74 protein-coding genes and 1 tRNA gene (1 of these 75 only partly in view) are annotated in these 55,167 nt (G+C 41.9%); 22 read left to right on the forward strand and 53 right to left on the reverse strand.

What is annotated here, in order from left to right; genetic code table 11:
- The coding region (locus NI469_RS00005) for a transposase (RefSeq protein ID WP_253174254.1) at positions 1-158 on the forward strand (158 nt) is incomplete at its 5' end.
- A gap of 232 nt (positions 159-390) precedes the next feature.
- Here NI469_RS00005 and NI469_RS00010 read toward each other — a convergent pair.
- The 4 genes from NI469_RS00010 to NI469_RS00025 form a co-directional block, all read right to left on the reverse strand.
- Entirely contained in the window at positions 391-3,030 is a 2,640-nt protein-coding gene (locus NI469_RS00010) for a bifunctional aconitate hydratase 2/2-methylisocitrate dehydratase (protein ID WP_005252103.1), read from the reverse strand.
- A gap of 297 nt (positions 3,031-3,327) precedes the next feature.
- Positions 3,328-3,597 carry a hypothetical protein gene (locus NI469_RS00015; RefSeq protein WP_004645372.1) on the reverse strand — a complete coding sequence of 90 codons (270 nt, stop codon included), beginning with the start codon at positions 3,595-3,597 and terminating at the stop codon, positions 3,328-3,330.
- 209 nt (positions 3,598-3,806) lie between these two features.
- Positions 3,807-4,166 carry a hypothetical protein gene (locus tag NI469_RS00020; protein WP_004645374.1) on the reverse strand — a complete coding sequence of 120 codons (360 nt, stop codon included), beginning with the start codon at positions 4,164-4,166 and terminating at the stop codon, positions 3,807-3,809.
- Positions 4,167-4,278: 112 nt separating this feature from the next.
- Entirely contained in the window at positions 4,279-4,713 is a 435-nt protein-coding gene (locus NI469_RS00025; protein WP_005106641.1) for an I78 family peptidase inhibitor, read from the reverse strand.
- Between the two features lie 350 nt (positions 4,714-5,063).
- Here NI469_RS00025 and xseA point away from each other — a divergent pair, with 350 nt between their 5' ends.
- Positions 5,064-6,335 (forward strand): exodeoxyribonuclease VII large subunit, encoded by a 1,272-nt coding sequence (gene xseA / locus NI469_RS00030; RefSeq protein ID WP_253174155.1) that lies wholly within the window; start codon positions 5,064-5,066, stop codon positions 6,333-6,335.
- Entirely contained in the window at positions 6,325-6,519 is a 195-nt protein-coding gene (gene xseB / locus NI469_RS00035) for an exodeoxyribonuclease VII small subunit (RefSeq protein WP_005103445.1), read from the forward strand. Before xseA ends, xseB begins: the two co-directional genes overlap by 11 nt.
- Positions 6,520-6,747: 228 nt before the next feature.
- Here the strand turns inward: xseB and NI469_RS00040 are convergent, their stop codons facing one another.
- The 5 genes from NI469_RS00040 to NI469_RS00060 all read right to left on the reverse strand — a co-directional run bounded on the left by NI469_RS00040 (position 6,748) and on the right by NI469_RS00060 (position 9,106).
- The gene (locus NI469_RS00040; RefSeq protein WP_005103446.1) at positions 6,748-6,948 is read right to left on the reverse strand and encodes a hypothetical protein; all 201 of its coding nucleotides are present in this window, start codon (positions 6,946-6,948) and stop codon (positions 6,748-6,750) included.
- Between the two features lie 631 nt (positions 6,949-7,579).
- Positions 7,580-7,867, reverse strand: coding sequence for a hypothetical protein (locus tag NI469_RS00045; protein ID WP_004278754.1), 288 nt, complete (start codon positions 7,865-7,867; stop codon positions 7,580-7,582).
- Between the two features lie 159 nt (positions 7,868-8,026).
- The gene (locus NI469_RS00050) at positions 8,027-8,167 is read right to left on the reverse strand and encodes a hypothetical protein (protein WP_004645377.1); all 141 of its coding nucleotides are present in this window, start codon (positions 8,165-8,167) and stop codon (positions 8,027-8,029) included.
- A 157-nt stretch (positions 8,168-8,324) separates the two neighbouring features.
- Positions 8,325-8,594: a hypothetical protein gene (locus NI469_RS00055; RefSeq protein WP_005263238.1), complete on the reverse strand. Its 270-nt coding sequence runs from the start codon at positions 8,592-8,594 to the stop codon at positions 8,325-8,327.
- Between the two features lie 308 nt (positions 8,595-8,902).
- The gene (locus NI469_RS00060; protein ID WP_253174156.1) at positions 8,903-9,106 is read right to left on the reverse strand and encodes a hypothetical protein; all 204 of its coding nucleotides are present in this window, start codon (positions 9,104-9,106) and stop codon (positions 8,903-8,905) included.
- A 558-nt stretch (positions 9,107-9,664) separates the two neighbouring features.
- On the opposite strand from NI469_RS00060, the gene NI469_RS00065 reads away from it, so the two are divergent.
- The 3 genes from NI469_RS00065 to NI469_RS00075 all read left to right on the forward strand — a co-directional run bounded on the left by NI469_RS00065 (position 9,665) and on the right by NI469_RS00075 (position 12,095).
- Positions 9,665-9,997, forward strand: a complete 333-nt coding sequence (locus tag NI469_RS00065; RefSeq protein WP_253174157.1) for a hypothetical protein — start codon at positions 9,665-9,667, stop codon at positions 9,995-9,997.
- Between the two features lie 248 nt (positions 9,998-10,245).
- The gene (locus tag NI469_RS00070; protein WP_044112759.1) at positions 10,246-10,803 is read left to right on the forward strand and encodes a LexA family protein; all 558 of its coding nucleotides are present in this window, start codon (positions 10,246-10,248) and stop codon (positions 10,801-10,803) included.
- Positions 10,800-12,095 carry a Y-family DNA polymerase gene (locus NI469_RS00075; protein ID WP_253174158.1) on the forward strand — a complete coding sequence of 432 codons (1,296 nt, stop codon included), beginning with the start codon at positions 10,800-10,802 and terminating at the stop codon, positions 12,093-12,095. Before NI469_RS00070 ends, NI469_RS00075 begins: the two co-directional genes overlap by 4 nt.
- Positions 12,096-12,319: 224 nt before the next feature.
- Here the strand turns inward: NI469_RS00075 and NI469_RS00085 are convergent, their stop codons facing one another.
- From NI469_RS00085 to NI469_RS00295, 43 genes are all read right to left on the reverse strand, one after another.
- A complete protein-coding gene (locus NI469_RS00085) occupies positions 12,320-12,694 on the reverse strand; it encodes a hypothetical protein (protein ID WP_253174255.1) in 375 nt (124 codons plus the stop codon).
- Entirely contained in the window at positions 12,691-13,275 is a 585-nt protein-coding gene (locus NI469_RS00090) for an N-acetylmuramidase family protein (protein WP_253174160.1), read from the reverse strand. The genes NI469_RS00085 and NI469_RS00090 overlap by 4 nt, the downstream gene beginning before the upstream one ends.
- Positions 13,268-13,558: a hypothetical protein gene (locus NI469_RS00095; protein WP_253174161.1), complete on the reverse strand. Its 291-nt coding sequence runs from the start codon at positions 13,556-13,558 to the stop codon at positions 13,268-13,270. Before NI469_RS00095 ends, NI469_RS00090 begins: the two co-directional genes overlap by 8 nt.
- The gene (locus NI469_RS00100) at positions 13,539-13,865 is read right to left on the reverse strand and encodes a hypothetical protein (RefSeq protein WP_253174162.1); all 327 of its coding nucleotides are present in this window, start codon (positions 13,863-13,865) and stop codon (positions 13,539-13,541) included. The genes NI469_RS00095 and NI469_RS00100 overlap by 20 nt, the downstream gene beginning before the upstream one ends.
- An 80-nt stretch (positions 13,866-13,945) precedes the next feature.
- Complete coding sequence (locus tag NI469_RS00105; RefSeq protein WP_253174163.1) at positions 13,946-14,179, reverse strand: hypothetical protein; 234 nt, start codon at positions 14,177-14,179, stop codon at positions 13,946-13,948.
- Complete coding sequence (locus NI469_RS00110) at positions 14,172-16,154, reverse strand: hypothetical protein (protein ID WP_253174164.1); 1,983 nt, start codon at positions 16,152-16,154, stop codon at positions 14,172-14,174. The genes NI469_RS00105 and NI469_RS00110 overlap by 8 nt, the downstream gene beginning before the upstream one ends.
- Positions 16,155-16,168: 14 nt before the next feature.
- Positions 16,169-16,570, reverse strand: a complete 402-nt coding sequence (locus tag NI469_RS00115) for a hypothetical protein (RefSeq protein ID WP_253174165.1) — start codon at positions 16,568-16,570, stop codon at positions 16,169-16,171.
- Positions 16,567-16,857 (reverse strand): carboxypeptidase regulatory-like domain-containing protein, encoded by a 291-nt coding sequence (locus NI469_RS00120; RefSeq protein ID WP_253174166.1) that lies wholly within the window; start codon positions 16,855-16,857, stop codon positions 16,567-16,569. Before NI469_RS00120 ends, NI469_RS00115 begins: the two co-directional genes overlap by 4 nt.
- Positions 16,854-18,143, reverse strand: a complete 1,290-nt coding sequence (locus tag NI469_RS00125) for a hypothetical protein (RefSeq protein WP_338149846.1) — start codon at positions 18,141-18,143, stop codon at positions 16,854-16,856. Before NI469_RS00125 ends, NI469_RS00120 begins: the two co-directional genes overlap by 4 nt.
- Before the next feature lie 39 nt (positions 18,144-18,182).
- The gene (locus NI469_RS00130; protein ID WP_253174167.1) at positions 18,183-19,805 is read right to left on the reverse strand and encodes a hypothetical protein; all 1,623 of its coding nucleotides are present in this window, start codon (positions 19,803-19,805) and stop codon (positions 18,183-18,185) included.
- Complete coding sequence (locus NI469_RS00135) at positions 19,805-21,781, reverse strand: hypothetical protein (protein WP_253174168.1); 1,977 nt, start codon at positions 21,779-21,781, stop codon at positions 19,805-19,807. Before NI469_RS00135 ends, NI469_RS00130 begins: the two co-directional genes overlap by 1 nt.
- Positions 21,771-22,190 carry a hypothetical protein gene (locus NI469_RS00140; protein WP_253174169.1) on the reverse strand — a complete coding sequence of 140 codons (420 nt, stop codon included), beginning with the start codon at positions 22,188-22,190 and terminating at the stop codon, positions 21,771-21,773. Before NI469_RS00140 ends, NI469_RS00135 begins: the two co-directional genes overlap by 11 nt.
- Complete coding sequence (locus NI469_RS00145; RefSeq protein WP_253174170.1) at positions 22,187-25,762, reverse strand: tape measure protein; 3,576 nt, start codon at positions 25,760-25,762, stop codon at positions 22,187-22,189. Before NI469_RS00145 ends, NI469_RS00140 begins: the two co-directional genes overlap by 4 nt.
- 103 nt (positions 25,763-25,865) lie before the next feature.
- Entirely contained in the window at positions 25,866-26,246 is a 381-nt protein-coding gene (locus NI469_RS00150) for a hypothetical protein (protein WP_225215731.1), read from the reverse strand.
- Positions 26,247-26,299: 53 nt separating this feature from the next.
- Positions 26,300-26,860, reverse strand: coding sequence for a hypothetical protein (locus tag NI469_RS00155; protein WP_253174171.1), 561 nt, complete (start codon positions 26,858-26,860; stop codon positions 26,300-26,302).
- Positions 26,861-27,162: 302 nt separating this feature from the next.
- Positions 27,163-27,687, reverse strand: a complete 525-nt coding sequence (locus tag NI469_RS00160; RefSeq protein WP_253174172.1) for an antA/AntB antirepressor family protein — start codon at positions 27,685-27,687, stop codon at positions 27,163-27,165.
- Positions 27,688-27,957: 270 nt separating this feature from the next.
- Positions 27,958-28,719: a phage tail tube protein gene (locus NI469_RS00165; RefSeq protein WP_253174173.1), complete on the reverse strand. Its 762-nt coding sequence runs from the start codon at positions 28,717-28,719 to the stop codon at positions 27,958-27,960.
- Entirely contained in the window at positions 28,719-28,892 is a 174-nt protein-coding gene (locus NI469_RS00170; protein ID WP_253174174.1) for a hypothetical protein, read from the reverse strand. The genes NI469_RS00165 and NI469_RS00170 overlap by 1 nt, the downstream gene beginning before the upstream one ends.
- A 9-nt stretch (positions 28,893-28,901) precedes the next feature.
- Positions 28,902-29,321, reverse strand: a complete 420-nt coding sequence (locus NI469_RS00175) for a phage tail terminator protein (RefSeq protein ID WP_253174175.1) — start codon at positions 29,319-29,321, stop codon at positions 28,902-28,904.
- The gene (locus NI469_RS00180; protein WP_253174176.1) at positions 29,299-29,793 is read right to left on the reverse strand and encodes a phage virion morphogenesis protein; all 495 of its coding nucleotides are present in this window, start codon (positions 29,791-29,793) and stop codon (positions 29,299-29,301) included. The genes NI469_RS00175 and NI469_RS00180 overlap by 23 nt, the downstream gene beginning before the upstream one ends.
- 7 nt (positions 29,794-29,800) lie before the next feature.
- Complete coding sequence (locus NI469_RS00185) at positions 29,801-30,241, reverse strand: gp436 family protein (RefSeq protein WP_253174177.1); 441 nt, start codon at positions 30,239-30,241, stop codon at positions 29,801-29,803.
- Positions 30,242-30,248: 7 nt separating this feature from the next.
- Positions 30,249-30,608 (reverse strand): hypothetical protein, encoded by a 360-nt coding sequence (locus NI469_RS00190; protein ID WP_253174178.1) that lies wholly within the window; start codon positions 30,606-30,608, stop codon positions 30,249-30,251.
- 10 nt (positions 30,609-30,618) lie between these two features.
- A complete protein-coding gene (locus NI469_RS00195) occupies positions 30,619-31,698 on the reverse strand; it encodes a major capsid protein (RefSeq protein ID WP_253174179.1) in 1,080 nt (359 codons plus the stop codon).
- A gap of 6 nt (positions 31,699-31,704) precedes the next feature.
- Positions 31,705-32,079 (reverse strand): hypothetical protein, encoded by a 375-nt coding sequence (locus tag NI469_RS00200; protein ID WP_253174180.1) that lies wholly within the window; start codon positions 32,077-32,079, stop codon positions 31,705-31,707.
- A 3-nt stretch (positions 32,080-32,082) separates the two neighbouring features.
- On the reverse strand, positions 32,083-33,048 hold the full coding sequence (locus NI469_RS00205) for a hypothetical protein (RefSeq protein WP_253174181.1): 966 nt from the start codon (positions 33,046-33,048) through the stop codon (positions 32,083-32,085).
- A gap of 53 nt (positions 33,049-33,101) precedes the next feature.
- Positions 33,102-34,307, reverse strand: a complete 1,206-nt coding sequence (locus tag NI469_RS00210; protein WP_253174182.1) for a phage head morphogenesis protein — start codon at positions 34,305-34,307, stop codon at positions 33,102-33,104.
- 3 nt (positions 34,308-34,310) lie between these two features.
- The gene (locus tag NI469_RS00215) at positions 34,311-35,795 is read right to left on the reverse strand and encodes a phage portal protein family protein (RefSeq protein ID WP_253174183.1); all 1,485 of its coding nucleotides are present in this window, start codon (positions 35,793-35,795) and stop codon (positions 34,311-34,313) included.
- Between the two features lie 10 nt (positions 35,796-35,805).
- On the reverse strand, positions 35,806-37,341 hold the full coding sequence (gene terL / locus NI469_RS00220) for a phage terminase large subunit (protein WP_253174184.1): 1,536 nt from the start codon (positions 37,339-37,341) through the stop codon (positions 35,806-35,808).
- Positions 37,342-37,806, reverse strand: a complete 465-nt coding sequence (locus NI469_RS00225) for a DUF2280 domain-containing protein (RefSeq protein WP_004279610.1) — start codon at positions 37,804-37,806, stop codon at positions 37,342-37,344. It lies immediately after the preceding gene.
- A 70-nt stretch (positions 37,807-37,876) separates the two neighbouring features.
- Positions 37,877-38,086, reverse strand: coding sequence for a hypothetical protein (locus NI469_RS00230; protein ID WP_004279609.1), 210 nt, complete (start codon positions 38,084-38,086; stop codon positions 37,877-37,879).
- A gap of 67 nt (positions 38,087-38,153) precedes the next feature.
- Positions 38,154-38,795, reverse strand: a complete 642-nt coding sequence (locus NI469_RS00235) for a putative metallopeptidase (protein WP_253174185.1) — start codon at positions 38,793-38,795, stop codon at positions 38,154-38,156.
- Positions 38,755-39,192 (reverse strand): hypothetical protein, encoded by a 438-nt coding sequence (locus NI469_RS00240; RefSeq protein WP_253174186.1) that lies wholly within the window; start codon positions 39,190-39,192, stop codon positions 38,755-38,757. Before NI469_RS00240 ends, NI469_RS00235 begins: the two co-directional genes overlap by 41 nt.
- Before the next feature lie 566 nt (positions 39,193-39,758).
- Positions 39,759-39,833 (reverse strand) — tRNA-Trp (locus tag NI469_RS00245).
- A 285-nt stretch (positions 39,834-40,118) separates the two neighbouring features.
- Entirely contained in the window at positions 40,119-40,355 is a 237-nt protein-coding gene (locus NI469_RS00250) for a hypothetical protein (protein ID WP_005262234.1), read from the reverse strand.
- A gap of 164 nt (positions 40,356-40,519) precedes the next feature.
- Positions 40,520-40,960, reverse strand: coding sequence for a hypothetical protein (locus NI469_RS00255; protein WP_253174187.1), 441 nt, complete (start codon positions 40,958-40,960; stop codon positions 40,520-40,522).
- Positions 40,961-40,962: 2 nt separating this feature from the next.
- On the reverse strand, positions 40,963-41,367 hold the full coding sequence (locus tag NI469_RS00260) for a DUF559 domain-containing protein (protein WP_253174188.1): 405 nt from the start codon (positions 41,365-41,367) through the stop codon (positions 40,963-40,965).
- A 70-nt stretch (positions 41,368-41,437) separates the two neighbouring features.
- A complete protein-coding gene (locus NI469_RS00265) occupies positions 41,438-41,695 on the reverse strand; it encodes a helix-turn-helix domain-containing protein (protein WP_253174189.1) in 258 nt (85 codons plus the stop codon).
- A 29-nt stretch (positions 41,696-41,724) separates the two neighbouring features.
- Positions 41,725-42,492 (reverse strand): hypothetical protein, encoded by a 768-nt coding sequence (locus NI469_RS00270; protein WP_004646426.1) that lies wholly within the window; start codon positions 42,490-42,492, stop codon positions 41,725-41,727.
- Complete coding sequence (locus NI469_RS00275; RefSeq protein WP_253174190.1) at positions 42,485-43,474, reverse strand: YdaU family protein; 990 nt, start codon at positions 43,472-43,474, stop codon at positions 42,485-42,487. The genes NI469_RS00270 and NI469_RS00275 overlap by 8 nt, the downstream gene beginning before the upstream one ends.
- Positions 43,471-43,770 (reverse strand): hypothetical protein, encoded by a 300-nt coding sequence (locus NI469_RS00280; RefSeq protein ID WP_005266733.1) that lies wholly within the window; start codon positions 43,768-43,770, stop codon positions 43,471-43,473. Before NI469_RS00280 ends, NI469_RS00275 begins: the two co-directional genes overlap by 4 nt.
- Complete coding sequence (locus NI469_RS00285) at positions 43,767-44,537, reverse strand: phage antirepressor KilAC domain-containing protein (protein ID WP_004893826.1); 771 nt, start codon at positions 44,535-44,537, stop codon at positions 43,767-43,769. Before NI469_RS00285 ends, NI469_RS00280 begins: the two co-directional genes overlap by 4 nt.
- Before the next feature lie 48 nt (positions 44,538-44,585).
- A complete protein-coding gene (locus NI469_RS00290; protein ID WP_004646421.1) occupies positions 44,586-45,050 on the reverse strand; it encodes a phage regulatory CII family protein in 465 nt (154 codons plus the stop codon).
- A 51-nt stretch (positions 45,051-45,101) separates the two neighbouring features.
- Positions 45,102-45,311 carry a Cro/CI family transcriptional regulator gene (locus tag NI469_RS00295; protein WP_004893824.1) on the reverse strand — a complete coding sequence of 70 codons (210 nt, stop codon included), beginning with the start codon at positions 45,309-45,311 and terminating at the stop codon, positions 45,102-45,104.
- Positions 45,312-45,422: 111 nt separating this feature from the next.
- Here NI469_RS00295 and NI469_RS00300 point away from each other — a divergent pair, with 111 nt between their 5' ends.
- The 7 genes from NI469_RS00300 to NI469_RS00330 all read left to right on the forward strand — a co-directional run bounded on the left by NI469_RS00300 (position 45,423) and on the right by NI469_RS00330 (position 50,231).
- Positions 45,423-46,124 (forward strand): S24 family peptidase, encoded by a 702-nt coding sequence (locus tag NI469_RS00300; RefSeq protein ID WP_016807135.1) that lies wholly within the window; start codon positions 45,423-45,425, stop codon positions 46,122-46,124.
- Between the two features lie 50 nt (positions 46,125-46,174).
- Positions 46,175-47,347, forward strand: a complete 1,173-nt coding sequence (locus tag NI469_RS00305; RefSeq protein WP_004893819.1) for a type I restriction endonuclease — start codon at positions 46,175-46,177, stop codon at positions 47,345-47,347.
- Positions 47,348-47,430: 83 nt separating this feature from the next.
- Entirely contained in the window at positions 47,431-47,733 is a 303-nt protein-coding gene (locus NI469_RS00310) for a hypothetical protein (protein ID WP_253174191.1), read from the forward strand.
- Between the two features lie 151 nt (positions 47,734-47,884).
- A complete protein-coding gene (locus NI469_RS00315; protein WP_253099069.1) occupies positions 47,885-48,175 on the forward strand; it encodes a hypothetical protein in 291 nt (96 codons plus the stop codon).
- A gap of 316 nt (positions 48,176-48,491) precedes the next feature.
- Positions 48,492-48,845 carry a hypothetical protein gene (locus tag NI469_RS00320; protein ID WP_005262268.1) on the forward strand — a complete coding sequence of 118 codons (354 nt, stop codon included), beginning with the start codon at positions 48,492-48,494 and terminating at the stop codon, positions 48,843-48,845.
- Between the two features lie 151 nt (positions 48,846-48,996).
- The gene (locus tag NI469_RS00325) at positions 48,997-49,944 is read left to right on the forward strand and encodes a sensor domain-containing diguanylate cyclase (RefSeq protein WP_253174192.1); all 948 of its coding nucleotides are present in this window, start codon (positions 48,997-48,999) and stop codon (positions 49,942-49,944) included.
- A 47-nt stretch (positions 49,945-49,991) separates the two neighbouring features.
- Positions 49,992-50,231, forward strand: coding sequence for a YegP family protein (locus tag NI469_RS00330; RefSeq protein ID WP_168377703.1), 240 nt, complete (start codon positions 49,992-49,994; stop codon positions 50,229-50,231).
- Here NI469_RS00330 and NI469_RS00335 read toward each other — a convergent pair.
- A complete protein-coding gene (locus tag NI469_RS00335) occupies positions 50,209-50,667 on the reverse strand; it encodes a hypothetical protein (protein WP_253174193.1) in 459 nt (152 codons plus the stop codon). The two genes, NI469_RS00330 and NI469_RS00335, sit on opposite strands and share 23 nt — an antisense overlap.
- Positions 50,668-50,763: 96 nt before the next feature.
- Between NI469_RS00335 and NI469_RS00340 the strand changes: the two genes are divergently transcribed.
- From NI469_RS00340 to NI469_RS00380, 9 genes are all read left to right on the forward strand, one after another.
- A complete protein-coding gene (locus tag NI469_RS00340; protein WP_253174195.1) occupies positions 50,764-51,198 on the forward strand; it encodes a hypothetical protein in 435 nt (144 codons plus the stop codon).
- Positions 51,195-51,731, forward strand: coding sequence for a hypothetical protein (locus NI469_RS00345; protein ID WP_253174197.1), 537 nt, complete (start codon positions 51,195-51,197; stop codon positions 51,729-51,731). The genes NI469_RS00340 and NI469_RS00345 overlap by 4 nt, the downstream gene beginning before the upstream one ends.
- 63 nt (positions 51,732-51,794) lie before the next feature.
- Positions 51,795-52,487, forward strand: coding sequence for a P-loop NTPase family protein (locus NI469_RS00350; protein ID WP_180096499.1), 693 nt, complete (start codon positions 51,795-51,797; stop codon positions 52,485-52,487).
- 23 nt (positions 52,488-52,510) lie between these two features.
- The gene (locus NI469_RS00355) at positions 52,511-53,242 is read left to right on the forward strand and encodes a hypothetical protein (RefSeq protein ID WP_253174198.1); all 732 of its coding nucleotides are present in this window, start codon (positions 52,511-52,513) and stop codon (positions 53,240-53,242) included.
- Positions 53,243-53,252: 10 nt separating this feature from the next.
- Positions 53,253-53,948, forward strand: coding sequence for a 3'-5' exonuclease (locus tag NI469_RS00360; RefSeq protein WP_253174199.1), 696 nt, complete (start codon positions 53,253-53,255; stop codon positions 53,946-53,948).
- Between the two features lie 20 nt (positions 53,949-53,968).
- The gene (locus NI469_RS00365) at positions 53,969-54,352 is read left to right on the forward strand and encodes a hypothetical protein (protein WP_253174257.1); all 384 of its coding nucleotides are present in this window, start codon (positions 53,969-53,971) and stop codon (positions 54,350-54,352) included.
- The gene (locus NI469_RS00370) at positions 54,352-54,696 is read left to right on the forward strand and encodes a hypothetical protein (protein ID WP_253174200.1); all 345 of its coding nucleotides are present in this window, start codon (positions 54,352-54,354) and stop codon (positions 54,694-54,696) included. Before NI469_RS00365 ends, NI469_RS00370 begins: the two co-directional genes overlap by 1 nt.
- Complete coding sequence (locus tag NI469_RS00375) at positions 54,689-55,003, forward strand: hypothetical protein (protein WP_253174201.1); 315 nt, start codon at positions 54,689-54,691, stop codon at positions 55,001-55,003. Before NI469_RS00370 ends, NI469_RS00375 begins: the two co-directional genes overlap by 8 nt.
- Positions 55,000-55,167 carry the 5' portion of a hypothetical protein gene (locus NI469_RS00380; RefSeq protein WP_253174202.1) on the forward strand. Its footprint extends 171 nt past the window's final position, so 168 of the gene's 339 nt are visible here — the first part of the coding sequence; its start codon is at positions 55,000-55,002; its stop codon lies beyond the right edge, outside the window. The genes NI469_RS00375 and NI469_RS00380 overlap by 4 nt, the downstream gene beginning before the upstream one ends.

A 55,167-nucleotide genomic window follows, 5' to 3' on the forward strand; every position in this document is an offset into this window, starting at 1 on the left:
TTGATAAATATCTATATAAATTAAGACATTTAGTTGAAAATGTGTTTGCGAGATTGAAGCATTTCCGAGCGATTGCAACCCGATTTGATAAGCTTGCACGAAATTACCAGTCTATGATTTACATTGCTTGCATATTTATTTGGTGTAAAGCCAAATGAGGACACGCCCTAATATCCCACTTCCTCCTCCACTCATTTGATCAATGTGAAATCCATCACTCCATATATTTGCATTACCTACAAAATTGAATAAAAATCTCCTAGATGACATAGCAACTTTTGATTTTTGATTATTTAATAATTTCATTTTATGATTTTTTTTTACCATTCTTAAAATCTCACGTAAAAAAGGGCTGATAAATCAGCCCTTTTTTTTCGACTACTTAATCAATTAAGTTAATTGAGCAGCAGCAATTTTCTTAGTATCAACATCTTTAGCAGCGTCAGTATATTCGCTCATCTTGTCGAAGCTTAAGTATTGATAGATGTCAGCTGACATGCTGTCAATTTGAGCTGCGTACTGTTGGTATTCTTCTGGAGAAGGTAATTTACCCAATACAGCAGCAACAGAAGCAAGTTCAGCAGAAGCCAAGTAAACATTAGCGCCTTGACCTAAACGGTTCGGGAAGTTACGAGTAGATGTAGAAACACAAGTCGTGTTCGGAGCTACACGTGCTTGGTTACCCATACATAATGAACAACCTGGCATTTCAGTACGCGCGCCAGCTTTACCATAAATGTTATAGAAACCTTCTTCCATCAACTGATGTTCGTCCATACGCGTAGGTGGAGCAATCCACAAACGAGTTGACAACGCACCACCTGGAACTTTTTCTAACAATTTACCAGTTGCACGGAAGTGACCGATGTTCGTCATACAAGAACCAACGAATACTTCGTCAATTTTCGCGCCTTGAACGTCAGAAAGAAGTTTTGCATCATCTGGATCGTTCGGGCAGCAAAGAATAGGTTCTTTGATGTCTGCAAGATCGATTTCATACACTTTGGTGTATTCAGCATCAGCATCAGCTTTGATCAGGCTTGGGTTAGCCAACCATTTTTCCATGTTCTCAACACGACGAGCCATCGTACGCGCATCGCCATAACCTTCAGAAATCATCCACTTCAACATGGTGATGTTTGAACGAAGATATTCAGCAACCTTCTCTTCAGAAAGCGTGATAGAACAACCAGCAGCAGAACGTTCAGCAGAAGCATCAGAAAGTTCGAATGCTTGCTCAACAGTCAGGTCAGTTTCCATTTCTGTTAAGTCAATCTCAAGGATACGACCAGAGAAGATGTTTTTCTTACCTTTCTTCTCTACAGTTAGGTCACCTTCCTTAATTGCGTAGTAAGGAATTGCATGTACAAGGTCACGTAGAGTGATACCAGGCTGCATTTTACCCTTGAACTTCACAAGTACAGATTCAGGCATATCTAGTGGCATAACACCAGTTGCTGCAGCGAACGCTACAAGACCAGAACCCGCCGGGAATGAAATACCGATTGGGAAACGTGTATGCGAGTCACCACCAGTACCAACGGTATCCGGAAGAAGCATACGGTTTAACCAAGAGTGAATAATACCGTCACCTGGACGTAAAGACACACCACCACGGTTCATGATGAAATCAGGAAGCGAGTGTTGCATTTGAACGTCAACTGGTTTTGGATAAGCAGCTGTATGACAGAAAGATTGCATAACAAGGTCAGCAGAGAAACCTAGGCAAGCCAAGTCTTTCAATTCGTCACGAGTCATTGGACCTGTTGTATCTTGCGAACCCACAGTAGTCATCTTAGGTTCACAGTAAGTACCTGGAAGTACACCTTGACCTTCAGGAAGACCACAAGCGCGACCAACCATCTTCTGAGCTTGAGTGAAACCTTTACCAGTTGCAGCAGGCTGAACCGGAGTACGGAACATTGTAGATACTGGAAGACCTAAAGCTTCACGAGCCTTAGTCGTCAAACCACGACCTACGATCAGGTTAATACGACCACCAGCACGAACTTCGTCAAGAAGTACTGGAGTTTTAAGTTCAGCTTCAGCGATTTGCGCGCCGTCTTTGAACGCAGTTACTTTAGCAGCAGCGTGATCGATCTTAAGAACGATTTCATCGCCCATGTTCATGTTAGCAACATCGATCTCGATCGGTAACGCACCAGCATCTTCCATCGTGTTGAAGAAAATTGGAGCGATTTTAGAACCTAGGCAGTAACCACCGTCTTTCTTGTTCGGGATGTGTGGAATGTCATCACCGAAGAACCAAAGTACAGAGTTAGTTGCAGATTTACGAGATGAACCTGTACCAACAACGTCACCTACGTAAGCAACCTGGTTGCCTTTCGCGATCAATTCTTTGATTTGGTTAAGTGGACCTACTTCACCAGGAACCTCTGGATTGATCCCGTCACGTACGTTTTTCAACATTGCATTTGCGTGCAATGGAATGTCTGGACGGCTCCAAGCGTCTTGTGCAGGTGACAAGTCGTCAGTGTTGGTTTCGCCAGTTACTTTGAAAACAGTCAGTTTGATTTCTTCAGGAACGTCTTTACGGCTAGTGAACCATTCAGCGTCAGCCCAAGACTGCATAACTGCTTGAGCATTTGCGTTACCAGCTTTTGCTTTATCAGCAACGTCATGGAATGCATCAAATACAAGAAGCGTTTTTTTCAATGCTTCAGCTGCAAGTTCAGCAAGCTCAGCATTGTCTAAAAGTTCAACTAAAGGCGCTACGTTGTAACCACCAAGCATAGTACCTAGTAAATAAACAGCACGTTCTTTAGAAACGAGTGGAGAGGTTGCTTCGCCTTTTGCCAATGCAGCTAAGAACGCAGCTTTTACATATGCAGCTTGGTCAACACCTGCTGGTACACGGTTTTCAAGCAAATCTACCAAGTATGCTTCTTCACCAGCTGGCGGGTTTTTTAGTAGTTCAACTAATGCAGCTGTTTGGGCATCGTCAAGTGGCTTCGGTGGGACTCCGAGTGCGGCACGTTCTTCAACGTGTTGGCGGTAAGCTTCTAGCACAGTGTTATTCCTCTTTTTTAAAAAATTACTTATGAATTCCTGCTTATTCCAAGCTTCATAAATAATATGGACTCCGAAATTTTACTAAATTTCCAGTTAAAAGTTAATGCAACTCAAGTGTTTCTTCGTGATGCTCGTTATTTTATAACTAAATGATGCTCTTAATGATTATTCCATAATCAGTTCCAGCTTACACCACACGAAACAAGCCCATGAATAGGCCCTTTTAACTGAATTTAATGCATAAAAAAGGCAACCCTGATGTTGCCTGATTTGACGTTAAAAAGATACTCCACCTTAGTGTACAGTGGTCGAGTTTAAATACTGCTGATATGAGTCTCGGCAGCCTTGGAATTTCACCACGCATTCATCTTCATAGGTGCTACTGTGATTATTGCTGGCAAAGGAAATATCAACCTGATAAAGCTTTTTATCTTGTTCTAGTATCTTCTTTAAAACGACTTTGTCACCGACGCTGAGTACATAGCGACTGCCGCCAATAATGACCACACCCTCTTCATCTTCCAGCAGCAGATCAGAATGATGCAAATATCTTACGACTTCCATATTGTGCTACTCCTCGGTTAATTGGAGTTAAATTCATTATTCAATATAAAGATAAGTATTTCTATATTTTAGATTTAGAAATTGTCACAAAGTGTACATTTTACTTAGGCTATTTTTATTATTTAGTCTTTTGAAGATGCTTATATTTAAATACGTTTAATGGGAAATATGGGTTGGATAATTTTATCCAAATATAAAAAAACCGTTCCTTAGAACGGTTTGTAATCTGGTAATTCGTCATGCGGTGTCGCAATACACTTTGCAGTAAATTCAGCGCGGACTTTTTCACGGGCTGCTTTTACATCTGCCTTAATCTCTTCGGCTGGAATCGCATAGACTTCATCAATAATATTCAGGATAAAACCTTTGGTGGTTTCGTCGTCGATCTTGTTGGCATGCTCGATTGCTTTTTCTTTCTCAATCGCATTCTGACGATCCAGCATAATGGTACGCGCCGCATTACCGACGCTTCGACAATAACCTTGCCACTGCTCTTCAGGGGTTAAGGGTTTCTTCTCGGCACAACCGGCCAGCGCCAGCATAAACGATAAAGCCAATAACTTTTTCATGAATTTCTCCTTCCGAGGGGCAATATAAAAGATCGGGGAAGATTTGTCATTTCAAAATGCGAGTTGTATGGAATTAAAAAAGCCCACTAATGGGCTTTTTCATTTTGTGTAATTAACCACATGAAGCCTGGATAATCTTTTTGCTTGTAGGATCCACCGTTACAGTCACTCGTTCTTCACGATAATCCATCGTCACCGCTTGACCCGGTTCAACCATACGTACAATTTGTGCCTTGGTTTTCTGCTTGATTTGCGCTTCAGTCAAATTGGACTGACCCACCAATGCCGCTGCCTGATCAGCAATACATTTAGGTTGATTCATGTGCAGTAATTCCCACTCCTCGACCACCTGACCATTCTTTAAATGGCAATATCCGACCTGACCATTGCTTTCAGTACGAATCTCAAGCTTGCCACCCTGATTGACACAATAAGCGCTTGCAGGATTCGCTGAACCTGTTTTAGGAGCATCCGTCTCAGATTGCGGCGTAGTGGTACATGCGCTTAGAGCGAGAGCCAGTAAACCGAACAGCATTGTTTTTTTCATGAGAGCCTATTCTTCTTCAATAATTCTTCACCAATTTAGCATATTTCCTTGTCCTTGCCAGACACAAGTCTGTGTACATTTTTAACCGTGCTTTTTCATTAAAAATTAGAAATAAGACCTTTGTGAATCAAGGACTTCAACACTATAAATTCTCTCAATGAACAAGACAAACAGAAGATAAGAACCTCTACAAAATACGAAAATGCCGAATGAATCGCCTAGACCAAGTGATTATGCATTTCAATAGCATTGCATTGTCATTACATCATTCAAATATGACTTCACTTTTAGATTTGTGATCTGTGCTGGATTGATTTAATATTTGATTGAATTTTAAACTTTCTATTGGCATGACAGACGATCCTCAACTCTCCCTCAAGGAATATCTTGCTACAGTTCAGGAAGTGGTCAAACTCACTTTCGATACACCGGTATGGGTTAAAGCCGAGATTCGTAATCTAAGTATTAAAGCCGGCCATTATTATCTGGAGCTGGCAGAAAAAGAAGCCGACAGTGATCAGGTCATCGCCAGTTGCCGAGCGACCATCTGGAAATTCAGTGCCCAGAAAATTGTCACGCAGTTTGAACGTGAAAGCGGAATTGAGCTGAGTCGTGATTTGAAAGTGCTGATTAAAGTTAAAGCTAATTTCGATCCACAGTATGGTTTTTCTTTAAATATCGTTGAAATGGATTCAGGCTATACTCTGGGAGATATTGCCCGGCGTTATCAGCAGATTGTTGAGCGGTTGACGACTGAAGGACTGATTCAGCGCAATAGAAACTTGCCCAGCCCTTTTGACCTGAACCGGATTCTGGTGATTGCTCCCGAAAATGCAGCAGGCCTGGGAGATTTTAAAAAAGATGCCGATGCACTGCAGCGTGCGCAGGTGTGTGAGTTTATCTATCACAGTGCGACTTTTCAGGGAAATACCGCCCCGCAAAGTATTATGTACAGTCTGGCACAAGCGCTCAAACAATGGGCACAGACTTATAATAACGCACCGGATCTGATTGTGATTATACGAGGTGGTGGCGCAGTCAATGATCTGGCTTATTTGAATGATTATGATCTGGCTGCCCTGCTCTGTAAACGTTCGGTACCGGTCTGGGTCGGCATCGGGCATGAAAAAGACCGTACTATTCTGGATGAGATTGCGCATCGCTCCTTTGATACTCCGAGTAAAGCCATTGCCGGAATCCGCAATCATATCTTTGAACTGACCCAGGATATTCTGAATTATCTACAGCGCATTCAGCGTTTATCCCAGCAACAGATTCAAGCTTATCAAAATCAGAATGATCAATTTTTGAAACTGATTCAAAGTCTGGCCAACAACCAGATTATGGATGCGCTGCAACGTCTGCAACAGATCAAGGCCAATACTACCAGTCTGGCCCAGCAGCATACCCAGCTGATTAATCAGCAGCTTGATGCCCTGATGCGGGAAACGCTACTACAAAATCCTAAACATGTTTTATCCAAGGGTTATGCCATCGTGCGCCAGCAAGAACATGTGGTTGCCTCTATTCAACAGATTCAGTCCAGCGATCTGGTTGAAGTCGAATTACATGACGGCATTTTTTCAGCACAACTTATACAGGTACTTCCTCATGAATCATGATACTTTGAGCTTCCAACAAGGCTATGACATCTTGAAAAAGAATGCGGAATTGCTCGAATCTCAGCAAGAACCGGATATTGATAACTTGATGAAAATCGTGGAAGAATCCATGACCGCCTATAAAGCTTGCAAGGCACGGGTTGAAGCGGTTCAAACTGCGTTAAATGATACTTTTAAAGATTAATTGGATGTCATTTCAAATATTAGCTTAGACTATTCTGCTAGATTGAGTTGACATAAAAGCTCTCATTCATGGGGGCTTTTTTATTAAGTGAAAAAAATCATTTCAATGACTATTTAAATTTTCTAGATGGGGATTTTGATCAATCCGCTCAATTCTAAATGGGAAATATTGTATTTTCATTCTCATCCACCAGACGATAAAAAGCCCAATATTGAATTGGGCTTTTTATTACTCTTCAATTTCTATAGGATCACCATCTTCAGGGCGAATATGACGCGTCCCATCATCCGCAGGATCAACACTAGAACCATCTTTGGTAATAGCATTGTACATTTCATCCTCTTTCTTATCATCGATAAATTCTTCATCTTCGAAATCTTGAGGCTCACTATCGTCGTCAAAGTTCAAAGGCTTTTCTTCATTTATCATGGCGATCCATCACTTATTTAACCAATAAAATATCATGCTCAAATATTTGAAAGATTCATTCAAGAGTCAACGATGATCATTTGTGTAACTGAATAAACACAATAGTCATTGGAACATTACTTTTCTATCGACAAAAAAATGCCTCCTTAGGGAAGGAGGCTGAAATTGGAAAGAAACTACAGCGATAGAATCTATTCATGCATTATATATAAACTTATAATTTATACATTAGCATAATATTACATTAATTTTTCAATTAAAAAGCCCACTTACTTTTTCAAATAAGCGGGCTAGTGCTGTAGTCATTTTCTTCGTCTTATTTGCGTCTTCTTGTTTTTCGCAAAATGACTATAGCACTGTGAATTTATCAATAAAGTATAGAGAGTATTAATAAACTGTTTTCTTACATTTGCTTTAAGTTACTTTTCGTTCAATAAGCTATACATATTAAAAAAGCCCATCTTTCGATAGGTCTTCCCCTTTTCACTTTTGCGCTGATTCAGGTATGTTGTCAAAGTGAGTAACGACTAGAGAATAAGCAAGCTATTGATAAAAATATATAAATAGACCATTAGTATAAAAAAAACTATGCTTGTTAAATTGATTGACGATTTTAACCTTCAACGACACCTTATAGCTGACTTAATTTGCTAGACATATAAGTTAAAAATAACGTCTTATCCTGAAAATCAGGCATTTCAAACACCCAAAAAATGTAATTTTTAGATCTCAATTTAAGTTTTACATTCACGGCCTTTACTTGAATTATTACATCCTCATGCTGCATTTCTGCGAATAATTCTAAAATCAGCGCAAAGAATCTCAGTTTGTTGACTGTGTTGTATTTTGTTGGTTTATATATTCTCAAGGCTTCAGAATATATAAGCTCGCACCATTCATTTCCATCTTCATCATCCATTAGCTCTCATTTAATTATTTAAAATAGATCACGAGGTAGGTTTATAACATGGTGGCTATAATTAAACTGCTTTTAATCTGAATATTAAAATTATAAATTTTTAGAAAATAAAAAAGCCCATCATCCGATGAGCCTTTTTGGAAAATATATCGTGAAGAACTAAGCTGCAAATTCTTGCAGTACAAATCGTTTTACACTTTCATCAAAGTCAGGTTTTGAAAGAGCAAGCTTGCCATTTTTCATAGTTTTATAACAATAACTCGCTGCTACTCCCATACCAACCAAAGTCAACAACTTCATTGCTCACCTCTTTACTGGGAAGATTTGAATACAAAGTTATCATTCAAATTTGTAGTTTTCCAACTCAGTTTCGATTGTTTTCTGTACTACATGTTAATGAATGTATGAATAATAAATGAAAACCTGCCGTATGCTGAGTTTGCTTAAAGTCTTTCAACTAGTGGTTAATTTGCGTATCTATCCAGTTAAGGAAATTTTCCTTATTGCTGAATTCTGGCATAGACCCTAAATTTATAGTTTCTTTAGCACCAAATTTTCCAGCGACAGTATTCGGTGCTTGAACTCTGAAATCCAAAGGATCACTTTCATGTAGAGTTCTAAAATATTCTACCGCTTTATCAAATTCACTTTTATCCTTAAAACCTGGTCGTTCCTTTAAAAAGTCATAAACTTGTTCTAGAGCTGGTAGATAATTATTTTTAGGCATTCTGTTTTCTCTAAAATGTTGAGTTTTATGATGAAGACCTATTTTGAATGAATAATGATAAGAATATTCCCTTATTTCTTAGAGTTTATGTAAATCATGATGATTTGAGAGTGAAATCCAAATTCTGGAGTAAGCTGATAAAAAATGAGCGTAAACATACACTCATTTTTACTACATTTTCTGATGCATGCTTAACTGACCTGCATTGCTTTAAAATAAGGTCTATTTTATTGAACAAAGTGCAAATGTCGGCTGCTCTATCAGTAAAGATCAGATGCACTTTAAATGCGCCAGTTTAAGGTTCAAGCCTAATTAACGCTATGAATATCAAGTTCATCATTGGTGGTCAATACAACAGAAGCCAAAATTGGAATGCCCAAAATGAAAGGTACAGCGAAAATCCATAGAACTACGGTTACATCCGATTTAAAGAAAAATTGAATGGCTAATGCAGTCAAAATAAGTACAAAAAATAGAATCGCAGCAAAACGGATGATAAATTTAGTCGACATGCGAAGATGCTCTTATGCGTGAAATCGTATTTTCAATATACACCTATTTTTATTATGGGTTTATTGATTTTCAGTCTGTTATTGCATATTTTAATTGATTTTCTATATGTGATAGCTGAATTATACGATGATCAGTTTTCTTCACCCTGAAGTCTCATCCTAAATTCTTTCTCTACTCGTAACTCTATTGTCATATATGTATAGAGATTGAATTTAGAGATCAATGCTTCTGCTGACTATGACATCAATCTACTTTATAGCTAATAAAATCTTTGTCCTGTCTCCCAATAAAAGAGCCCTAAAATTTTAGGGCTTTTTTATTGCTTAAATTAGAAGCGCCAATTCTGAGAACATTGTTTTGCGTTTAATCTAATTGGCTGTAAATAGCAGTAGATCATTGTTTTTAAATATATTGTATATATGCGACACTTCGCACTAACAACCACTAGCAGTCTACAAATATAATTCAACAGTCTACAAATCAGTCTACATTTTTTTCATAACTATATATGGGTATAATCCCCGACCTAAACCCAATCTGACATAAGGAAATCTAAAGTGGAAAACCTTTTAGCTTTATCAGAATTTTTTAAAGGAAATAACCTCAAAAGCGACAGCTATGGGAATTACAAATTCAATGCCAAGGTTACCTATAAAAGTAGAATTAAAAATGTTGTTGAGTTTACTGAAGTTAAGATAATCATGGCTGGCTATAATGGTGGGAAAATCAGCATAACAGAAACAAATGAACTATCTTCTGATGAATTTCACTTGGATTTTGTGGATCGTTTTCAAGAGTATTCTTATAACAATGCTTTAAGAGAGTTGGTTGTGGTGGGAGAATCCCCTAAGATGGCTGGTAAGTATACTGTTGATATTGCTGTCAGATAACTACTGCTTTTTTTTAAAGAGCCTTTATATCCCCACATTCACATTCGTCGCAATTGAGTGAGCTGTGCAGCTCTGGCTAAGAGTCTTTACCAAGTCAATTAGTACTGTAACCGTTCATCCGAAATATCATAATTTTGCGTCACTCTATGACGCATCTTTGAATTTAAAAGATTTATTTTATTTGTTTGATTTTTATCGAGTCTTTACAATCTTGATTATTGTTACAAAAATCAAGGAGTCGTAAAGTTATGAACAGTACTCATGGGGGTTTTCGAGCCGGGGCAGGTCGAAAAAAGTCTGAAGAGACTAAAGTTATTCGAGTGCCTGAATCTAAAATTCTTGATATTAAAGAATACCTAGAATCTCTTAAAAAAGAAAATGAAATTAGTGATATCCGTCAGTTTGATCCTGTCACAAAAATAGAAATACCCTTGGCAACCGAACGCGTTCAAGCTGGATTCCCCTCGCCCGCTCAAGATTATATTGATAAAAAAATCGATCTGAATGAGTACCTCATTAATAATGCGAATGCTACTTTTATTGTTCGTGCGGATTCTCTTTCTATGCTAAATGCAGGAATTGATATTAATGACGCCTTGGTTGTAGATCGCAGTATTCAGGCTAGGCATAGAGATATTGTGATTGCCAGTATCGATAATGAATTGACAGTGAAACGGCTAATTATTGATGCGAAAGGTTGCTGGTTGAAAGCTGAGAATGAGGGTTATCCAGATATTCATCCCCAAGAAGGTCAGCAATTTGAAATCTGGGGTGTAGTCACAAATGTAATCAAGAAATTCAGATGAGCTATAACAATGAAATATACGCGCTCATTGATGTAAATAATTGCTATGTAAGCTGTGAGCGCCTATTTAATCCTAAACTTAAAGATGTGCCGGTCATTGTTCTTTCAAATAACGACGGCTGTGCAGTTGCGCGTTCCCAAGAAGCAAAAGATCTTGGTATTAAGATGGGTGTTCCCCTATTCCAGATTAGGGATATTGTCGAAAAACATAATGTACAGGTACTTTCGAGTAACTATGCTTTGTATGCTGAAATGTCTCAACGTTTCCATTCGATTCTGGCTGATTACGTGGCGCCAGGTGAACAGGAAGTTTATTCGATTGATGAGTGCTTTTTAAAGCTTACTGCCTATTCTAAAAATTATGACCTGGTTGAATATGCACAAGACATGCGACAGCGGGTCTTGCAGTGGATTGGATTACCGGTTTGTGTTGGTATTGGTCGATCAAAGACCGAAGCAAAGCTTGCCAATCATATGGCCAAAAAGGCTAAACGCTTCAATGGGGTTTGTGATCTGGTTTCAATAGATCCTCAACATCGTGATTATTTTTCGAGTTTGATTGATGTTTCCGAAGTCTGGGGAGTTGGTCGTCAGCATAGTAAAAAACTAAAAGGCTTAGGTATTAATACTGTTCTTGATTTAGCCACTTCTAATCCACATCAAATGGGAAAACTGTTTTCAGTGGTCGTGCAGAGGACTGTCATGGAACTGCAAGGGATTTCATGTATCGAACTTGAGCAGGCTGCGCCAACCAAGAAGCAAATCATTTCATCACGCTCATTTGGCGCACGGGTAACCGATATTGAATCATTATCTGAGGCAATGAGTGATTACCTGCAGAACGCTGTTAAGCGGTTAAGAGAAGATGAATCTCTTTGTGGTTGTGTGATTGCTTTTGCCCAATCCAATCCTTTTGATAAGAACAGGCCTTTCTATAACAAGTCGATCAATATCGGATTTGCTGAGCCGACTGACTGTGCTGCTGTTATGAACCGGGCTGTAATGAAGCGAATGAAGGAGCTGTTTCAAGAAGGAATCGAGTTTAAGAAATGTGGTGTGATATTGACCGCAATCGAGCCAAAATCGACATACATATATGACCTTCTATCTGATAGTACTCAAATAGAGAAAAATGAGAAACTTCAATCTGCCCTTGAGCAGGTTAAGGTGAGATTTGGAGATAAGAAAATAGCAATTGGTCCATGCAAAATGCATGGTCGAGCATGGGCAATGGCCAGACAAAATCTGACTCAGAACTATTTTAGTTGGGAGGGGATCCTGAGGATTAATTAACAACTAATTACTTATTTTAATGATAAACAATGCCCTCAAATGAAGGCATTTATCTATTTTATTGGAATATTGCTTTCTGGTGAATCATTCAGTTTTATCTAATGGTTTTCACAATTGCAGCATGACGCGCTTTGCAGTCGTTATATTTAGCCACTACATCAATAGACCAGACTAAAGCAACCTTACCCTGCCCTGATTCTAACTTTTGCAAATCAGGACAAGGCTCAAGGAGGCTTGCTGGTATCACCAGTGATAAGTGAGTTGATTGCTGACACGCCATCATCATCAAAGCAATGGTTGAGATACACAGGACGATCAATGATCTTTTGCACTTCACGTGTAACTGTTTCGACTTGCACGCCCTGCTCTGATTTTACTGCTTCATAATCTGCACTCACCTGGTTAATTTGATTTTGTTTTTCAGTTAAGGCCTTGAGATGCTTTTGCTCTATTTGTTGAATTTTTGCTGTGCATTGTTCTGCAGCCTTGCGCAGTTTTCCGCTCAAGTGGTTGGTAGAGGCGATTTGCCCCAGCCATAAAAAGAAAAAGACCGCAATTGCGATCCAGTGTTTGTATTTCCAGAGTGGTATTAGCACTATTTGCTCCATTTTTTATAAGCATTACCAAGCTTCACGTCATAAGAATTCTTAGCATAAGCAGCCCCATTGTAGCCACGTGCAAAAGCTTTCCAATCTTTATTCTTTAGAGCATTTAGCAGGTTATTTGCATTGATGAATCGGCACATAGCATCCAGTTGTGAAGCTTCATCCCGATACATGGCATTAATGAAGTTCTGCAAAGTTGGATAACCCAAGGCTTTCCAGTGGAAGCCCATGACTTGACCAATACCCCATGAGGCAGACTCCAGTGCAGAATCACGATGATATTGAGCTGCTGCATTTAAGCGTCCATGTTGCGCAGAATATAAACCATATCCACCTGCAGATTTATTACATAGGTCTGGACGTTCTCGCGTAGCTAACGCTAAGTCTAAATCACGTTTATTAGCAATCAGTCGCTGGCGAAATACATGGCGCTCAAACAAAATGACTGGCGTCCCATCAGAATTAAAACCTGAGCCTTTACACTCAACTTCAATTACTGCTCGTAGGGCCGCAATCTCTATGCCTAGATTTTTTGCTTGAGCTCCTATCTGTGCAGTAGTTAATTTCTTATTCATTATCTTTATCCGTATTAAAAAATTTAGGACGTGCACCTTCTTTCCCCCAGATATAAAGCTGTCGAGTGAAGAGTACAAATACAATGCTTACTGTGGTGTAAAAAAGTGTTCCGGCGGGACTGGGTGAGTAGTCGTCTTTTACAAAGAGTGCCACTCCAAAAATAATTGAAAGCATCAAAAGAAAATCAATGTGCTTTGGCAGTTGAATTTTTGGATGAAATACCATGACTCCAAACGAAATCAGAAATAATACCAATGCCGTCTTACTTATGATTAGCAGCATCTTCATTCTCCTTTTTGACTAAACCAAGAAGTCTTGATCGAGCCAAACTTAATAATGCTTCAGCTGTACTCTTACCAGCAGCACCCAGAAGGAAACCAAATAGTTCTGGGTAATTACCGCTAGCAAGAAATAAACTTGCCGGTTTAGCAAAGACCACACATAAAATGAAGCCAGCAAAGAATCCTATCCAGCGATCCCGGGTTGGCTCCTTACTTAATAGAAAGCCAAAAGTTGCACCCAGCACACCTGTAAAAAGGATGTGTGAATGGTTCTTTATGCTTTCCAATACTTGACTAAGAAAGTCCATATACATCCCCTTTAGTCATACATACCCCTATTGTTTGGCAATAAAAAAGCACCCGGTTGGGTGCGATTGGTATTTTTTACTTAAACTTCAATTTCTGAATGCTGACCAGTGGGTGCTGGCCTTAAAATCACCTGATTAGCAACGAATACTCTGGCACCTAGATTGTAAGCTGTGCCAGATGTGCACAGTACTGGACCAGATCCACCATCAATCTGCACCCGGTATTCCGGATGATTGACCGATGTAATGACGCCAATGTATTCCGTATGGGTCGGATTAAGCAGCTTGCGCAGTACAAATAAAGGATTACTCACGGCTAATACGCTCCACAGTAATAGTTTCATTGACCTTTTCATGCGAGAAGCTGCCACTTACCTCATCAATTACGCCCCACCACTGACCATTAAAGGCAATCGATTTACCCGGTAGCATCTCGCCAATTTCCTGACTGACCGGAATATCAGAAAAGGTGTGCAACTCCTGAATATTAGCTTTGACCAGTTCATTTTTGCCGAAACTCGCACCCGATACCACATTGAATAGTGGACCAGTGACTGCTTCTAACGGTATATCACCTGAAGTACCGCGTTGCTGTACTTTCAGACTTTCACCACTACGACTATTCACCACTGTGATGGCATTGAAGTCAGCAATGTATCCATCGTTCTGCTTGATGTTTTGCTGCATCACCAAGCTTTCAGACAACAGAATGTCGTAATCATCCACGGTCATCGTATCCCAGTAGCCTTTCTGGTACCGGGGTAAAATAGCCAGTGTATTGCCTGCTTTCTGGCTATAGATAAAGCCACCAGCCGCATCAACGATCTGCTTGATTGCATCGATTGATGCAAGCTCGGCATAGCTCAGGCTTTCAACCGGTATGATCCAGCCCAACTCATCAATCAGTTTCCAGTCTAAGTCGGTACCGCTATTCGCCCGATCAATCTCAGCCTGAACCAGTTGAACAGAGGTACGTTCGTTATCCTGGATAAATGAGCGTGTCGGTCCGTATTTATCTGAATTCAACGCTGTAACGCTTCGCCCCGGGTAAGTGTATAAAACACTGGCAAATCGTCGGGTTTCCTCTGGATCTTCAAGCAAAATATGATGCTCAAATCCATTGATCGTAACTTTAAGGATAACAGGCTGACCATTGATTGGTTGCAGCTTATCTTTTTCCGTGTGAGCTACAGTGATGGAATAAGTCCAGCACCATTGAGACCGGCTAGTGCTGTAGGTACCATCCATGACTTTAATCTTCTCGCCGGTATCCAATCGCTCGGCTGTTAATACATTCACGATATACCACCAGTTTCGTTTCGGCAGTGCTGGAATACAGTCATCTGCACCAAAATTTAAAACGACATTGTGTGAATCAACGTCATGACATAGACAGATAAAATTTAGATCGCCAGTACCTTCGTATTTAGGTATTTCAGGCTTTGGCCATGGTTGAACCGGATGCTTTCTGTAGTGAATTGCTTTTGCTTTATCCCAAGGCAAATCCGACTTGGTAACAATCTCAAGCCCTTTATCCCACTCAAATGAAAAGCGATGTTCAAAGACTTGAGCCACTTCATGCGAGTAAGTCACAGTCTTGCGCAGACGAATCATTTCCTGCCAGACTGTTTCTCGGTTATGACGCAGCTTGACGGTTTCTTCATGCAGATAACGCTGATGAATAAAGCGTTTATCACCCTCTTCCCAAATCACATATGCATCTGAACTTAAACCGGTTGCTTGCTCATGTATCGATCTAACCGCGCGATTCAATGACCCTGCTTGCTCATACTGAATATTTTTCTGATTGGAAATCACCAAACCCTGGTCATAAAAAAGAGCCTCATTTGAGACTCTTAATATAGGCTTGGCCCAAGGCACCGTAACCTGACTTAAGTAGACAATCGCTTTTTTAAAGCGTGTCGATAAACCTAATTCAATCCCACGTATATGATTAATGTCATTGATGCCGGATACTGTTGCTTGAATTGATGTATCTATCACAGCAAATAAAGTGCCACGATTATCAATATCTTCCCAATTTGTGCCGCTGATTTCAGCCTGAATATTTGTATTGATCGTGGCAAGCAAATCACCATGATTAATTACTATTTCAGTATTTGAGCCTTGGATAAATACTTGAATGCGAGTGTCTATAACCGCTTTCAAAACACTTAATTGCGGCTCAATATCACCAAAATTTAGCACCAGGTTGTGGCTGTCGACTGGTGTAAGTGGCTGCTCAAAATCAAGTATGACGTTATGCGCGTCTGGTGGCGTGTAAGACATTGACCACCTCTAAATCAGTATGGTTTTAGAATGATGCTATCGAGTTTCTGACTTGAGCCCAAAGCAATATCGGTACTATTTAAAACAATATCTGTGCCTGAAGTTCCGATGGTAAAGTCAGCATAAGGCTCATCATTTCCATTGTATAAACGCGCCCAAATTGCCGTACCTGCTTTGGTTGCAAGCACGGTATCTGTCGGATAAAGCTCAATACCATCAGCTAGAACCTGCTTTATACATGGTTCCGGCAATGATAGTGTGCATAACTCATTTGCGGGATTTGCAGCTGTTTCAATGCTTGCTGGTTTGGCGTCACTGTAATACACAAAGTATGCTGAACCACTCCCAGCATCGAGAAAATTGGCATGTGCTTGCAGGGCCAAAATTCCGGCTTTTTTAGAGATCTGTACTGTCATTTCGGCTCCACGTTATCTTGAATGACTGCATTAAATTCACCTGCAGGATGGTGAGCCACAATAAAAAAAGAAGCTTTATTCAAGTGATCAAATAAATAGTTTCCTGAGTTATCAGTAATTGTTTCCATGACTAAGCGACCCGATAATTTTTCATACAATCGCAAACGACATGGAATCGGTACATTTTGTTCTTTAACGACACCTTTAATACTCAAACCTTTTAAAAAACTTAAATTCGCTTCATTGGCATAATACTGCACAGCAGTAACGTTGATAGATACATTCATAACGCGCCTACCTTTATTGCGATTTGTCCCGAAGTGTTATTTACACCAACGTCTTTTGCTATATAAATAAATCCATTTTTTTCAAAAAATTGCAGATCTAAATACGGTTTTTTGTTGTACAGGAAAGCTAGTAACGGCATCCGACCGCGAATAATTGCACCTAATTCTTTAATCAAGATATCGGTCTGTAATATCATTCCTGACTGCGCTGGAGTTGCAATATAGTTTCCTCCACCAGTATCAATTTGGGTTTGCAGTAAAAGCCCTGTCACACCTGCGGTATTGCTAATACCCTCTTTGGTGTATTTGCGCTGTAACTGCAAGCAATCATAAGTCGAAGTGTCGCTAGATGATGAGGTTAGTGGGGTGGTTTGTGATTTATATGTTAATGCGCCCGCAGAGTGATATGCTGTGGTTGCAGACAAGAAGTTATTTGCTTGATCAGTCTGCACAAATGATTCAAATGATCCAAACCCGTACACTAGAGCATCTTTTGAGGCTGCACTAAATGTCTCGGGTAAAATATAAAAATGATCACGCGTACCAATCAACAACCAAGATCTATTGCCTGCGGCTAGCGCATTGTCATCCCATGTTGCATTGGATGTTGATGCGCTTGTTGCGTAATACCACTTGGCCCAACCATTAAATGCATTGGCGCCTGAGCCTGAGCCGACCCAGTTTTTATTGGGTACCGCTGGATCAAATGGCGCCTGAGCCCCTAGCATGGTATCAATGCTGTCCATGTCCTCAACAATGCCAACCTTTGCATATTTGGCATAAGTTGCGGTATATACTGGGTCCAATTCGTCAACAACTCGCAGAAAAGGCCGGCTTGATAGCATCAGGTTTTTGGAGCGATATGCGGCCTTTCCACCCCCATTTGGGTTGCTGCTAGAAAATGGCTTTTCCCATCCTAGTGGAGGCAGTGAACAGTTAATCGTGCCTGTAGCAATGGTTGTGCTCGGCACTTCAGCCAGTTCAAAGGTGAGTGTGGTGGCATTTGGCACAGATAGAATACGATACTCTCCATTGTACTCTGCCTGATTTGCCCCAGCGATTTTGACTACCTGGTATGGCATCAGATTGTGAGCAGTTCCAAAAACAGCCGTTACAATTTTTCCGGATGCGGTCAGACTGGAGACCGTTCCCACTTGAATGCCATTGACCAGGGCTGCATCCAGTACATTGATCATTGATCCAAAAGCGTTCTGAAGCTGTGGCGCATTGTTATTAGTGTGTACAAAGAACTTAATATCGGTATTTGCGACCATGTCTTTATCCATAAAAAAGACCGCTCAAGGCGGCCGTACTAAATTGAAGGTTTAAGCAACTCGGTCAATATCACCGCGCAGCATGATCTGGAATGAATCTGATAAAAGACTTGGCTCAGATTGCTTGACCGTACGGATCACCCATACCGGGTAATTGGCCGCAATGGTGTTAAAGCGCATCACGTTACCATTGGCCCAACCTGCGCCCCAGCCTTCCTTTTTAACCGTAAAGTACGGTACACCGGTGACTGGATTGATCGGTGCGAAATCACTATTTACATTGCCTTGCCCAATCTGGCCAGAATATTCACCGATAATTCTGAAGTCAGTGGAGCTTGTAAAAACAACTGCCCAGCGTTCCTGAATCGCGCCTTTATTGGTGACCTGTATGGGATACAGTGCATCGTTATAGTTTGCTGTAATTGCAGCACCTGCCGGCTCATTGCTCCAGATGTTATTCCAGGCACCTTGAACAAACTTGCTGGTATACCGTGCCTGCATGTCATTAATAACTAAAGCAGATCCAACGATGGTATTCTCCGCTTCATAGTTATGCGTCAGCGGCTTGGTAAAAGTAATCTGGCCACTGATCTGCACATCACGGATCAAACCCATATCCTGATAACGGTATTTAGCCCTTAATGGCGCAACCAGTGCCCCCAGCGCAAAATCACCATTCAGAGTAAATTTTCCATAATCATAATCAACCGAGTACATATCAAAAGGAACTTTAACCCCGTTGCTGTCCTCAATTTCCAGCCATGAAATCCGCTGATCATTCAAATTATAGGTTGTACCCGCAACATGATCCGGCATTTCAAAGAGCTTGGTCGCACTTACAATCCCGATCATGCCGACACGGAAGATTGGCACACGCCCATCTAGTGGCAAGCGTGTAGCAGACAAGCCAAGAATTGATGAATCCAGCGGAATATAGGTATAAGCAATTGCGTTATAGCGTACCGATGAGGCATCCACCCAGACCGGAACATTAATAAATCTGCCACCCACATCATCGTATTCAAGGGCAATGTCATACCATGGCTGGGATTCAATCTCCCCCCGGTTATCTTCTGTCAATAAAGTCTTTTTATAGAAATAAATATCTACAAAGCCATTGATGTAATTAATAGAACCATGGGCTTCAGGCGTTTCAATGACTCCATCTTCATCAGCACGAATGGTCAATTGGCCATATTCAAGTGATGACACCACTACGGTCAATGATCCGTTGCGAATCGGGATCACTGGTGTTCTGAAGCTGACCTGGTTAATTGGTGGCAGGTCTGTGGTTGTGGTTAGTGATTCAAGTGAAATAGTGTTGTCAACATTTGGACTCCATGAGTCAATATTCACAATACCTGTACCCAGCTGAATAGTGCCAGCGACAGTGCCAGTACCATTACTTGGATTGATATTGCGATATAGGGTACCGTTTTGCTCAACAAAAGTATCTGAACCGATCTTGAAACGAGCCGAGTTGGCAATAATCTGCTCATCAAAGCCCGTGGTTAAATCAAGACGCAACTTGTCAGCTGTAATTGTTTTTAAACCCGTATTCACTCCGGATGTATCACGATATTTAATGTTGATCAAGGTGCTGTCATAAGCACCCAACTCTACAGTTTTGCGTTCGTATCCTGAGGTTTTGGGCAGGTTAAAAAAGAAGGACATTAAGCAGCTCCATACAGGGTGTAAGATACCGGCTCATACTGCGGAATCAGTTTGGTCTGTTTTACTTTAGGTGTCATTTCAACCGCGCCAGTGGCATAAACAACCGTTCCTACAATTTCCCCAGCCTCATTGATAATATTTCCAGTACTAGCATTCACTGGCACATCGCGGAATATCACATTTAACGCAGATGCAGAGTTGTCTTCTGAGCGCAGGTACATCGAAAACTCAATACTATTGGGCTGTATTGCCGTTCCTGTACCAATCGTGAACGTCAGCTTTTGATCCACATCAGGTAAAGCAGTTTTTTGCTGTGTCAGTGGTGTGCCATAGCTGTAGTTGATGCTGAATACAGTACTTTTCTGAGGCAACTTATTAGGAATGATAAAACCCTTTCCGGATGCATAGTTGATTTCACCTGTGGCATCACCTGTGAACTTGCCTTGTGCATTGGAAGTGGCTGTTTTTTCCACGCCTTCGAGCAACCAGGTCACCACTACACTGCTCGCAGCTAAACCTTCACGCTCAAGATCAAATTCAAACTTGGCAGGCATCACAGCAAGATTGGCTCGTGAGAAGGTGGAAATCGGTGTACCCCATTGCAACAGAATCACTGAATCCACATCAGGCAGCGCACCGGTAGTCAATAACCAGGTACCGGTCTCATAATTTACGATCCCCGAACCGAAGGATGCATTTGAGCCTTTTAACTGACCCGAACCATCATCATGCAATTCATAGAATCGACCTTGCGACATATAGGAGATTGATAAACTACCTGCTGACGGTTTTGGCACCAGAACACCGGTGAAGTTCATTGACTGTGATGCAATAGTCACTGGAATGGCAAAGGACTGGCCACGCTGTTTTGGTGTTGCTGCAGGTGTGAATGTAATGGTCAGATTATGAGTTCCAGCTGACGCACTTGCGGTCCACTGGATCAGGCCACGCTGATAATCAATCGTTCCAACTTGTGTGCCCTGTGCATTTTTCAGCAGCCCCCCCTGATCGGAAATCGATTGGCCAGCCAAAGTGAATGACATGCTGGATGGCATGACACTGGAACCAATAAACAGGTTCTGACTTACACCAACTACGGTTGAAGTAAAACTTGCTGTAATGGTGCCATCACGACCTGGTACCAAAACTGTACTTTCTGCAGCTGCATCAATATCCAGAATTGGAGTTTCAGTCTGAGCTGATGGGATAATCTGGGTGAACATGCTTTGTGCCTGAACCGTGTACTCACCCACATTGGCATCTTCTTTTAGTTGAGTGCTGGAGTAATACAGACCGGTATCTGCAAGCATACTCTCGCGGATGATCGTGGTTGATTGCGCTCCATTGAACCATTGACGCGCCGAAAGACCAACATAATCAGCATCTAGCGGATCATTTAGCGTGTACGTGGCAATCTTGTACTGTACCGGCTTGTCTTCAATGATCATGATTGCAATTCGGGTTTCAACCTTGGTGATCCGCACAAACTGCTCATGCTCGGTCACTTTGCCTTCATTTGAGACCAGAATAATGGTATCACCCACTGCGCTTTCCGCTTCTTCCGGGAACATGACACACTGTAGCGCACGCATCCCCTTGCCTTGGGTATCCAGTGGTGTGCCGGCAATCTGGCCACCTCTGCCCAAATAATTTTCTACACGGCCTTGTGCAGCACTGCGCTGATCAGTCCAGCTGCCAGTACCGAAAATTAGTGCTGAAACATTTGGATCTTTAGGTAACTCAGATACAAATACAGTTGCCCCCATCAGCAGATCCGTGTCTTCGGTCACGACCGCCGGGAAGATCTTGCGCATGGACACATCGCCCATGGTTCGATCCAGCTCTGAGATATCATTAAACAGGTTGTTACTCAAACCATCCTGTACAACCTGCCCATTGTATTTCCCCCCGCCATCTGGCGTATCAGATAAGCGTTCTGACTCATAAATCACGAGGTCTTTAGTTTCAATCGCCATCGTTCAACTCCGTAAAGCGTAAGGTCACATTAAAATAATCATCCAGTGATACCGCTGGAATCCCTTTTACCGGTGCGGCCTCTAAGGCCCCATCCTGGTGGTTAAATTTGACGGTGAATTGTCGGTTGTCATGCGGTTGCTCAAACTGCAGTCTGAAATTCTCACCTTGCAGCTTGGACCATTCCAAAACAGTCCGTAGTTCACGCAGCTTGATCCAGCCCATTTGTGAATCTGCCGGTTGTAAGGTAATCGGTCGGCCAGACTTCTTTTTGCCCTCCTGAATGATCAAAGTGCCATCCATGGTGTAGGCCTGATTCTGTTCAATGGCCTTCCATGAGAATTCATCAGGCCATAAAAAACCGTCCTCCAATGGGACGGTTTCGGATGTTGCTAAGCGAATGAGTTTCATGTTGATTTCGCCTGTACTTTAAGTTGATTGACCAGTTGATTCATCAATGATTCCTGCTCGGCCGTACCGGAAAAGTCCAGTGTTTTTCCATCAAACTGAATCTGATAATTCACTGTTTTACCACCGCCCTGAAGATTGCTGGTTGATGGTGATGATGGGGTGGACGGTGCATAATCGTTAAGATTTACAGGCCCAGACGAAATCGACTTACCCTTAGATGATCCGTACTTCATTCTCTGGAGCTGCTCATCAATATACGTTGCATTGGTTAAGCCGTATTTATTAATAAACTCATCGCGATTACCGCCATTGCCCTTGCTTAGATACTCGGAAAGCCAGCGCTTGGCTATTTCCTCAGCTTGATCAAATGTGTACTCTCCGGACGACAAAACCTTATCCCTGATTTCATTTTCCGTGTAGTACCCGCGATTGACTGTTTTCTTGGCTCCAGCGCTCACCTTGTCGGCTTCTCTTGCTGCATTTAATGCCTCAGCCCAAGCCTCGCTGGAAGATTTAGCCTCCTCCCGAGCGATTTCTCCGGCGTTACGGAAACCATCACCAATCCCATGCGCTGAATCACGGACGCGGTGATTGGATTCAGTCCAGTCATTCATAGATTTGACGGCAGCGATACCGGTGTCATCAATCTGAATCTCAAGATTACGCCCGGCATTCATTGCATTTACCGCTGCAATTCTTCCTGCGTCACCGGATGCAGCCGCAGACTGAGCAGCTTTTTCGTAAGCTTTCTGGATACCTTCAGCTGTAGCCTTGCCGCTATCCCGGATTGTGATGTAATCCATCAAAGCTTGTTGAGCAGACAGCTTTAATTGCTCCTTGGTTTTGATCCCGAGACGCTCAAAGGCCTTCCCTGTTTCATCCAATTCATCTGGTAATTCAGCATTAGCCTTACGGATAGCCATAATGCCCATTTCAACCTGCTTGGTTGAGAATACTCCTTGGGCCTCAAACTCACGCATCTTGGCATTCGCCGCATCAATCTCCGCCTGGCTTTTGGCCTTACTAAGCCACTCCTCCCATGCTTGGTAAAGCACATCACCAGCCTGTTTACCTGTATACCCTGCCTCCCCCAACTTAGTCTTAAGTCCATCCAGTTCATTTCCAGAACTAGAAAAAGACTTAGAAACCTTATTTAGCGAGACATCCAGATCAACACCAAATAGCTTGGCAGCGGCAGATGCTCTTGAATATGCTGTTTCAGCCACTTGGCCGGACCCGGTATTAGCCTTATTTAATTCAGCTATACGCAGATCACGGTTTTTGGCCAACTCTGCTTCTTTAGCATTAATGGCATCAATTGAGGTTTGGGCAGAAGCTAAAGCATTTAGATCACCAGTTTTCTTGGCTTGCTCAATCTGTTGTTCCAGAAGTGCACGTTCAACTGCAGCCTGTTTCTGATAAGCCAGATATTCCTCGTCAGCCTTTTTAACATTCTCCTTGGCCAGCCTTAGAGCTTCTTCCTTTTTAGCAGCACTTTCAGCAGCCTGTTCTGCACTCTGGCTCGCCTGAACACTAACCTTGCCAGCCTCATCGATGGTAACGATATAGCCTTTGGTTAATAGATCAGCCTGCATCACGCCGTCCATGACACCGCCATTGGCCTTGATAGCAGCCTCGGCATAAGCCTGAACAGCATTTAGCTTTTCAGACTCTGTGGCTTTTTTCCCATTAACTTCTGATTGCTGATCAGAAAGTAATTGCTCCAACTCCTGCTTGGATAGAGCTAATCTTTCCGCAGTTTTTTGTCCTTGAGTTTGAGCTGCCTCATTTAAGCGCTGAACCCCTTTGGATTGAAAATTTTGAGCCTCACGATCAGCCTCGGCGTAATACTCTTTGGCTTTATCCTTCATCAAGTCTGCATTTGCTGCGAATTGCTTACTAACATCACCCCAAGTGAGTGCAGCCATAACACTATTCGCAGCAGAGGCTAGCGTGAAAAAATTACCCGTTGCTACTTTAAGGATAATACCGATTGCTGTAAGACCATCCCCTATAAAGCCAAATGTAATTCCTAAGCCCTGGAGAATTCGCTCTAAGAAACTGACTTGCTCGCCTGCAGATGAAACACCTCCTGTGAACGATGAAAAAACAGACAATGTGCTGGTTATTGATGTATTGAGAATATCAAGAATATCCACACCAAATTCATATACTTGGGATACTAAATCTTTAACAGCATCATAAGCAGCAGATATGGCATTTTTAAAGGCTTCGATAGTGCTTGCGTCAATACCACCTTGTAAATCACCAATCAGTGAAGCCAGCCCCAAACCCACATCATCCAAAAATACTTTTATAATCCCTAGATTATCAGCTACCACAACTAAGGCATCAGCAACGGTGGCACTTGAGCCATTCGCTTGATCCATTTCACCAATAACGATTTGCCATGACGTTGCAATTCGCTGTAAAGCATTACTGATTGTTGTAGGAAATTGATTATAAGTTTCCTGAATCTGTGTAGCTTGGCTCTGAACAGCCTTAATAACTCTTTCAGATGTAAGCTCCCCATTTTCAGCCATCTTACGGAGTTCGCCAGTGGTTGAATTTAGCCCTTTTGCTAACGCTTCGGCCAACCCATAGCCATTCTCCATAATGGAGTTAAATTCTTCACCGCGAAGAACACCGCCCTGCATGGCTTGGATGAATTGCTGTACAGCCGCTTCACTGGCCTGAGCTGAACCACCACCGATCTGAATCGCTTGCGTCACTGTTTTAGTCAGGTCTAGCGCTTGTTGTTGCGTCATCCCCATTTCTTTGCCGACTGTATTCAGTCGGGTAAATAAATCACCTGTTGCCTGTAAACTAGAATTTGTGGCAAGTGCTACCTGATGAACACCTGCCATTGCTTGTTGGAAATTACCACCTTCTTTAGTGGCGATTTGAATGCGTACCGATAGGTTGGTATATGAGTCGGCAGCCTCAGCCAGCTCACGAAGACCCAAGCCAATACCGATACCACCCATTACCCCAATAAGAGCGGTGTATCCAGTTTTTAGAGCCCCAATACCTTTTTGCGCCGTTTGAGCTGCTGTATCTGTTTCTCTTAAGCTGTTGTTGGCTTTACTTACTTCTGCCTGAAATCCACTAAAAGCCTGATCTGCTTGCTGAACTTCTTTTTCAAGTTGATCAACCTGGACTTGTGCTTTTTCAATATCTGCAGGTGAAGCTTTGGTTTTTGAAAATGATTCAAGATTTTGCTTAGCCTGAGCCAGATCACTCTTAAGCTGACCTAAGGCTTTTTCGGCCTTATTACCAAAATCTGTAAAGTTCCCCGCTGTGGATTTTGCGTTATCACCAGCATCTTTGATAATGCCTGTAGCAGCATTTAGAGATTGAGAGAGCTTGTCCGCTAATTCACTGGTACCTTTTGGGATAATATTTCCCATCTCTTTAGAAGCATCAGTAGTCGCCTGTTTTAACCGTTCTGATTCTTGTTTTATTGCATTAAATACTGACTTAGCTGCATCTTCTGATTGCTTGATGTTGCCAACGAAACCTTTAGTGTCGGCATCCATGATTAATTTGAATGTTAAATTTTTACCAGACATGCTGACCTCTAAAATTCAGGCAATAAAAAACCCGCCGAAGCGGGTATAAATTAGAAATTAAAAAGCACCTTATGATGCCTTCTTAATCACGATGATCTGTAGATTAGCAGACCTGATTCCAAGCTTTCTGGAATTCTTCTGGATTCATATTCTCACCTTCAACGGCAACTATTGTTGGGCTTGCAATAAAGCGCTTAAAGCCTGTGTATCCACCAAAACTATTTTTACTATTAACTTCACCACAGTTACCATTATGGTTTCTTATTTCAGCGCTATTAGAGTCTTTTAGAAAGTTCTTTAATGCAATACGTGAATCTGTTTGTACTTGAATTCTTTTTGACTGCTCAGATTGGCTGCTGGCTACAGTTTTTACTGAGGCTTGGACTGGCTCGGCTTGAGAATCGGAATCATCACTTGCTAAAAAAGGCAAAGCAATAAAAAGCAGTAATGCGAACACCCCCAATAAAATATAAGAACGTTTCATATTCATATCCATAAATTATTATTTCCACATCATAACTTTAGGGTGAATCCTGATCAATCAGAAACCATTTCTTTCTTAAATGACTCAAAGCCTTTCTTGTCTGATTGAGCGACACGTGCGGCAACGGCGTTATTAAAGATTCCCTGCTTATATAGCTTGTTTGCTGCTTTAACATAGCTCTGGAATGCGCCATAGGTCATTTCCATGATTTCACTATGCTGATGGCCCATGGATACCAGAAACTGGAATGAATCAAACCAGGTGGAGTCATCTTTCTTTTTAACGCCGCGTTTCGGTCTTTCATATCTGAAGTAAGCCTGATTGACCAGAAGTACTGCTTTAAGTAGCTCTTTAAATCCTTGCTCATCAACAGCAAGTTCGACCAATGATTCATTGTCCAGATCGGTGACGCATGCCATGGTTGAAATGACTTGCACGCCATGAGATTTAAATAACTGTGTCAAAATCTCATCTGAATGATTTTGGTCTTTGATGAAGTTCTTAAGTGCTTCAGCATGCATTGCCCAGGTGTCAAAGTCTTTCATCTGGATCTGGCGAACTTCAATGTCATTGATTTTGATGCTTCGATTCATTGCTAGGAAAAAATCATTCATGATGGGATCTCATTACTTTTGATAATTTGAACACTTGTATTGGGTGCCACTATAAATAAAAAACTTTGTCTCACCATCACAATTCATTTTCTTAAAAGCGAAAAAAGTAAACACAGACAAACTCATTACGCCAATTAAGCATACGAGAAATACGGATACCGATTTATTCATGATGGGGTCTCGAAAAAGCCACCCGAAGGTGGCATAGGCTCTTGGTCACCTTTTGAATGCGACCAAGATGATTATTGGATTTAAAATCTAGAATTCGCCGTTTGGGTTGCGGAAATGAAAAATCCAGCATTTCAAATGCCACCCTCTAATTTTAATTCTGGTTGAGCCTCTTTAATCAGATCATCCAGTTCTTTTAGTAGTGCTGGCTTAGTTTGTTTTCCATTTACTGACAAGAATCGACCAGCCTCAGAAAGTGATTGGGTAATCAGCTCAAGTTGTGCTGAAAGCTTGCCAATGCGTACCTGTAACCCATCTTTGAGTTGACGGGCTAATTCCTCTTGCTCGATGTAGTATTTGCGGATCTCGTGACCTTTTTTATTGCGCTCCATCATTCCGAGGTGCTTGGTCATATCTACTGAGATAATGTATTCAATCAGAGTGGCGTTATTGGCTTCCATTTTTTGGTGGAGGCGAACGTAATCAAAGCCATCTTCAAATCCGCACTGGGAGATTCTGCGCTTAATCCATGTTGAAAAGTCCTGCTTACTCTCCAGCATCTTATGTAGGTCACGAGCGTTCACGCCGAGCTGAACTTTTCCATTTAATTCAACTTCAATAAATGGAGTTTGATTTTCAATTTTTACGATTGCATTCATTGATATGCTCCGACTACTCATTAAAAAAGAAACACTGGCAAGAAGATGCAATGAATAGCCGAAACGACCATCTTCTTTTCGGGGATCAGCCTAGCCAGTGGTTTGCCTGAAAACAGGCATAAAAAAACCGCCCAATAAGGACGGTTTAATTAAGTGGTGGGAAAAATCCCTTTCGTTTTCATTAATCGCTTAATGCAAATGAAAAGAATCTAAAAAACAGGCACAAAAAAAGACGCATAGCGCCTGTGGAGTTCTTTGTGCCTGTGTGGGTTACGGTGCTGTCGCTGCTGGAATCGTCACAATATGACCATACAAACCAAGTGTTGGGTCTATTTCCTTGCCTACATCCGATAAGGCCTGACCAGAGATTTCATATTGCCCTAATTCTTCATGGATCAATGGGAAAGTGGTCTCAGGTGACTTTTTAGTTCGCCATAAGCGCACAGCCATATGCTTACCATTGGCTGTATTCACCCCTTTAAAGAACAATTCATATTCTTCATTGAAGTTATTTGCCAAAGTGGTATGTGTTACAGCACCTGTTGTATAGGTGGCTAGGATCGGCATCGTGAGGTCTGCTACATTATGGAAAATCACAGTGCCAAACTTAGCATCCACGGTGTACTGATCATCAGTAAGTGTTTTTGGTGTGCCGCTGGTTGAGTCCTTAAAGGTCACTTCTGATAAGTTATAGCCCTTTAATTGGATTTCCTGACCAGCAACCACAGTACCCAATGATTCATCAGCAATCGCTTTGCTTACAACTTCAGAGTTGGTACCAGATACGATGTACTCCAGATTGTCTTTGTCTACTTCTTCAAGTGTTCCAGAGAAATTCACAGAAGTTGTATTTACCATCGTAAAGTCAGTTGTGCGATTGCCTGATGTTGACTCTTGATGCTCAATAACATCTGCACCAATCTCAAGTTCAAAATCAGGCACGTTGCCCAGATGGCGCATAGCGCCAGCAATACCATTGGTTAGCTTGGATAAATAGAATTTACCCTGCAACGAGATATATTCTTTAGCCATTACTTTTCATCCCCTGTGGTTTTCTTGGCTGGAGCAGCAGCTTTAGGTTCAGGTACTTCCTGAATCACGCCATCTGCCACTAATTTTTTAATCTGAGCATCATCCAATCCGCCGACGGTATCGCCTTTTTGAAAGCGGCCGACAGGCTGAGTTGCCTTGTATTGTTTTGCCATGACTGGCTCCTAAATGAATTTTTGTGATTCAAAAATAATAGTGATGTATGCAAAGCCTGGACTGTAACCATCCCGAACTGAGATAAATTCCAGCGCCGTACGTGATGCTTGAGGCTGCCAACCGGAAAGCAGTTGAATCACCTTCTCAGTCAAAAACCCCGCTTCATCACTTACAGCACGTCCATCGGTCATTTGAGATTGAGCATTGCGACATGCCACCGTAACCGCCCATTGCTGACCGATCTGGTTGATACTTCCACGACCTGCACTGGCTTTCTTGTCTATGCGGACAAAATTGACGTGTGCCGACGGCGTGACTTGCGACATCTCGGTTACGCTGACTGAGTTTAACGGCGTATAGATCTTTAGAAATTCTGGAATTTCTTTCAGCTTTTCTGCAATCTCATCACGCACCGCGAAGAATGTCATCTATAAAACTCCCGACAATGTCTAAAACCATGGCTTCATCTTCAGCATTCAAACCTAGTTGTGTCCGAGGTGGTAGAATCGACTGCTTAACCTTCCGATATTGACCACCCACTGCAAAAGTGATGTATTGGCCATTCTTGGGTAGGATTGTTGCGCCGTAATGCAGATGTGGTGCGTACGCAACATCTGTACCCACCTCCACACCGCTTGAAAGTACATTGTGTGTGTAGGAATTCATTAGGCGGCCAGTATCACGTAGCGTCTCGCCACCTTGCAGCTTGGCTCTCCATGAAATCTTCCACGGGTTACCATCCACACCAGTGCCGGTTAAAAACCGATGCTGAATACTATTCACAAGCCCAGCACCAATCTCATCAAACAACTGGCTCTTGAGTGAATCAAAGTCACCTAATTGCTCAAGCACTGCTTCAATAGGTGAACTGTCAGCCTGAATGGTTATTGCAAAAGCCATAAACACCTCACTTCATGCTGGGCATCATGTCTAAAGTGGCATCACCAAATACACCATCGGTATATGAAGTACCGACCGGTGCTGTCGAAGGTCGCCCTTTAGGTTGGTCATCCACGATCTGGTTTGTTTCAGGTAACTGAATCTGCAAATGTGCTTTGTTATCAGCCACACGCTTTAGGAATGCAATTGCATCTTCATAGCGCTGTCGAACTTCTTCTGTCGGCTGCTGGAAGTAAAGGCGATAGCGTGCAATATCACACGCCATGCGCTTTAAATTACTCGGCACATTGGGAAGCGGCAAAGGATAACGGCCGCCGATGTGGCCGTTAATTTCCTCTGTCGCATCCTGAATTGCATCAGTTACTGAGGACTGAGAAGGAAGCATCGTTTTTAGATTTTCAATCTCATCACCAAATCGTGCGACCAAATCTGATTCAGTCGCATACATAGATCACCTACTTGGTTTCGTCAGCAGACTTTGGGTCTGCTTTAGGTTTTGCAGCAGGTTTCGCCTTTTCAAGTTCAGCCACTTTTGCCTTTAGCTCAGCAACTTCTTGATCAGCCTTGGCCTTGTCCGCAGCTGCTGTCTGATTGGCTTCGGTTAAGGTTTTATTTGCTGCTGTCAGCTCAGTATTAGCCTTTTCAAGTTCAGCTAAACGTGCGGCGGTACCATCTGCCTTAGGTTCTTCCGGCTCTTGATATTCTTCAATAGCCCCAGATGCTAAAAGGGCCTGAAGTTGTTTAGCTTCAAGCCCTTTGATTTCATCACCTGGCATAAAATGCCCGATGGATTGTTTTGCTGTGTACTTCGGCATTTAAGCCTCCTTATAGAGTGATAAAGCCAGTACCACCAACCACACCGTTTTTATTAGACGGCACAACTAGTGGAGCAGATTCAGTCATCAGCATGATGCCGCTTGGATCCTCGCAGTACCATTGACGGTCAAAGTACTGTTGAGCAACGCCGTTGGCCAACATGTTTTTAATCTTACAGTGAGCTACCGAACCGTTGGTATCAGAGATCAAAGAGAAGTAATCCTTAGGAATAAAGCGCTTCACTTGACCTTTGTTACGGTAAGTTGCGTCATATACCCAGAATTCGACCCCATCAAAAGTACCTTTGAAGGTCGCCGATTCCTTAACACCAAAACTTGGATTCACTGGAACAGAAATACCGGCATACGGCGTGATGAATTCTTTTTTGAACTCTTCATTGTTCCAGAGGGCTGCCCAAACCAAACCAGACATAACAGACAGCTTAGCTTCGCCACCATCAGCTGCCAATTGACGTTCAAGCATGGTGCGGATATCCGTTACCGGCTTGGCACCCGCTTCATTCCACTTGGTTAACGGTGTAAATGTCAAAGATGCATCACGACGGTAATCCACCAGGTTGTATTCATAATCATCTGAGTGAAGCGCGTATTTACCATTTTTCAGTAAATCAATTGCCATCATCATGACAGAGTTATCAATTGCATCATGGTTGCGCTTCATTACCGAGATTTGAGCAATGATCATTTGCTCTTGCTCAGATAGTCGCTGGTTACCAGTTGAGATGATACCTGCGGTACGTAAACGTTCCAGCAAGGCAATTTCAAAAGTTTCAGCCGGAGTGACTTGGTTTTTTGGCTTGTAGTAAGCCGGTTTAACATGGCGTACTTCACCAGATTGAGTAGTATCAAATGGCTTACCAGGCTGTTGCGGAGATACCAGTGGTGCCAGATCATGTTCGGCAGACACTTCAGCCAAAGGCACATCATCACGGGTGAATAACGGGCGATTTGGGAAAAGCTTGTCTAAAAGCCAGGTATCCATTGGACGGTAATTTGAGTGGATCAGTGCAAGCTCGCCCACATCAAGAAGTTCAAGTGGAGCACCTTCAATATTAAAAGACTGTGGCATGTTGTTTTACACCTTAGAAAGTTCGATTTTGTTTTTAGTTGCCTGTGCACGTGCTGCGTCATATTGAGCAGTTGTAAGCAAGGTTCCATTTACCGATACAGCTTCGACATTAAATACGCCGCCGTAATACACCGGGATTTCGATCCCGTCAGCGGCCTTGATTGTGGCTTCTGCAGCCGATACATCCTGACCACAAATCACATCCCATGTTTTTTCATCTACAGCATGAGCCAGTACATTGGTATCTGACAGCGTTAATAGATCACCGTATTTAAATGCTGTGGCGGTTGGCACCTTGGCATTGGCACGACGTAATTTTTCATTGTCCAGGATCAGTCGTTTTGAGGTGACTGAAATAGGCGGTACATAGTGAATAGCCATGAATTATTTCCCCTTTTGTTCTGCAAATGCTTGTGCACCAGAAGTGAATTTGTGAGTGTCGGTATTATTCGACTGGCCACCTTGTCCCGGATTAGCTTGATGGCTAAACAGGTGAGCAAATGCCGGATTTACACCTGGTGTTTGTTGTTGCTGTTGTCCAGCTGGTGGCTGCTGAGTAGTACCTGCTGAGAATTGACGAAGCTGCTTAGCAGTAAAGCTAAAAACTGAATCATCCATATTGGTATAAGCCGTTTTATCTTCAGCACTGAATTGCGTTTTCAGCTCAGTTTCTAAAGCTGTAATTTCATCAGCACGCTTTTGCGCTTTGAATTGCTTAAGTTCAGTCAGGGCATCATCACGTTCACGCTCTGCCTGCTCTTTGGCCTGTTGTGCTTTTTCTAATTCGGTCACGTTGGTGTCCTCTTTGGTTGGGTTTGGGTTTGCTTTGCCCGAGAAGGCTTTGATTGATGTGTTGCGATCAGCACCGGTCGAGCAGATTGTAAATTCACGAATACGGTTTTGACGGAAGATTGTGATCGGGCCTTCAAAGGATTGACCATTCACAGTGACTGTCTTGCCTTGAGACACTTCTTCAATCGATCCCGGATCAATCATCATCGACATCTGGAACGGGAAACCGTCATCAGAGTCCTGGACAATTTCCTGTGCTTTGGCGTTTGTAAGGAAATCACCTGATACATCAATCTTTCCGTTTGTATCCACGGTTTGAACGACACCAATTCGACTTGAGCCGAAGTGTTCTTCAAGTAAGGCTGTCGGCTTATCAATCTCAATTCCATCAAGATCAAAGACCACACCGGAGCGCCCCCAATACCAGTGACCATCTACACGACCACCAGCATAAGCAGTGCCTTTAAATTTCCGTTTCTGCCCTTCCTCGGCTTTGGGTACCTCAATCGCAGAGGCATTAAATAAATACTTCAGCCGCTCTTCATTTGGATCTGGCATTTTTCATGCTCCATAAAAAACCGCCCAGAAGGCGGTCATATTCATTTTAAAAACTAATTCAACAAAGGCTTGAGTGTATAAACCATCTGCCCTTCAACCGCTTCAATCGAAATAACCTCAAACGACAGTCCAATTGGAAATAAAACACCATTACCGGCATTCAACATATCCAGATCGATACCCAACCCTTGAGCATTCTCAATCTTAATCACGATATCTGAAGCTGTATCAGCCATCAGCAACGGCGCATTCAATTGAACTGTTTGCCCTACCTGATAAGCCGCTACTTGATTAAGAGTTGCAGCACCTACTACGGTTGAAGCCGTATTACTTGCTACAGCTTGAATCGCTTTCATGTCAGTAGCAAGCCAGCGCTTAAGCACATCATCAGCCAGTGAGCTTGTAGCTGAGTTTAAATAGCCAGTCAGTGCAGCATCATTCCCCTGCACATAATCCAGGAAGGTGCGGATTGCACTTGGCCGAATACTTGGATCAAGTGGAATCACCGTATTAGCCACCGTGTCGAACAGATCCCGAGTCTTATCATCCATCGGAGCAAACAGGCTGGTGAGTTTTTTACTTGCCGTCCATTCTGCCCTGATGACCTCTTTCTGCTCCAGAAGATATTCCTTATCCAGACTTGAAGTACTGATCTTTTTATCCACCAGTGATTCAAGTTCACCAAACTGCAATGGATGAGAACTCCAGTCCAACGCCTCGGCCACTTCTGGCAACTGATCATCTGGCGTAATGCCGTATTTCAATGCCTGCTTCTCGGTTAAGGCAATCACGGTACAGCGACAACGGAAGCCCAATGGTGGATAATGTGTCAGCCAGAATGGATCATCAATCGGACGGACAGTCCGATTTAAAGCCAAGTGGCTAGGACGTACCCGACTATCATTGATCGCCGAATACATCAGATATGGTCGTTTAGCCTTATTCCGTTGCTGTTGTTGCCACCGGCCATGACCATAAGCACTTTGGATGTTGGTACGAAATACATTGTCCAGGTAATGCTTTGGCAGAATGATTTCAGATTCTTCAATTAGCTTCTGAAAATCTTTAAAGGTACCGCCGTCGGCAATGGATTTATTCACCGCCTTGATGACAGTCTCAATTTGCTCAAGACTCGATAGAAAACTAACCGTAGTTACCATCTGCCGGGTCTTGAGGTCCATTGAATAAAACTCATCAGGTAAAACAATCTTTTTGCTGTGAGCGTACCGAAGTGCCTCAAGAAACGTGACTGGTTGCATAACTTACTTCCCATTTTGCGCCGTCACATACCCCAATACATCCGCAGCATACAAAGCCTGATCCAGATTGGCTGTGAACTGTGTCTGAGTTGCACCAGGTATTAATTGCATCAGGTTATAAGCCAGACTTTCAGGACTATCAGACTTGAATACTAATTCCTTGACCTGATCCGGTTTCAGTAGCTGCAATTCATCCTGGCCATCAGTCAGTTCTTCAACTTCCTGTTGTTCAGGTGAAAGCTTGTTTGCTGATGCCTTAAAGTTGAATGCCTGACGCGGTAATGCAGAGAATTGATTGAAACCAATCTGGTTCTGTTCAATCACATCCCCATCCTCTAAACCGTATTCACGCTTAAAATATTGTGGCGTTAAGACTGCACCAGCATTCTTTAACTTCACATCACGATCTGCTTTAGGCTCTTCGAGTGATTTTTCTTCACCAATGATTACCCGATGACGTTCCCAGCCATTTAGATCGCATAAAGCATTAATAATGGCTTGGATCGTTGGCATGATCATTCGTACATCGGCTTTGTACTTTGAGTTCTGTACTTCTAAATGCACATCACCTAAAGCTCGCGAACCTGCGCCGTCGGTACCACTTGTCAAAGTCTGGCCAAGGATAACTTTTTGAATACGGCGTTCAAGGTTCTTATCAAAGACTTCAAATGTCTGGGAAGCATTGCCATTAGTATTAGCAGTTTGAATCTCCACCGAATCTGTGCAACTTAAGGCAATAACCGAACTGGCATGTGCTCTAAGCAGTGCATCACGCATATCTGTCGTCTTGCCGGCAGTTTTACCAACCAGCATTGGTAAGCCAAACTTTTCAACAAACTTGGCCCAGAACTTAAAGCCAGATGTTTTGAAGAACCAGACCCAGTACAGTCGACTTAATAAAGCCTCACCTAATGGATTTTCATAAGTAGATTTGCAACGTGTCAAAAAGTGCTTGAAACGCTGGTCTACTTCTTGATCCTGTCGAGTCGTGTTGTGGTTGGCCAGCAACATCAAGCGACCATCATTTTTAGGCTCATACCACTGCATTGGCTTTTCACCAATCCATTTAAAACCAATAAAAGGCGTAATAGTATCGCCTTCAATATGCAAGCTTGGTTCTTCCGGCTTGGTATAAATCGCCTCTAAGACTGAGTATCCATACCAACGGGCATTCTGTGCACCCAAGAGAATCTCAGACCACCACTCCCGTAAGTGCTCCATGATGATTTTGGATTCCGGTCGATCCATCGGTTCTACACGCCATGATGCACTCTCAAGTTTATCCTGGCGTTTTTCAATTGCCTGATAAATCTCATCGTCATACATCATGACTTTTAACCGTGGGCGGGTAACACCGGCTTTACGCAAAACTTCATCACCATCCGGCATTTTAGTCAGATAACTGATTAAGGCCTGCTCTGCCTCATGAGAATAGAGTGCACCAGATTCGGGCTTACTATTTTCAGACTTTTTACTTTTCTTAGCCATAAATAAAACCTTAAGCCGCTGGTGGGCTATAATTAATCGCAATTACTGCATCTTCAATTGCATCAATGAGCGTATCCACTTGGTCATCATGATCATGGGTAAATGCCGCATTAAACGCTTCACACTCTTCAAAAAACTCACCGACCCATGGTGCATCTTTAGGTACCAATACAAACCGGTCATCAGGCTTGTCCTTATAGTTCGCTTCAAGATGAACCTGCACATCCATAAATCGGGATAGCTTGTCTGTATTACGTTGGACCGGAATCACAGCAACACCGGAATAAGTTCCTAGTGTCTGGATCAACTGGGTACCAGATGCCTTATCTTCTACTTTCATGTAGCGGATTGGTTTGGTATGCCAGGTGTACTCTTTATGCTTATCCAGAAAGGCTTTAGCCTGACGGTTTAGTTCCGGTGCTTCCCATTTGCCACGTAAAAGATCAAGCAAGTACAACTTACCGTCTATACCCATGCCTACAAGCAGGAATACAGAGTAGTCATTGTGCTCTTTGGTTTTCTGCGCCGTATCTACAAGGACAGCTCGCCACTGTAGCTCTGGATGTTCTTTATAGAACCCGAACCATTCAGATTTAATCAGGTCACCGCCTAATTTCTTAGGCTGCTGCATGTACTGACTTGAGAATGTATAGCGCGATACCGTCGCACCCTCTTTATCCTTACCGCCCTTTTCTAGCTGCAAAAGAGATTGCAATGATTCTTTCTTGGGCCAGTAACTTTGGCGACCCTGCTCATCACGCTCAACATCTTGCGGTACCAGTTTTTGAATATGTTCTGGCAGGGTTGCAATGTACTTATCATCAATCAGTGCCGGGATGGATATCTGAGTCCATTCACCTGGTAGATTTCCCGTCATGACGAAATTAGTGGGATCCTCAGTGTGAAGGCGCTGCATGATCATGATGATAGGTGTATCAGATTTAGCTTTACGAGAGTTCACCGTGTTCAGTAGCTTCCGATTCGCTGCATCCCGCTTGATCTTACTGAAAGCATCTTCAGGCTTTAATGGGTCATCAATGATGATACAGCCAGTAAAGCCATCATCTGCCAGCGTCCCTGCCCGCCGTCCTGTGACCTGCCCACCCATGGAAGCCACATAGACATGGCCAACGTCATAGTCCTCAACCGTGATTTTCCACTCTTTCTTAGAGTCGGTACTGTTCGATACGGTTAAATCCCACATCTGGCGGTAGTCTTTCGACTTCACGATGTCACGCGCCGTATCGGATACGCCCTCAACTAATGATTGAGAGAATGACAAATACAAGAATCGAGAACGCGCATTTAAGGCTAAGCCGCGTGGAATTAGGTTGGTGGTCAGTTCAGTTTTTCCGGCCCCTGGTGGAACGTTGATAACCACGTTTGCAATCTCACCAGCAATCACCTGATCAATAATCCATGAGATGTAAACATGGTGCCAGTTCACCGTAAATTTAAAACCCATACGGGGCTTAAAGAATCGCCGGGTGAAATATAAATGCTCATCTTCACACAGCTTCTTTTCAACCTGTGTTTGCAGATCCATTTAATACTCCTCTTGGGCCTTCTTTACAGCAGCTTCAACTTGGTCTTGGGTAGCGTGCACAACTGTTGTTTGTAATGCTTCGCCGTCCTTACCGGTAATTTCTTGTCGGTTAGTGAATTGACCACCTACATCTTTAGCAGCCTGTTCAAGAATCTTGAGTGCTAATTTTGCATTCTTGGTTTTTTCAAGTTGCTTCTGATATTGCTTAAGCCGGTAATACTTACTAGCAATTGGAATATCTATCAAACCTTCATCAAATTTCTTACGAGTCTGGTTGAATAGATCTGCAAGTTTTTTCCCGAGATTGCGACCTGCATATTTAGTCGGGTCATAGTTTTCACACTGACGGCGATCAATTTCAATATTGAACTCTTGCTTGACCAACTCCGCAACTTCTTGAGGGGTATCACGGCATGCAAGAGCTTGAACGATAAATATTTTTACAGGCTCTTTAAGTGCTGCCATAAATCCCCCTTTTGTCATGCTACGTCATGCAAAGTAGGCAAAAAAAATCCCCTTTAATCGGGGAGCTTTTTTAAATCATTTCAAAATGCCTCAATGCTTCTTCAACCTTACCCTTATGTTCTTCAGGACAAGGATGAACACGGTTATCTGGATCATACCTATTAGGTGCTTGCCTTTTAGTTAAACCATGCTGATTTTTAATATCTGCTATCCAGCAACTTTTAAAAGTACGCCCATGTTTTTCAGTAAGGAATTCTTGAATTTGTTTATATGTAGCCATACGTGCCCTCCTTTAGATCAAATCTACAAAAAAATGAAATAAAGTAAAGCTAAAATCTGATCCCATTTTAATTAATCACACAGTTCCCACAACACGCAGCCATACTTGCCTCTGATACAAACGGCGCATTCCTGGCAATTTCCAGAAGTCGTTTGACAGACTCGTCTGCACCCCATCGTTTAACTTCACCAAAGAACACTTCAACGTCATGGCCAGCCAGGTAATGCTTAGGCAGCCCAGTCATATCGCTATAAATGATTTCGCCATCTTCATCACGTTCAACACCAATGTGATATAGCTCATGTTCAATCAAACGGCAGAAGTCACGATCTGTAGCTTGTTCACAATAAGTAGCGTCAACGGTAATCAGATATTGAGGTACAAAGCCAAACCAGTCCCGCATCTGTTGTTCCTGGCGTGCTTTCTTCCATCCGCCCACGTTAAACATGACCTTTTCACATTGGCCTAACACCATACGTTTTTTCGCTACGGCGGCAGATGAAGCCCAGGCGAATGCAAGGAACTCTTCATTGTCATGCAGTAATTCAGCAATATGATCATGATCCGGGTTATGTAACTCACCACCTAAAGTAAGCCAGTTATTCACGACCCATTCTTTAAGCTCTGGCGCAGGTGCCAAACGAATAGCCTCCTCTTCCTCAGCCTGATCAATCAGCTCCGTCGGCGGGAATGGTCTGAACTGTTCCATAAGATGCCTTTAAATTTCTCAGCCATGCCGTTGCACGGCCCATGTTGATATCATTAACTTCAAAGCGGTGATATCGATAACCCATTTCTTCAGCATGGTCATAGCGATCTATACTCCAGGCTTTTGTGGCTAATTTACCTTTTCGACCACCAGACCAAGGCCCACCAGCAATTTCAATTAATGTGAGATAGCCAACCAGGTGTAAATCAAAACGCCAGTGCTTCGTACTTTTAAAGTGAAAATATTCTTCGTATTTGATTTCCATCCGATCCAAGATTTCTTTTAATCGATCGAATGCTTCTAAGTATTTTTCACCAGCTTTGGGTAGGGGTCTGACACGCGATTTCTTTTTTGGCGGGATTTTTTGGGTGAAAAGTTTATAAGCCTTTTCATCCATACAAAGTGAACCGTAAATTATTAATGCGTTCTTTCAGCTTAATTATAATTTCATCGATTACTATCATTTGATGACGCGACAATCCAGATCTGCTGAGATTCTGATACTTAGACAGCTCAGTACTGCAAAATTCTAAGTCTTGTTTCGCTTGTACTTTATCTGTCATGTAATCACCAATAAGAAAAGAAAAACCCCGACAAATTAATGACGGGGTTTGAGTCGTAATACGTTCGACAAAAGGAAAATAGCAATATATTTCAATAAAAAACCCGTTTAACTCTCTCCAATTAAACGGGCTTGACTTGCGTCACAACGTCTTTCTTCTTTTGCAGAGCAACTATATTGCTTAAATATTACAGCTTTATGAAACAGCTCTTTGCTTGAGTGGTTGTTATTCAACTTCTTTCAAACAATCACGACACACCTTGATTTCTTCATCATCAACCGTGTAATCGATCTCAGTCGCACCGTGTAGGCCGAATAAACAGAATATAAATTGGAGCATTTGATTCTCCTTTTTAATTGTTTTCGAGAGACAAACTGTTTTGCTTCTCGTTTTTAGAATCTGGCACGCCATGTAGGACTCGAACCCACACCACCGATTTTGGAGACCGATGCTCTACCAGTTGAGCTAATGGCGCTTAAATAAGGATGTGGCGATCTGCCACACCCTGCCTTAGATTACGATATTGACCAGCTCGGCAACTAATCTACCGCTACTCACAATCACACACACCTAACATGCACGGTCTGCTTTACTTGCTTTCAATCCTCTTTAGGTCGGGACGCTACTCCCTAGTCTAGATTCCCGAAGGAAGTTTACTCAAAGGCATGTTCCACTGGTCAGCACTCCAGCAGGAATGGGTTGCCTTTTTACAGGCAATAAAAAAGCCCACCATTTGGCGAGCTTTCCTTGATGCTTAAACCTATTTTTGACATTTCACGTTAAACTGGTATTCGTCTTGAGTGACCTTAATTTTAATATTTTTATATTTTCGTTTGTTTGGATCCATTGCCGAGCCAGCCACTTCCTCAAAAAAGCTACGATCATTCATTAGCTCGCCATACGCTTTATAGCCTAATAAAATCTTTTCAGGCTTTTTGCCTTCAGCCACTAATTTACCGAGAGTATCTTCTAGTTTTTTAACAGTTAAAATCGCCATTTCAATTAGAGCTCAAAAACAAAAAGGCATTATCACTTAATTTTATGAATAAATAATGTCAAAAAAGCCCACCTTTCGATGAGCCTTAATCGCTAGTGTACCCGACTACTCAAGCGCACTATACCTGAAATATGCCATATCGCGTGCGCACGGTCAATAGCCATTCAACCTATTTTCAACCGTTTATCATGGCCACATAAATAAAACTTGCCACAGTAAATCATGCTCTTGATTGAGGTTCTGCCGAGAGTAAACTCACGCACCATTTGATCGAGTGACATCCCTCTCACATTCTTCTCAATAAACAACTGCACAGCCACTTTTGCCGAAGCACAAACCGAACTCGACTTGTTAAAATCCACAATCAACTTCCGCACCTGTTCAGCTTCAAAGTCATTAATCTGGCAAATGACCTGATCCTTACGTGGTGCTGCCCCTTTGTTGTTTTCAAGAATCAGCCAGTAAATCTGATTTACCCCAAGTGAGTCTGGTTGATTTCCTGACTTCATACGTGAAATCTGGATGTATGCCCCATACTGCTTAAGCCAATCTTCAATACTAAAACGATCCCAGTTCATCACTTCCGTCTTAACCATCGCATTCATCCCTATTCCCCTACCATCTTCTCAATTTGCTGGATCGCGTGACCTGACTTCACTTGATCTGTACTAAACCTTAATACTTGAAAACCCATCATTGTTGCGGCGTTATATTTTTTCATGTCCCCGATATACCCCTTGCCTCTGGTATGCCTTCCTCCACTCCAGATCGCACCTTCAACCTCTACCAGTATCTTTTTTCCTACCAGGTGGAAATCTGCTCTCCATTTCCGCTTTGGGTGAAACTCAAATTCCTGCTCAAACTCAATTTTTAAAGTCTTTAGTTCTCGGGCCAGTTTCGCCTCAAACTCATTCGGTACTTTTTCGCCTTTCACCTTAGGACGCTTAGAGCGCCCTTTCGGTTTGGTGGCTTTAACCATTTTTTTGTATTCAGCGATTGAGTAGCTGGTCATGCACCCCACATCCTCAACATAACGGCGCCAATTGCCATGAAAATAAACATCAATGTTTTGTTTAGATCCTTCACGCCGCCACCTTCACTGTGAAAATCTGCTTAGTCTTTTCAGTTACGGTGAAGCCTGCAGGTGTAGCGCCATCTCTCTGGATATATCCGGCATGCTCCAACTGACCTAAATAACGCTGTACAGTGCGACGATTACCCTCCATTAGTACCATCACATCAGAAACGCTTGTTTTGCCCCGTTTAGCCATCATTTGACGCAATATACGAATCATTTTCTCGCCTTGGGTTACGGCATGCATCGATGGGCACCAATCCATGGTTTGAAAGTCATATTCTTTTGACATGATCAGTGACCTCCCAATTGCTCACGAATAACCTTAGGCACCTTCACCCCATCCATCTCGCATTTTTCCAAGTACGACTCAGGATTTTCAAAAGGATCTGGCCAAGGATCGGCTATTGCAGTTGGTTGGCACTGGAGGCGTTGAGGCTTTGGTACCTGGCGATTTTTCACGTTCATGCGCTTTTTAAGTTCTTCAAGCGCTTGCTTTGCCACTTCATTTGGTACCGGGTTATGATCCTCAGCCTTGCTTTCAATCTGCATCACAGCATCCAACACGCCATCAGGCTCACCACGTTCTTTAGCTTCAGTAACGAGTCGTTTGTACACACTGCAAAATACGTTGTGTACGGTATCAGTGGTTTTTAGCATCCCATATGGACCCACTACAGCGTCATAAGCTGCTTTAGCTAGGTGATTGATTCGAGCAGAGCGGTTTTCTTTCTCAAAATTAAGAGCCTGTAACCATGCCTCATCAGCGGTCTGATATTCATACCCACCTAAACACCAGTCTTTAAATTCTGGAATCGATGGTGGCCAGCTTGCCGTGTCCAGTCGCTTAAGACCTCGCAAGAATTGCTCATAAGTCAGCACAGAAAGTTTCTGAGCAAACTTGGCAACCACTTGCCCTTTAGTCTGACCGGCCCATTGATCAGTAAATTTTTTGCCGTGTAGCTCAATCATTTCCTTGATCAGTAAACGGGCATCTTCTTCGCCAAATTTGCGAACTTGTTGATCAGGTCCATTCACTTGATTTGAGATCTGGTTATGCATGGCCCACCCCCTCAACCGCATGGATATCAATTATGGCTTGTTCTTCAGGTTGACCTAATTCAGCAAACCACTCCTGTGCTTCACGTGCTGCTCGGCTTTGGTATCCAGAAGGTTTGGCAGCCGGTGCAGATTTCTTGGCTTCACGTAGACGGCGTACTTCGTCTTTGTTGTTTTGAATCCAGGTAAACCATTTCACCAGCCATAAGCTTGGTGTATTTTTGCTATCAGACTTAGCTGAGAAGAAATCACCAAAGTTTGTAAACATAGCAATCAGATCTTGTTCTGGTAGACCAGGATTACGCTGCTTTCCAAGTTCTATGAAATCGTAGTGAATTGGATATACATGTACGCATTCAAGAATCGAATAGCGTTTGTGATCCTCAGCTTGATATTGAGAAAATTGAATCGGTGGAAAAGGAATTTTTTCTTCGCACGCATTACTACTACCACTACTATAAATACTGGTTATTGGTTCATGGTTATTGGTTAATGGTTTATGGTTTATGGTTGGTTGCACGTCCGTTAAATTTCCGTTCAACGCTGCTTCAACGGTCGTTGGATTCTCATTTAACTGACCTTCAACGTCTGTTGAACTTCTGCTATTCGAATGATCATCATTTGATGGACCACCATCAGAGTTCCGTTGCTTTTTCTCTGCGCGTTTTTTAGCAGATGCTTTTCCAGCATCACTAGCCTGTTTGCGCTTACCGTGATATTCAGCGATTTCACGTTCACAACGATTGTTGATATAAACCCCATCCTCAAGAGTAAAAAACTCATCAAGAACATATTTCAAAGCAGCTGTCTGGTCTTCAGTTGTACATTGCAAACGGCGAGCCAAACGCTCCAAATTGGATGCATCAATTGGCTTTTCAGTGTCGTAATACATATCTAGAAGATCTCGGTAGATCGCACGCTCAACCAAGCTCAAATGGCGAGTTGCATTGTTGAAATCCCCTATATGATGTTGGTAATAATTCATAACTTTTCTTCCACTTTGAGGTATGCACCAATGCTCTGACCTTCACGCTTTAGCTCATCAAGCATGTCGTCTAAGCCAAATTGATTGTTCCGCTCAACTAAATAATGAATAAACTCATTTTTCACTTCAGCCATTTCTTCATCGTGATGACATTCATGCTCTTCGCATTCATGGGTCTCACATTCAAGACATTCATACTCAAAGCCGCTTTCTTTCATTTCATCGGCAATCGTATTTAAGTCAGAACCACTAGATGAAGATATGAAGCCAAGAACATCTTCTAAAGTTATGCTCATGCTGCCACCTGCTGTGCTTTACGCATCTTATTGACTAGGCCTGTAATACGAGTCAGGCCAAAAGCAGTGACACGCATGTGCAAGAACACACGCTCCTTGCCATCGTTGCGATTTGTGATTACTGGTGATGTACGGTTGGTGAATACGCCATTAATGACATACTGGGCATGTGGTTGAAGCTTGCGATCCGAGTCGCGGTAAACCCACTTTCTGTCAATCAATAGCTTGATTAGGTCTGATTCTTTAATACCGATTGTTTTGGCACATTCACGCAGGCAATAAGTATTGGATGTATCAGCAATGACTTCTAATGCTTCAGCCTTAGGTGCAAGTACTGCTACTTTTTCACTTAACTCAATGTTGAGCTTGGCTTGGACTTCGATTGCTTGAAGTAGATGTGCAGGATTGGTGATGTCAAAACTATTTTTAGCCTTAAGCGCGTCTTCCATCGAAGTCATGCGGTCAAAAACTCGAGCCTGTAACTCATAGCTATATGACATAGCCATCAAGCAGGCTTCGCGTTTTGGGAAGTTGTAGATATGTCGCGTGTTGTTGTTGCCGTAGTTTTGCGTTCCGATAAATTTCGGAGCGTGATTATCCCCTAAAACACCTGGGACTTTCCGCATAAAGTCATCATGACGAAGTTCTTTATATGGCTTCTCTACAGTGGCAGTTTCTTTGCGAAATTTATTAATGAAATCAACAATCTCAGGTGATGACATTGTTACTTCGTTTATGTTAAAATTTCCTTGTGTTAACATATTCATTGTTTGGATCTCCAACGATTTAAACACCGAAAAGCCTGACCTCGACCGTCAGGCTTTTTCTGTTTCTGGGTTATTGATACAAGCCTGGACTTGTTTATCCAGCTCAGCCAAAACAACGTGCATTTGGTGAATTACTTTTGACATATCACGCACTTCACCTGGAGTGATGCGGCCGTCAGCCATAATCTCGCGAAACGTACTCATCACATCCCCGCCACGCATCCCGACGCACAAAACCTTATCTGTAAGCGCCATATCGCGGCATTCAGGGATTTCGGGAAGGTTAATTGCAACCTTTTCATGCTCAGCAGCTAATGCTTGCAAAATACGAAAGTCACCAGTCAAAGCCATCAATTTAGAAGCCTCAGCAAGTGTTAGATGGTGAGTTTCAGTATTTGGGTTGATCTTGCTGTTTAGAACAGCGGGGCTTTTGATTCCCATACGTGGAGCTAATGAGGCTGAACCACCTGGGTAGTCACGAACTGTGTTGTACGCTGCATCTGTTATGTTCATTTTCCCTTCCTTCGAACGTATTTAATTAAAATCAAATGCTTAATAATTAATTTAAGCGGTTAATCGCGATGGCGTGGGTACTTCTCTAACAATCTTGTAGGAAATCCCTGGTATAACAGCCATGATTTTTCCAACAGAAGGATCTGGGATGTATTCACCCCATTGATTAATCGCTTGGGGAGTGATGCCAATTTCTTCAGCTAGGCGTGATGCATTTTTAAAATGATCAAGAGCGTCACTGGTTTTGATGAGTACTCTCATGTTCAATCTCGAAAGTATGCTTTATTATTAAAGTGTACTTTAATATATTTTTGCAAGCAAGCTTTATTAATATTGTTGTAAGCTGGCTTTAAATTTAAAGTGAATTTTAATATGAGTACTCTTGAGGATCGGATCAATCAGGCCATATCTCATTTTTTGTCCAAGAATAAACTTAAGAAACTGGACAGAGCGGCCATGGCTAAGTATTGCGAAGCATCTGTAGCTGCGGTAGGCCAATGGATTAATGGAAAAACAAAGTCGCTTGATAGCTTTAAAAATGCTAAAGCTGCTCAATTTTTAGGTGTGAATCCCCACTGGTTAGCCGGTGATCCTAAGTATGGAATGCTTGATGCATCAAGTGATCAGAAACTTGATAACAATATCGATCTATCTCAAAAAATTCCTATGGAAGGTTTTCCTGTACCTGTTATTTCATGGGTAGCTGCTGGTTCATTTGATCCTATTGAAACCGTGCTTAAAGATGTTGAAGTGGATGAATATCTTCCGCCAATAAGAGAATGTGGAAAAAATGGATATGGTTTAGTAGTGGTTGGAAATTCCATGAAGCCTGACTTTAAGCCAGGTGATCGTATCTATGTAAATCCTGATATTCAAACTTTCGACTTACATACCGATGATTTAGTGATTATTGCCTGCTGTGGTGAGAGTGAGGCTACGTTTAAAAAGCTAATTATTGAAGGCAGCGATAAGTACCTTCAGCCACTTAATCCAGATTGGCCTGAGCAAATTATTAAACTGACAGAAGATTGCCGCCTAGTAGGTAAAGTTGTCGGGTTGTATAGAAAAATTTAATTAAAAGTAATTTACCAATCAAGGTAAAGATAATATTCCAGGGGGAAACTATGGATAATTTTGTACAACGATTAAAAAATCATATTGAACATGTAAAAAAAGTAGGTGTCCACTGCTCAACGGAAGAGACCACGAAGCAAGCGCTGATATTACCTTTATTGGATATTTTGGGTTTTAATCCATATGATCCCACAAAAGTTCTTGCGGAATTTGCAGCTGATTTCCCGGGAGTTAAGGCAACTGAGCGTGTAGATTACGCACTATATTGCAATGGTCAGCCTGTAATGTTTATTGAAGCCAAGCCTTATGTTGCAAATCTAACCAATCATGCACCACAACTATCAAGGTATTTTAACAGCAGCCTAGGTGTAACTATTGGTGCTATTACAAATGGTCGTGAGTGGAGATTTTTTACAGATCTAATCAACACTAATGTTATGGATGAAAAGCCATTTCTAACAATTGATTTTACAAAAGCTGACCCTGAAGATCTGACACAGTTAGCGGAATTTAAACATGACAATTTTCATGCGGAAAAGTTAAGATTTTTTGCAGAAGAAAATCAATATATCCAGCAATTTAAAACTGTAATTAAGAAAAGTATTAATGAGGTTGATATTGATTTTGTAAGATATGTTGCACAACAAGCAAGCATACAACGCCAATTAAATACTAAGTTTCTTGAATCCATACAGCCATTTGTTCAGCAAGCGGTACAGCAAGCTATTAGTGATACAGTCGTTAAAGGCCTATCCTCTCCAACAATTATTACCGCACAGCCAATTGAGCAGAAACCAACTGAAAATCAGCCTGAAGTGAATCAAGCAATACCAGAGTCCGATTTTATTGTGCATCCCGACAATGAAAAAATCATCACCACAAAGGATGAGCAAGATTTACTGCGTATTGTGACGGAGTTATTCCCAGAAGTTGAGATTGAAGGGCGTGATACTGAGAGCTATTACTCTGTTCTATATCAAAATAAAACAAACAGATGGTTGTTTAGATACGATGTTAATCGTAAGCGTCCTACAATTCAATTCAATGTATCAATAGATGAATCTCGTAAAACTGAGCTTGAGCGCGCTGGTCTAGAACTTCAAAATAATGGACAAATTTTTCTAGAAAAGCCGGAACATATTTACAGAATGGTGGGTATTCTTAGAGATAGTCTTGAGTACTGCATGAATGATGAGAATTTCAAGCGTGCCCCTAGTCAATAAATATTTATAAAAGCCGCTATATGCGGCTTAGGTTTTATCAAGATGTTGAATATGGTAGCTCCCCAAAAAAGAAGGAAAGCATAATGATCGCAACACTTAATAAATCCAAAACTGCGCTAACAATTAATCGTCAAGAGTTTAAGTTGGCATTAGGTAAAATTGGTGAAGGGGTTGATAAGCAAATAGCTTCGCTTAAGAAGGCCAAGCAAAGCTATGACGCTGCTGAAATAGCACGCGAGGTCATTAGTGAGGCAAATATCTTTGAAGCTATTATTGAAGGCTTTAACGAAGCAGAAGAAACGAATCTAAAGCTGAATGACATAACCAATCTTGAAGTGGCACAAGGATGGATAGATGAATTTTTAGAAAAGTATTCTGCGCTATAAATCCCTCAATCAATTTTTGTTGGCTGAAGAAGGAAAATTGGCCAAAAGATGGTTGATAAGAAAGAATTAACAAAAGCCAATATATTCAGCTTTGTCTAAATTGATAGAATCGCCGTTTTCTACAGAAAACTTAAGATCAATAAGGATTGAAGTGAATACGCAATATGGCTTACCCAAACTAAGTAAATACAGTGAACTAAGTAGTGATGAACAAGCGGCAATCCATCAAATGCTTATCTCTTACGTACGTTCAGATCAACTTTACAATATTATTCTGACCCATAATGCTGAACCTTATGATTTAGTGAAAATTGTAAGTATTGGTTTTGAGAATAGAGAAGCTGCTATCTGGGTTCATTTCGAAACTATTACTGCTGAGAGATTGACTATGCCTCTCGATTTTATTTCAAGCATAGAAGTCTGTAATTACGAAGGATTTTAAATACAGAAACCTGAGGCGGCCTGAGTTTAGTTAGGTTGTCTCAGAGTGCTTAAAGATTAAGTACTAGTGACTAAGGATAACTACAAAGAGAAAGATGCTATTCAGTGCTCAAGCTTTCTTACTTCTGAAATATTAAATCTTTATATTAGACTTAAGACCTCTCATGACCGGGTCTGTAATAACTAAGTAAAGCATCACTAACCCGCTATCCGCGGGTTTTCTTTATGTAAGGTAAGTGTAACCTTATCTTTAAATGTTACATTATAACAATTAATATAAAGATACCTATGATTCATAAATAGAAAGGTAAGTATCAATGAAATATTTGTTAGGTGCAGCATTGTTAGGATTAGCAATTACTGGCTGTACTTCAAATCCAAAAAACGAAGTGGTACAAGAAAAAGTTGTGAGCAATACTCCGGCTGAAACTCAGGTAATTAACTTTACTGGTCCAATGGATCTTACAGTTGAATTGAAATCTTCGGATAATTTTGAAACTGCAGAAATGACAGATAATTCTGGCAAGGTTTATCACCTTAAGCGAGCTATTTCAGGAAGTGGTATGCGTTTAGCCAATAATGATGGTGTTTCAATTCACTTCAAAGCTGGTGAAGGTATTGTAGAGTTTATGAAAGACAAACCTATCAGTATTACTGAATACAAAAAATAAGATTATTGCTCTAGGGCAACCCACCCCAGTGGTGGGTTGTCTTTTTATTATATGAAGTAATATTCCTATCAGTTTAAAATTATAATATATGACGCTGTAGTCTAAAAATTGTTTTTCCATATCTCTCTTAGTACAAATACGGACTAACTTAATGAATAATATTAACTTTAAGAATTTCGAAGAGGCTGGCCAAGCTATTTTAAAATTCTTATCTCAACGATTTGGATTTAAGTTATGGATGATTACCCGTACCGAAGGTGATGACTGGATTGTGTTACTAAGTGAAGATAATGGCTATAACGTTAAGCCAGGACAAGTATTTCAATGGGCAGATTCGTTCTGCTCACACATGGTACAAAATAATGCGCCCCGCATTGCCCCTTACTCGCCCGATGTTCAAGTTTATACAGATGCACCAATAAATAAACTTGTCACTATTAAAGCCTATATCGGTCAACCTCTTTTAAAAGAAGATGGTTCCTTGTTTGGCACTCTTTGTGCAATTGATCCCGAACCTCAGTCTAAAGTCCTTGTTGAGGATGCTCCATTGTTTGATCTTATAGGAAAGGTGCTTAGTTACACGATTCAAGCTGAATTAAGAGCAACCGAACACATACGTAAAGCTGAACGCTTTGAAATGGAAGCATTGTCTGATCCAATGACTGGACTTTATAACCGTCGTGCTTGGGATCGATTAGTTGAGTTAGAAGAAGAACGGTGTAAGCGATATGGTCACCCTACTGCTGTGCTTATGATTGACCTAAATGATCTAAAGATCACTAATGACAATCTAGGACATGCTGCTGGTGATGAGCTGATCAAAAGAATGGCTGTAGCTTTAAAAGGCATAGTACGTAGCAATGATATTATTGCTCGCCTAGGTGGTGATGAATTTGCCGTACTCAGTATCGAAACTAATCTGCAGAATGCTGAGAAGCTTGTAACAAGAATTCAAAATGCTTTTGCGAAAGCTGAAGTTAGTGCGGCAATTGGTCTTGCAATGCGAAATCCAACATATGGTCTATCAGCAGCTATCATAGAGGCAGATGAAAAAATGTATCAGGATAAAGTCTTAATTAAATCTATTAATAATGATTGATAAAAAGCCGCATACCCGAGCGGCTCTTGGATCGGGTGGAGAAAAGAATGAAAGCCTTGCTTATAATTAACGGTCAAAATATACCTGATTCAGAAATGAAATATCTTTCAAAAGACTCCCTTGAGTCGATTCAAAAAATTGCACCTAACGCTTTTCTTTTTGACCTAAACAAATCAGCCCATGCACTTGCAGCAGTTCAAGAGTATGTTGGAAAAATAACAAACACCTACCATATCTTTTATTTTAAAGACGGAGTTGATGTGTTTAAGTTCCCTGTTGAGCGTTAAAGCTTTCTCTTGCTTTCTTTTGATCTTTCAGCATCTCAGAGATCAAGAAATCATGAATCTGGTTTGCTGTATCGATAATTAAATTAGCGTCTGTAAGACCTTGAAGCATTAAGCGATCAACCATATCCTTGCGCCAGATTGATAAAGCCCTTTCATCCTGTGTGGCTTTATCAAACAATCCACTTTCTCCGATAAAATTTAAGAGCTTATCAGTAACACTAATCAGCACCTCTGCGTCTGTAAGACCATTAAAAATTAAACGATTAACCATATGAGCACGCGGATCATGCTGCAGGCTTTCTACTGCCAAGTAATTTAGCTTATCCATAACAAACTCCATCCAACCCATCCCTGCGATGGGTTTTCTTTTGTCTATTAAAGCATAAATTAAAGCAAAGTTTATAAATATAATTAAAGTATGCTTTACATAACTCATTTATTAAAGTATGCTTTAATTATTAAGTAAAAAGAAGCCCCAGCGTTGTTCGAGCAACCTGGAGCGTGACCCATCACCCTACTGAGTGAAATTATTATGAACACAAAATTAACTCCACACAATAGCTTCAAGGTAACTCTGTTTACCGCTGCCTTAACTGTAAGCGCCTTGGCATTTGCTCATCTTGCTGACTTTGGTGCTGACCAGGTAGCACCAGCTCAAAATATTCAATCTGAATATGGAATCGTCTCTTTAAAGATGCTCGACCATGTACACGGTGAAGCTGTCGTAAATCTGGATGGTTTCCGTTTGGAAATCACTTCATTTGAAGTTGAAGCACACCCGGATGATTACGGTGTACCAGGTTCCGAATTCACAAATATAGAAGTCGTTGAACTAGGTGAAATCAAGGTGTTCGATGCTAATGGCAATCCATATAACGACTTCACTGATTACCAGGATCACCGCGAAATCAATTCAATGATCGCCGGCTACATCATGAAGCACCGTCTGGTGGAGGTTCAGTCATGATTTTAAATTCTGCTGATCAAATATTTGAGGCGCTTTTGAATGGTCAATCGGTCTACTGGTGTGAATGCGGCTCTGATGACTGGTCTCCTCTAAATGATCGAACTCAAATTAATTTTGTAGACCTCTACACCGGTTTCCTGCAATTCAAAGCAGATGAACTACCTATAGTTCCAATGCCAGTAGAATTTGGCTCAACTCATCGTTATTTCTCTGAATACATCAAGACCTTCGAAGGACTTGAAATATATCGAGTGGGTAAAACGCGTGTGAGCTATTTCGCTCTACGTGTCAAAAGCTCAGGAACTATTGCTGACTATTTCTGCAACACAACTATCTATTCCATTCAGCCGGACGGCTCATTGAGGAAGATGGATAAATCCCTTACTCCGAAATGGATTTTAGATGGGTTGGAAAATGCGCGTGTTGCTATGCGAAAGAACAAGCGTCATCAAGTTTTGGAAAGTACTGGCTTCTTTGCATCCGAAGACTATAAGAACTTTAAGCGTAATAACCATCAAAACAAAGCGCGTTAGTAGCTAGATGCTATTTACGGCACCCCGAATGAATACTGAATACCGAATAATGAGGAATGAATAATGAGTACATCTATTTTTATACTGGGACAATCAGGCTCTGGTAAGTCAACCAGCCTTCGCAACCTTAATCCGCGTCGCGTGTTGCTGATCCAGTCGATTAGAAAACCTTTGCCTTTCCGTTCAGCAGACTGGAAGTACATCACTGCTGAAGACCCAAATGGCTCAATCCTTGTGTCTGACAATCCGCAAGAAATCATTCAGCACATCCGCATGACTCGTCGCCCAATAATAATTATTGATGACTTTCAGTATGTGATGGCAAATGAATTTATGCGTCGTAGCACTGAACGTGGTTTCGATAAGTTCACAGAAATTGGCTTCAATGCGTGGAACATCATCACCGAAGCAAATAATGCTCATCCGCAAAAACGTGTCTACATCCTAAGCCACACCGAAGAAGACCAGCACGGTAAGACCAAGATTAAGACCATCGGGAAAATGCTCGATGAAAAAATCACCCTAGAAGGCATGGTCACTATCTGCCTACAGACAGCTGTAATTAATGATCAAAACCTATTTGTGACTAAGAACAACGGCAACACAACCGTTAAATCACCTATGGATATGTTTGATTCTGATCACATTGAAAATGACTTAAACCTTGTCGATCAGGCGATATGCGAATTTTATGGCTTGCCTATGCCGCAAGCTCAAAACGCTCAACAGCAACAACAATCTGCTCAAAATCCTTAATTTAATCTCTTGGAGAAATCATCATGACTCAGCAATACAAACAATTTGGCTTTAACCCTGAATCTGCAAAACAAGCGGACAGTAGCAATCGTATCGAAGAAGCTGGTAAGTATGTTGGCGTTATCAAAAGCATGGAATTCATCACTGCTAAATCTGGCACAACTGGCTTTGAAGTTGAGTTTGAAACGGACAATAAGGAGTCTGCGTCATTCACCGTCTGGACTGAAAAGAAAGACGGCACTCCATTAGGTGGTGTTCACAAGATCAATGCTCTGCTTGCTTGTGTGGGTGTACGGGGACTCACTCCAACGAATCAGCAGCTCGAAAAGTACGACTTCGACCTCAAAGAGCGCGTCATGAAAAATTGTGTTGTGGCTCCTGAGGTTGCGGGCAAGCGAATTGGGCTGTTACTTCAGCGCGAAAACTACAAAAATGACAGTGGTGATTTGAAATACCAGATGAATTTTTTCTCTTGTTTTCATGCTCAAAGTGAGCTTATGGCCAAAGAAATTCTTGATCGGAAAACCACGCCAGAAGCACTACCAAAATCACTTGCTGCATTGATGGCAAACCCAATCACTATGCGCAAACCTAAAAATAGCGGTGGATTCCAGCAAAACCAAAACAACGGTTATGGCGGTGGGTATGGTCAGAATGGCGGCTCTAATCAGAGTGGCTATGATCAAGGTGGATACGCCAATGATGTACCACCTGTATTGGATGCCCCCTCTTACCTTGATGATCTTCCGTATTGAGGATTGGCTAATGACTGAACTTAAAGCACTAATTTTGGATACCGAAACCCACACATTAAATGGCTATCCAATTGAAATCGCTTTCGCACCTTGCGCTTTTGCGCAAGGGGTGTTGGTGATTCATCAGGATCAGGTTTTTGATGAGTATTTCTCTTGCCCTGAGCTGATCTCCCTCGGCGCTATGGCAGTGCATCATATTCTTGAAGTAGATATTGCGGAAAAGCCATCTTACGACACTTTCTGTATGCCAGAAGATGTCGAATATCTGATTGGTCACAATATCAATTATGACATTGAGGCTGTTCAAAAATGTCAGCCTGACTTTAAAGCAAAAGGTATCTGCACACTCGCTCTTGCTCGCATGATCTGGGGTGATTTGGAAACTCACACCCTTGGCGCTTTGTACTACTTTGTCATGAGTGATAAGCAGGCAGCCCGAAAGCACCTGCGCAATGCTCACAACGCTAGAGCTGACATCTATTTTACTGGTGTGATTCTTCAAGCAATTGTTGAAAGGCTTGCAATCAAAGATATGCAATCACTTTATCTAATGTCAGAAACTGCACGAATCCCGAAACGCATCAATTTTGGCAAGTATAAGGGCACTTTAATTAAGGATCTTGATGCTGGCTATGTTTCGTGGCTGCTGCGCCAGGATGACTTGGATCCATATCTCGAAAAAGCACTGCGAGGTAAAGCAGCATGAAAATTAAAGAAGGTGGCGTGATGGAAAAGAATAAATTGTGGTGCGTAGGAATCTGCCCTGAAGATGATAGTCCGCATGAACAGTCACCTGCTGCATCAAAAGAAATTGCTGAGCGTGCTTTGGCTCGCTACAGAGCTATGACTAAAGCTGAAGGTAATGAGTTCATGATTGAATCATTTGATGAATACTTTCAGGTTCAAGAGTGGGAAGGCACAGCTGAAGAACATCAGGAACAAATGTTTTATACGGAAGCCTGGTTTAAAGAGCCAATGTATCAATGCAAAAACATGCAGCAAGCCGAACAAGTATTTAAGTACGGTGAAATCGTGCACTGCTACAAAGATGGTGCTGAGTTAATTACTTCTGATTTTGATGAAGCTAAGCGCTTCTATGAGGTGGCGTGATGGATTTGCAGAAAGAAAGAGAAGCGTTTGAATGTGAGTTTAAACAAACCGACTACTACATAGCCCATGGTGATCTAAGCACTCTTATGCTTTGTGACGACCAATACGCACTGGATGATGTGCAGGTTTCTTTTGAGATGTGGCAAGCAGCCAAAGCCCAAGCGGTGCCGGAAGGGTTTGTTTTGGTTTCTGCTGAGCAAATGAGCCAATGGGGCCACATGGCAAACTATGCAGAACAATATGGATGCCCTGAGTGTTTTGAAGCAAGAGGGTATGCGCATAGTTTGGCTTGCGAGATTAATGAATTTTTTGCAATCAAAGCACAGGATCCAGCTAATGACTGAAATTCAACAAACAAACATTGCTGTGGCCAACTACATCATTGATGAGCTGCACAAGGATAAGCCTTTCAATTTGGTTTTAAATGCAGGTGAAACGGGTGCTTTGTATCACATCGCGAGTGAATCACATCACTTGCACAGTGACTTTGTTCGCAAGCTGGAAGCAACTTTAAGGCAGCGCGTGAACAATGGTACTGGCGTGATTCTTGAGATTAATAGCAATGCTGACCTGTATTACCACATGCTGTCGTCATATATCGCGGAGTTTGATCAGTATGGCGTGGTAAAGGCTTTGGGAGAGGTGTCATGAAAGCAAATGAGTTTGTGGAGAATAAAGGCCTTAAAGCGGCAAAGCTTATTGTTGATTGCTGGATTGATTATCCAGAAACGGATGTTTATCTACCAGATATGATGGAGTATACATTTATCGCAATTGAGCCAACGGAAAACTGCCCATTTGTATCTCTTAACGAT

The organism is Acinetobacter lwoffii, from assembly GCF_024129735.1.
Lineage (GTDB): Bacteria > Pseudomonadota > Gammaproteobacteria > Pseudomonadales > Moraxellaceae > Acinetobacter > Acinetobacter lwoffii_H.

Excerpts from the sequence above, each read along its gene's own strand:
- NI469_RS00100 (WP_253174162.1), bottom strand. The coding sequence starts at position 13,865 with ATGGACTTTCTTAGTCAAGTATTGGAAAGCATAAAGAACCATTCACAC.
- NI469_RS00360 (WP_253174199.1), top strand. The coding sequence starts at position 53,253 with ATGACTGAACTTAAAGCACTAATTTTGGATACCGAAACCCACACATTA.
- NI469_RS00185 (WP_253174177.1), bottom strand. The coding sequence starts at position 30,241 with ATGTATGCGACTGAATCAGATTTGGTCGCACGATTTGGTGATGAGATT.
- NI469_RS00145 (WP_253174170.1), bottom strand. The coding sequence starts at position 25,762 with ATGTCTGGTAAAAATTTAACATTCAAATTAATCATGGATGCCGACACT.
- NI469_RS00040 (WP_005103446.1), bottom strand. The coding sequence starts at position 6,948 with ATGATAAATGAAGAAAAGCCTTTGAACTTTGACGACGATAGTGAGCCT.
- NI469_RS00270 (WP_004646426.1), bottom strand. The coding sequence starts at position 42,492 with ATGCATAACCAGATCTCAAATCAAGTGAATGGACCTGATCAACAAGTT.
- NI469_RS00045 (WP_004278754.1), bottom strand. The coding sequence starts at position 7,867 with ATGGATGATGAAGATGGAAATGAATGGTGCGAGCTTATATATTCTGAA.
- NI469_RS00210 (WP_253174182.1), bottom strand. The coding sequence starts at position 34,307 with ATGCAACCAGTCACGTTTCTTGAGGCACTTCGGTACGCTCACAGCAAA.
- NI469_RS00230 (WP_004279609.1), bottom strand. The coding sequence starts at position 38,086 with ATGGCTACATATAAACAAATTCAAGAATTCCTTACTGAAAAACATGGG.
- NI469_RS00165 (WP_253174173.1), bottom strand. The coding sequence starts at position 28,719 with ATGGCTAAAGAATATATCTCGTTGCAGGGTAAATTCTATTTATCCAAG.
- NI469_RS00350 (WP_180096499.1), top strand. The coding sequence starts at position 51,795 with ATGAGTACATCTATTTTTATACTGGGACAATCAGGCTCTGGTAAGTCA.
- NI469_RS00180 (WP_253174176.1), bottom strand. The coding sequence starts at position 29,793 with ATGGCTTTTGCAATAACCATTCAGGCTGACAGTTCACCTATTGAAGCA.
- NI469_RS00330 (WP_168377703.1), top strand. The coding sequence starts at position 49,992 with ATGAAAGCCTTGCTTATAATTAACGGTCAAAATATACCTGATTCAGAA.
- NI469_RS00090 (WP_253174160.1), bottom strand. The coding sequence starts at position 13,275 with ATGAATAAGAAATTAACTACTGCACAGATAGGAGCTCAAGCAAAAAAT.
- NI469_RS00365 (WP_253174257.1), top strand. The coding sequence starts at position 53,969 with ATGGAAAAGAATAAATTGTGGTGCGTAGGAATCTGCCCTGAAGATGAT.
- NI469_RS00055 (WP_005263238.1), bottom strand. The coding sequence starts at position 8,594 with ATGCCTAAAAATAATTATCTACCAGCTCTAGAACAAGTTTATGACTTT.
- NI469_RS00335 (WP_253174193.1), bottom strand. The coding sequence starts at position 50,667 with ATGAGTTATGTAAAGCATACTTTAATTATATTTATAAACTTTGCTTTA.
- NI469_RS00370 (WP_253174200.1), top strand. The coding sequence starts at position 54,352 with ATGGATTTGCAGAAAGAAAGAGAAGCGTTTGAATGTGAGTTTAAACAA.
- NI469_RS00025 (WP_005106641.1), bottom strand. The coding sequence starts at position 4,713 with ATGAAAAAAACAATGCTGTTCGGTTTACTGGCTCTCGCTCTAAGCGCA.
- NI469_RS00340 (WP_253174195.1), top strand. The coding sequence starts at position 50,764 with ATGAACACAAAATTAACTCCACACAATAGCTTCAAGGTAACTCTGTTT.
- NI469_RS00200 (WP_253174180.1), bottom strand. The coding sequence starts at position 32,079 with ATGGCTATTCACTATGTACCGCCTATTTCAGTCACCTCAAAACGACTG.
- NI469_RS00050 (WP_004645377.1), bottom strand. The coding sequence starts at position 8,167 with ATGAAGTTGTTGACTTTGGTTGGTATGGGAGTAGCAGCGAGTTATTGT.
- NI469_RS00235 (WP_253174185.1), bottom strand. The coding sequence starts at position 38,795 with ATGGAACAGTTCAGACCATTCCCGCCGACGGAGCTGATTGATCAGGCT.
- NI469_RS00175 (WP_253174175.1), bottom strand. The coding sequence starts at position 29,321 with ATGACATTCTTCGCGGTGCGTGATGAGATTGCAGAAAAGCTGAAAGAA.
- NI469_RS00225 (WP_004279610.1), bottom strand. The coding sequence starts at position 37,806 with ATGGCAGCACTTAAAGAGCCTGTAAAAATATTTATCGTTCAAGCTCTT.
- NI469_RS00110 (WP_253174164.1), bottom strand. The coding sequence starts at position 16,154 with ATGTCTTACACGCCACCAGACGCGCATAACGTCATACTTGATTTTGAG.
- NI469_RS00320 (WP_005262268.1), top strand. The coding sequence starts at position 48,492 with ATGAAATATTTGTTAGGTGCAGCATTGTTAGGATTAGCAATTACTGGC.
- NI469_RS00275 (WP_253174190.1), bottom strand. The coding sequence starts at position 43,474 with ATGAATTATTACCAACATCATATAGGGGATTTCAACAATGCAACTCGC.
- NI469_RS00020 (WP_004645374.1), bottom strand. The coding sequence starts at position 4,166 with ATGAAAAAGTTATTGGCTTTATCGTTTATGCTGGCGCTGGCCGGTTGT.
- terL (WP_253174184.1), bottom strand. The coding sequence starts at position 37,341 with ATGGATCTGCAAACACAGGTTGAAAAGAAGCTGTGTGAAGATGAGCAT.
- NI469_RS00160 (WP_253174172.1), bottom strand. The coding sequence starts at position 27,687 with ATGAATGCAATCGTAAAAATTGAAAATCAAACTCCATTTATTGAAGTT.
- NI469_RS00240 (WP_253174186.1), bottom strand. The coding sequence starts at position 39,192 with ATGGATGAAAAGGCTTATAAACTTTTCACCCAAAAAATCCCGCCAAAA.
- NI469_RS00215 (WP_253174183.1), bottom strand. The coding sequence starts at position 35,795 with ATGGCTAAGAAAAGTAAAAAGTCTGAAAATAGTAAGCCCGAATCTGGT.
- NI469_RS00285 (WP_004893826.1), bottom strand. The coding sequence starts at position 44,537 with ATGAATATGTTAACACAAGGAAATTTTAACATAAACGAAGTAACAATG.
- xseB (WP_005103445.1), top strand. The coding sequence starts at position 6,325 with ATGAATCATGATACTTTGAGCTTCCAACAAGGCTATGACATCTTGAAA.
- NI469_RS00375 (WP_253174201.1), top strand. The coding sequence starts at position 54,689 with ATGACTGAAATTCAACAAACAAACATTGCTGTGGCCAACTACATCATT.
- NI469_RS00355 (WP_253174198.1), top strand. The coding sequence starts at position 52,511 with ATGACTCAGCAATACAAACAATTTGGCTTTAACCCTGAATCTGCAAAA.
- NI469_RS00150 (WP_225215731.1), bottom strand. The coding sequence starts at position 26,246 with ATGAAACGTTCTTATATTTTATTGGGGGTGTTCGCATTACTGCTTTTT.
- NI469_RS00190 (WP_253174178.1), bottom strand. The coding sequence starts at position 30,608 with ATGCCGAAGTACACAGCAAAACAATCCATCGGGCATTTTATGCCAGGT.
- NI469_RS00280 (WP_005266733.1), bottom strand. The coding sequence starts at position 43,770 with ATGAGCATAACTTTAGAAGATGTTCTTGGCTTCATATCTTCATCTAGT.
- NI469_RS00195 (WP_253174179.1), bottom strand. The coding sequence starts at position 31,698 with ATGCCACAGTCTTTTAATATTGAAGGTGCTCCACTTGAACTTCTTGAT.
- NI469_RS00060 (WP_253174156.1), bottom strand. The coding sequence starts at position 9,106 with ATGTCGACTAAATTTATCATCCGTTTTGCTGCGATTCTATTTTTTGTA.
- NI469_RS00155 (WP_253174171.1), bottom strand. The coding sequence starts at position 26,860 with ATGAATGATTTTTTCCTAGCAATGAATCGAAGCATCAAAATCAATGAC.
- NI469_RS00015 (WP_004645372.1), bottom strand. The coding sequence starts at position 3,597 with ATGGAAGTCGTAAGATATTTGCATCATTCTGATCTGCTGCTGGAAGAT.
- NI469_RS00300 (WP_016807135.1), top strand. The coding sequence starts at position 45,423 with ATGAGTACTCTTGAGGATCGGATCAATCAGGCCATATCTCATTTTTTG.
- NI469_RS00310 (WP_253174191.1), top strand. The coding sequence starts at position 47,431 with ATGATCGCAACACTTAATAAATCCAAAACTGCGCTAACAATTAATCGT.
- NI469_RS00170 (WP_253174174.1), bottom strand. The coding sequence starts at position 28,892 with ATGGCAAAACAATACAAGGCAACTCAGCCTGTCGGCCGCTTTCAAAAA.
- NI469_RS00260 (WP_253174188.1), bottom strand. The coding sequence starts at position 41,367 with ATGACCAGCTACTCAATCGCTGAATACAAAAAAATGGTTAAAGCCACC.
- NI469_RS00205 (WP_253174181.1), bottom strand. The coding sequence starts at position 33,048 with ATGCCAGATCCAAATGAAGAGCGGCTGAAGTATTTATTTAATGCCTCT.
- NI469_RS00125 (WP_338149846.1), bottom strand. The coding sequence starts at position 18,143 with ATGGATAAAGACATGGTCGCAAATACCGATATTAAGTTCTTTGTACAC.
- NI469_RS00120 (WP_253174166.1), bottom strand. The coding sequence starts at position 16,857 with ATGAATGTATCTATCAACGTTACTGCTGTGCAGTATTATGCCAATGAA.
- NI469_RS00070 (WP_044112759.1), top strand. The coding sequence starts at position 10,246 with ATGAACAGTACTCATGGGGGTTTTCGAGCCGGGGCAGGTCGAAAAAAG.
- NI469_RS00265 (WP_253174189.1), bottom strand. The coding sequence starts at position 41,695 with ATGGATTGGTGCCCATCGATGCATGCCGTAACCCAAGGCGAGAAAATG.
- NI469_RS00135 (WP_253174168.1), bottom strand. The coding sequence starts at position 21,781 with ATGGCGATTGAAACTAAAGACCTCGTGATTTATGAGTCAGAACGCTTA.
- NI469_RS00325 (WP_253174192.1), top strand. The coding sequence starts at position 48,997 with ATGAATAATATTAACTTTAAGAATTTCGAAGAGGCTGGCCAAGCTATT.
- NI469_RS00130 (WP_253174167.1), bottom strand. The coding sequence starts at position 19,805 with ATGTCCTTCTTTTTTAACCTGCCCAAAACCTCAGGATACGAACGCAAA.
- NI469_RS00075 (WP_253174158.1), top strand. The coding sequence starts at position 10,800 with ATGAGCTATAACAATGAAATATACGCGCTCATTGATGTAAATAATTGC.
- NI469_RS00305 (WP_004893819.1), top strand. The coding sequence starts at position 46,175 with ATGGATAATTTTGTACAACGATTAAAAAATCATATTGAACATGTAAAA.
- xseA (WP_253174155.1), top strand. The coding sequence starts at position 5,064 with ATGACAGACGATCCTCAACTCTCCCTCAAGGAATATCTTGCTACAGTT.
- NI469_RS00115 (WP_253174165.1), bottom strand. The coding sequence starts at position 16,570 with ATGACAGTACAGATCTCTAAAAAAGCCGGAATTTTGGCCCTGCAAGCA.
- NI469_RS00290 (WP_004646421.1), bottom strand. The coding sequence starts at position 45,050 with ATGAACATAACAGATGCAGCGTACAACACAGTTCGTGACTACCCAGGT.
- NI469_RS00345 (WP_253174197.1), top strand. The coding sequence starts at position 51,195 with ATGATTTTAAATTCTGCTGATCAAATATTTGAGGCGCTTTTGAATGGT.
- NI469_RS00255 (WP_253174187.1), bottom strand. The coding sequence starts at position 40,960 with ATGAATGCGATGGTTAAGACGGAAGTGATGAACTGGGATCGTTTTAGT.
- NI469_RS00250 (WP_005262234.1), bottom strand. The coding sequence starts at position 40,355 with ATGGCGATTTTAACTGTTAAAAAACTAGAAGATACTCTCGGTAAATTA.
- NI469_RS00140 (WP_253174169.1), bottom strand. The coding sequence starts at position 22,190 with ATGAAACTCATTCGCTTAGCAACATCCGAAACCGTCCCATTGGAGGAC.
- NI469_RS00295 (WP_004893824.1), bottom strand. The coding sequence starts at position 45,311 with ATGAGAGTACTCATCAAAACCAGTGACGCTCTTGATCATTTTAAAAAT.
- NI469_RS00095 (WP_253174161.1), bottom strand. The coding sequence starts at position 13,558 with ATGCTGCTAATCATAAGTAAGACGGCATTGGTATTATTTCTGATTTCG.